The following is a 57,671-nucleotide window of genomic DNA, read 5'->3' on the forward strand; positions in this document are numbered from 1 at the left end:
GATGGAATTGTTAGAGTAGTAAGCGAGAAGTAACAATAGCCCCCCTTACAGGGGGCATTCTCAAAAGCCACCTTCTAAGAAGGTGGTCTTTTACTTTACTTCGCCAGCCCAAGCCGCGGAATTTCAATCGCAGGACAGCGGTCCATCACCACATTTAACCCCGCTTCACGCGCCATTACCGCCGCCTGTTCATTAATAACGCCAAGCTGCATCCATAGCGTTTTCGCCCCGATGGCGACAGCCTCTTGCGCCACGCCCCACGCCGCTTCGGAATTGCGGAACACATCGACCATATCGACCTTTTCAGGTACCTCCGCCAGGGTGGCATAGCCTTGTTGACCGAGCAGCGTTTTGCCCGCCACCTTGGGCGAAACCGGGATGACGTGATATCCCTGTTCCAGCAGATATCGCATGACCCGATAGCTCGGGCGGTCTGGCTTGTCGCTGGCGCCTACCAGCGCAATTGTCCGGGTGGTAGTCAGAATGCCGGCAATATCGTTCTCTTTCATCATAATCCTCCTGCGCTTTAGCCCTAGTGTAAGCTAATCCGGGTAAACCAGCCATCCAGCCTAACTCACAGATACGGCAAAATTTTTCTCCCCGACGCTTGCAGCATCAGTCACTTCCAGTAATCTGTCTGCAAGTTAATATAAGTGGAACCCCATTATGGAACTGACAACACGTACCTTACCCGCACGCAAACATATCGCGCTGGTAGCACACGATCACTGTAAAGATCTGCTGATGAAATGGGTCGAACGTCACCAGGCGCTACTGGCACAGCACCAGCTTTATGCTACCGGGACCACCGGCAATCTGGTTTCACGCGCCACCGGGCTGGAAGTAAAAGCAATGTTGAGCGGCCCGATGGGCGGCGACCAGCAGGTGGGCGCGCTGATTTCGGAAGGGAAAATTGATGTACTGATCTTCTTCTGGGATCCGCTGAATGCAGTGCCGCACGATCCTGACGTCAAAGCGCTCCTGCGTCTGGCGACGGTTTGGAATATTCCGGTAGCCACGAATGCCGCCACCGCTGACTTTATCATCCAGTCGCCGGACTTTAATCAACCGATTGAAATTCTTATCCCTGATTACCAGCGCTACCTTGCCGAGCGCCTGAAGTAATACCCGCGGCGGCCTCAAGGCCGCCGATGCTCAGGGCTTTCGCGCCACCGGCGCGCCCAGTTCCTGCAGCATCTCAACAAACGGCGATGGTCGTTCTTTATTGAACAGCAGCCAGACCCGCAGGCGGGCGCGGGTTATCGCCACATACAGTAGCCGACGCTCTTCAGCATCAGGGAAATCTTCCGGCTGTGGCAGCAATGCCTGTTCCATTACCGACTCTCTGGCCGGCGCCGGGAAGGCGTCATCACCCTCCTGCAAGCCCAACACAATAACAAAATCGGCCTGCTGGCCTTTGCTGGCATGAATTGTCATAAAATCTAGCTGCAGATGCGGCCAACGCGTTGCGGCCTTTTCCAGCGCGGCGGGTTTCAGATGGTGATAGCGCGCCAGCAACAAAATCCGCTGTTCGGGTTTAACGTAGCCGCTTAGCTTGTCGAGCAGATCGTCGAGTTTATCTTCGGGCAGCAGGGTCACCGCTTTCTTATCGCCAGCGGTCAGGCTATTCAGCGGCTTAGCCAACTGATGCGGGTTTTGCTGAATAAAACCGTTGGCGATCTCGCCGATACGACCGTTAAATCGATAGGTGGTATCCAGCGCGCAACAGTCCCCTTCGCCAAAGTAGTGGTTAAATGCCGTCGTTAAAGAAAGCTGCGCGCCGCTAAAGCGATAAATCGCCTGCCAGTCGTCACCGACGGCAAATAACGTCGTCTGCTTATTTTGCCGGCGCAGCGCCGCCAGCAGCTCAGCGCGCTGTGGAGAGATATCCTGAAATTCATCCACCAGAATATGTTTCCAGGGGCTCACAAAACGGCCTTTATCCAGTATGTTGACCGCCTGGTGTATAAGCCCTGAGAAATCAACGGCATTCTCCTCTTTTAACGCCGTTTTCCAGGCTTTCAGCAGCGGGGCCATCAGTTTCACACGCTTATTAAAGAGGTCGCGTACCTCTTCAGGCGCGCTGGCGATCATCTCCGCCTGCGAGCCGCCATGCATACGCATCAAACTAACCCAGCGGTCAAGACGACCGGCCAGACGACACAGCAGCGCGCGATCCTGCCAGAAATCGCCTTCGTCAATCTGCCACTCCATCTCATCCATCAACCACTGACGCCAGCCTTTAGCCTGCGCTTTTTTCTCCTGACACTGCTGCTGCCAGGCCTTCAACAAAAGCTTTTGCCGGGCGGCGGTATCGTTTTCCAGCTTACTGATCGCCGGCACCTTCTTGCTGCCCTGCTGAATAATATGTAACGCCAGTGAATGGAAAGTCCGCGCAGCAATCTCGTCGGTTCCCAATCGCTCCTGAATACGTTCATCCATTTCCTGAGCAGCCTGACGGCCAAAGGCCAGTAGGAGGATCTGATCGGCTGCCGCCTCGCCGCGATTTAACAGCCACCCTGCACGAGCAACCAGTACCGAGGTTTTGCCGCTTCCGGCGCCGGCAAGTACCAGCAACGAACGCTCGCCGTTAACCACCGCCCGCGCCTGCGCCGGGTTAAGTGGCGAAGACTCAATCTTATCGAAGAAACCGCGATACTGTTCCAGCATGGCTTCGGTATAGGCTTGATTATGCGCCAGGCGAGCCTCGTCGATATCGCTAAGCCAGCATTGACACTGGCGCCACAGTTCGCGGCAGTTATCGAATTCATCCAGACGGCTCTCAGGAAAAGGCAGTCCGGTTAAGGCTCGGCGTATCTTCGCCTGAACATCGGCGACCTGCTGGCGGGTCAGCCACTTACCTTCGGCGCTGGCGCGTTCAATTTCACTTAACTGTTGGCGCAGTAATTGCGCGGCAATTTCGCTCATCTCCGCGCTCCACTGCTGCCAAAGATTATTGAGATGATGATAGAAATGCTGCGTCTCAGCCCATTCGGTACCATGCAAACGCACAACTTTGCTTTCAGGCAGCGCGAACTCCAGCTCGCCCCACACCAGACCGCGCTTACATTGAACTGACAATAACTGATTGAAAGGTATAAGATACTCATGACGATCGCCGGAGACTTTAACCCCGGCATTCAGCAACTGCACCCTATCATAAGGATGCTGCGCCATGCGTTTGCCCAATGTTGTCGCTTTAAGTTCCATATATCGCCAAATTTCAATCAGTTTGAATGTTTTTAAGTTTAACCGCCCGCGAGCAGGTGCTCCAGCGCAAAAAAACGTTACAATTGTCGGGTCTTATTATCCATAGGGTTAAACAGAGGGTTTATGCGTACCATTCTGAATATTTTGAACTTTGTTCTTGGCGGTTTCGCCACCACGCTCGGTTGGCTACTGGCGACGCTGGTCAGTATTATTTTGATCTTCACGTTACCGCTGACGCGTTCATGTTGGGAAATCACCAGGCTATCGCTTTTCCCCTACGGTAATGAAGCCATTCATGTTGATGAACTGGAACCTGAAGCAAAAAACAGCTTACTGAACGCGGGCGGCACTATTTTGAACATTTTGTGGTTCATGTTCTTTGGCTGGTGGCTATGCCTGATGCATATCTTCAGCGGTATCGCCCAGTGCCTGACCATCATTGGTATCCCTGTCGGGATCGCCAACTTTAAAATTGCCGCCATTGCGCTTTGGCCAGTAGGACGCCGCGTGGTCTCCGTTGAAACGGCGCGCGCCGCGCGCGAAGCCAACGCCCGCCGTCGCTTTCAGTAATTGTACGGAACACTGTTATGTTAAGCCCCCTGCTCCGCCGTTATACATGGAATAGCGCCTGGTTATATAACGCCAGGATATTTATTGCGCTTTGTGGCACCACGATTGCGCCGTGGTGGATTGGCGAAGTCAAACTCACCATCCCGTTAACGCTTGGCGTGGTTGCCGCGGCGTTGACCGACCTTGACGATCGCCTTACCGGGCGGCTACGTAATCTCGCCATTACGCTGGTCTGTTTCTTTATTGCTTCAGCGTCGGTGGAATTATTGTTTCCATGGCCGTGGCTGTTTGCAATTGGCTTAACTCTGTCTACAACTGGGTTCATCCTGCTCGGCGGGCTGGGTCAACGCTATGCCACCATTGCTTTCGGCGCCTTACTGATCGCTATCTACACCATGTTAGGGGTCACTCTGTATAATAGCTGGTACCTGCAGCCGCTCTTTTTGCTGGCTGGGGCCATCTGGTACAACGTATTAACGCTCGCCGGGCATCTTATTTTTCCCATCCGCCCGCTGCAGGATAACCTTGCGCGCAGCTATGAACAGCTGGCGCAGTATCTCGAACTTAAATCCCGACTGTTCGATCCGGATATCGAAGATGAAAGTCAGGCGCCGTTGTACGATCTGGCGCTTGCTAACGGCAAGCTGGTCGCGATGCTTAACCAGACGAAAGCGTCTTTACTGACGCGCCTGCGCGGTGACCGCGGGCAACGTGGTACTCGTCGCACCCTGCAGTACTATTTCGTCGCCCAGGACATTCATGAACGTGCCAGCTCATCGCATATTCAGTATCAGACGCTTCGCGACCATTTCCGCTACAGCGATGTGATGTTCCGCTTCCAGCGGATGCTGTCGATGCAGGCACAGGCGTGTCAGAAACTCTCCCGCGCCATCCTCTTACGCATTCCGTATCAGCACGATGCGCACTTCGAACGCGCCTTTATGCATCTCGACGCGGCGCTGGATCGCGTCCGCGCCAGCGGCGCGCCGCAAGATCAGGTCAAAGCGCTGGGTTTTCTGCTCAATAACCTGCGCGCCATTGATGCGCAATTGGCAACCATCGAATCGGTGCAAACCAGCGTGCTGGCCAGCAACCACCCCGAAAACCTGCTTGCAGACGATCGCCCCAGCGGGTTTAGCGACATTTGGTTACGGCTGCGCAGTAATATGACCCCGGAATCGGCGCTTTTCCGCCACGCGGTGCGGATGTCGCTGGTGCTGTGCGCGGGCTATGCCTTTATTCAGTTTACCGGCCTCAACCACGGTTACTGGATTTTGCTCACCAGCCTGTTTGTTTGTCAGCCTAACTATAACGCTACCCGGCATCGCCTGGCGTTAAGGATCATCGGTACATTGATTGGCGTCGCGATCGGCCTACCGGTGCTGCTGCTGGTTCCTTCGGTCGAAGGCCAACTGCTGCTCATAGTACTAACCGGTGTGCTGTTTTTCGCTTTTCGCAACGTCCAGTATGCGCATGCCACTATGTTTATCACGCTGCTGGTACTGCTGTGCTTTAACCTGTTGGGCGAGGGATTCGAAGTCGCTTTACCGCGTATCCTCGATACATTAATCGGCTGCGCTATCGCCTGGGCGGCAGTGACCTTTATCTGGCCAGACTGGAACTTCCGTAATTTACCTCGCGTACTGGATCAGGCTATCAACGCTAACTGCCGTTATCTGGACGCTATTCTTGAGCAGTATCATCAGGGGCGCGACAACCGTCTTGAGTATCGCGTCGCCAGGCGTAATGCACATAACCGGGATAGCGAGCTGGCATCAGTGGTATCCAATTTATCCACAGAGCCCAAAGCCGATAACACAATGCGTGAAACGGCATTCCGCCTGCTGTGCCTGAACCATACTTTTACCAGCTATATTTCCGCATTGGGGGCGCACAGGGAAAAGCTGACGACTCCGGAAATACTGGCGTTACTCGATGATGCCGTCTGCTACGTTGATGATGCGCTGCATCATTCTCCCGCGGACGAACAGCGCGTTCAGCTGGCGCTCAGCAATCTGCAATCGCGAATTCAGCATCTGGAACCGCGAGCCGACAGTAAGGAACCATTGGTCCTGCAGCAGATTGGGCTACTGCTCGCACTGCTGCCCGAAATATGTCGCCTGCAGCGCCGGATTGCCGGTCAACCGGAGTAATCCTCCACGCCGTATCCTTGCGTATTAGCCCACTCCCGTAGCTCCTGGCGCCGCTGCGCCGGGAGCGCGGCGGAATGGGTGCCGGCAATCGCGCCCGCCAGGGACTCGAGGACATTGATTGATATTCCTTTATTATGCTCCCTCAATTTTAACCAGCTTTTTTCCGCACCGATTGTACGCAGCATTTTCACATCGGTTATTCCAGCATGAATCAACATCAATTCCATGTGGAAGCTGATATTAGGCAAATCCTTTAGCCTGCCGGAATCACGCTGATGCTGCTTTTCGCTACGCGCCGTATGCAATGACAGTTTAGAGAGATGAAACAGCATTTTACTGTCCTGCCATAATGCTTCATCTATACGGTAATATTTTAGCGCCACCGGCCGACCATTTTTGCGCATGATTAGCATTGGGCTATGATGCTCGACCCGATATTCTGCGCTTTGCTCACACACTCTAAGATAGATTTCGCCCTCGGCCACCATGGCAAACACGGTATTCTCTATCGCCAGGCTGTATCCGCCAAATAAAGGCCGGCTACTGATTTTGCCTAAGGGGGAAAGGCACTCCTGAAACTGGAGGAACCGTAATTTTGAAATTTTCTTCATGATCATTCCTTTGGTAATCATGGACATAAAAGTAATTTTATTAACGGATCCGTTATTGAAGAAAATAAGTGAGTTCGTTTTGTGCAGCAAGATGAATTTTGGCTTCATTTCAACCAGCTCGCCGTTTTGCGAGGCGCTTTCAGGAAAAAGTTATTCTGCAAATCCTGTTGCAGAGACTCGCTGAATACTTAAGCAATGTTAATTGATGAACAGCATATCGGCCCCATTGACGACATGGTCGGCAGCCGTGAAGTAGAGATTAATGGAGGAGAATGTCTCCAGCGGGTTCAGCACAGAGACCGTGAATTCATATAAATAAGTCGCTGCGGCTCTGATTCATAGGCGAGGAGAGTGAATAAAATATATGCGAAAATGGGAAAATGAGGTTGACGTTAACCCCTGGCAGATATACTGTATATGCATACAGTAACTCACAGGCGGGATAGACTATGTTTACTTCAGCTCACGCAAATCGTTCACCACTGACTTCGGCTTCAGTACGTCGCCCTTCGCACAGCGTCGTCGAACATTCAGCCACTGGGCTGATTAGTGAAATCGTCTATCGCGAAGATCAACCCATGATGACGCAGCTTTTGTTGCTACCTTTATTACAACAGTTGGGCCAGCAGTCGCGCTGGCAACTGTGGCTCACGCCGCAGCAAAAGCTGAGTAAAGAATGGGTACAGTCGTCCGGCCTGCCGCTATCAAAAGTGATGCAAATTAACCAGATGTCGCCCTGCAACACTCTGGAATCGATGATTCGCGCTTTACGTACCGGGAATTATAGCGTGGTTATCGGCTGGCTGGCGGATGAACTCACTGAACAAGAGCATGAACGTCTGGCGCAGGCTGCAGAAGAAGGTCATGCGATGGGCTTTATCATGCGTCCGGTGAGAAATACAAGCCAGCCTGGGAGACAATTAAGTGGGCTAAAAATTCACTCAAATTTATATCATTGAGTGAAATTAGGATTAATCCTGGAATTTTTTTTGCCTCATCAAAAACCATTCTCACAAAGTGGTTAATTTCAGTGAGATCCCGGTGTGGTGCGGTTTTGCGACTTTTTACCGTGTTCACAAATTAACCATATTTGTTAAATATTGTGTATACAACCCTTTTTTTTCATATGCCTGACCGAGTTCACACTTGTAAGTTTCTAACTAAGTTGTAGACTTTACATCGCCAGGGGTGATCGGCTTACGCTGCATGTATCAGCATAGTTAACAACGAGTCACGCCCCCGGTGAAGGATTTAACCGTGAGGTCTTATGTACCTTCATGGCGAATTTTGGATGATAATGAGGCGCAAAAAATGAAAAAGACAGCTATCGCGATTGCAGTGGCACTGGCTGGCTTCGCTACCGTAGCGCAGGCCGCTCCGAAAGATAACACCTGGTATGCAGGTGGTAAACTGGGTTGGTCCCAGTTCCATGACACCGGCTGGTACAACAGCAACCTGAACAACAATGGCCCGACCCACGAAAGCCAGCTGGGCGCTGGTGCGTTCGGTGGTTATCAGGTTAACCCGTACCTCGGTTTCGAAATGGGTTACGACTGGCTGGGCCGTATGCCTTACAAAGGCGACAAAGTTAACGGCGCATTCAAAGCTCAGGGCGTTCAGCTGACCGCTAAACTGGGTTACCCGATCACTGACGATCTGGACATCTACACCCGTCTGGGCGGCATGGTATGGCGCGCTGACTCCAGCAACAGCATCGCTGGCGACAACCACGACACCGGCGTTTCCCCAGTATTCGCTGGCGGCGTTGAGTGGGCTATGACCCGTGACATCGCTACCCGTCTGGAATACCAGTGGGTTAACAACATCGGCGACGCAGGCACTGTAGGCGTTCGTCCGGACAACGGCATGCTGAGCGTTGGTGTTTCTTACCGTTTCGGTCAGGAAGACAATGCACCGGTTGTAGCTCCGGCTCCAGCTCCGGCTCCGGAAGTCACCACCAAGACCTTCACCCTGAAGTCTGACGTACTGTTCAACTTCAACAAAGCAACTCTGAAACCAGAAGGTCAGCAGGCTCTGGATCAGCTGTACACCCAGCTGAGCAACATGGATCCGAAAGACGGTTCTGCAGTTGTTCTGGGTTACACCGACCGCATCGGTTCCGAGCAGTACAACCAGAAACTGTCTGAGAAACGTGCTCAGTCCGTTGTTGACTACCTCGTAGCTAAAGGTATCCCTTCTAACAAGATCTCTGCTCGCGGTATGGGCAAATCTGATCCGGTTACCGGCAACACCTGTGACAACGTGAAAGCTCGCGCTGCACTGATCGACTGCCTGGCTCCGGATCGTCGCGTAGCGATCGAAGTTAAAGGTTACAAAGACGTAGTAACTCAGCCGCAGGCTTAAGTTTTCTACGATAAAAAACCCCGCTTATGCGGGGTTTTTTTTGGCCTGATTTTGAGTTCAAAGGAAAAATAAAGAGCGACATCGTAGCGGGACTTACTCTTTTCCTAAGAGCACCTGCAGATCGTGCTTCAGGCTCGACATCTTGCTGGCATATTTTTCTTTATGCTCGGCGTCTTCAATCAGCTGTACGATGGTTTCTGATAATGTCTTTCCTCGCCGTTGGGCAAGCCCGGCCAGGCGTTGCCATACAACGAACTCCAGATCGATGGACTTTTTCCGCGTATGCTGATGCTCGGCGTTAAAATGACGCTTGCGTCGTGCGCGAATAGTCTGCTTCATCCGGTTAACCAGCTCCGGATTCATATGCTGATCGATCCAGGTATTCACCAGAACAGGTTCATTTTCGAGCGTCAGCAAGACATCGACCGCGGCTTGCGCAGCGCTGGCTTCAATGTAGCGGGTAATCAGCTCACCTTCCCGGTGCTTCTTTACCAGATATTTCCATTTCCAGCCGCTTTCAAGGTTTTCCAGTTGTTGATATTTCATTGCGATCTCAATGTGACCGTGTAACTCATTTCAGGATATCAGTTTTTTCTGGATGTGCTGAGAATAAATCATCTTTCGTGATGTGGACGATTCCATTATCAGCGTGATAAACGCAATCCTCCGTGTGCTCAGACGCGGCTTCGGGTATAATCGCTCGTTTTACATCTGACTAAAAAACAGCGACTTTGACCATTACGAAACTTACCCGAAACGACCTCGCTCCTGATACGGAAAGTTATCAGGCGCTGTTTACCCAGGTCAATCTCGCCGAGACAGAGGCATCCCTCGCCGGCGATCTACAGCCCCGTTTATTTTATGCGCTGGAACAGCTTCTGATCACGCCAGCCATTTCATCTTTTATGCTGGTAAAGGCGCCGGAAGAACCGGAATATCTGCATTGGGTGGCCGAAGCCGCCCGCAGCCTGCAGCAATCCACAACAGCGCTCTTCGGTGTACGCTATCAGGTCAACGGCGGCAACGTAACCATGTCGCCGGCACAAAGCGCGGAAGACAATTTTGCCAGCAACGGTCCGGTTGAGTCGGCCGACTGGATTGAAGCGGAGCAGCTCTTTGGTTGCGTACGCCAGTTTAACGGCGAAATTTCGCTGCAGCCGGGTCTGGTGCACCGCGCGAACGGTGGCGTCCTGTTGCTCTCCCTGCGTGCGCTACTGGCCCAGCCGCTGCTATGGATGCGCCTGAAGAACATGGTGACCCGTCAGCGTTTTGATTGGTTGTCCATTGACGAATCCCGCCCTCTTCCCGTTAGCATTCCCTCCATGCCGCTGAACCTGAGGATCATTCTGATCGGCGAGCGCGATGCGCTGGCTGACTTTCAGGAGATGGAACCGGAACTCGCGTCGCAGGCCATTTACAGCGAGTATGAAGACAACCTGCAGATAGCCGATGCCGACACCCTGAAACTCTGGTGCCAGTGGGTCTGGCAGAATGCTCGTCAGCTTTCGCTGCCGGGGCCGGCGGCGGACGCATGGCCGCTGCTGATTGCAGAAGGCGCGCGAGACACCGGCGATCAGGAGACGCTTCCGCTTTCCCCTCTCTGGATTAGTCGCCAGCTGCGTGAAGCGGCAGCCTTCTGCGAAGGCGAATTGATTAGCGGCGCGGAAATGCAAACCATGCTTGAGCGCCGTGAATGGCGTGAAGGCTATCTTGCCGAGCGGATGCGCGATGAAATTCTTCTCGATCAGATAATGATTGATACCGAAGGCGAATGCATCGGTCAGATCAACGCCCTGTCGGTAATCGAGTTTCCAGGCCACCCGCGCGCCTTTGGCGAACCTTCGCGCATCAGCTGCGTAGTGCATATCGGCGATGGCGAATTTATTGATGTTGAACGCAAAGCTGAACTGGGCGGCAATATTCACGCCAAAGGCATGATGATCATGCAGGCCTTTATCATGTCCGAGCTTGAACTTGAACAGCAGCTGCCGTTTAGCGCATCACTGACCTTCGAGCAGTCCTACAGTGAAGTGGATGGCGATAGCGCCTCAATGGCTGAACTGTGCGCTCTCATCAGCGCGCTGGCCAATGTGCCAATCAACCAGAGTATTGCAATTACCGGTTCGGTCGATCAGTTCGGTCGCGTCCAGCCGGTCGGCGGACTAAACGAAAAGATTGAAGGTTTCTTCACCATCTGTCAGCAGCGCGGATTAACAGGCAAGCAAGGCGTCATTATCCCATCTGCCAACGTCCGCCATCTGAGCCTCGCCCAGGAACTTCGCCAGGCCGTGGCTGATGAGCAGTTCTTTATCTGGGCCATTGATGATGTTACCGAAGCCCTGCCGCTTCTCACCCAGCTGCAATGGGATGGTGAAGGACAAACGCTACGACAAACTATTCAGGAACGGATTGCGCAGGCGATGCAACAAGAGACTCGCCATCGTTTTCCATGGCCGCTACGCTGGTTAGGCGGATCAAATTCGAACTGATCGGACTTGTTCAGCTTACACGTGTTAGCTATCCTGCGTCCCGAACTCAAAATAAGGCTTACTGAAAACATGGTAGATAAACGCGAATCCTATACAAAAGAAGATCTTCTTGCCTCTGGTCGTGGTGAACTGTTTGGCGCGAAAGGCCCGCAACTGCCGGCGCCGAGCATGCTGATGATGGACCGCGTCGTCAAGATGACCGAAACCGGCGGCAACTACGACAAGGGTTACGTTGAAGCTGAGCTCGACATCAACCCGGACCTGTGGTTCTTCGGTTGTCACTTCATCGGCGACCCGGTAATGCCTGGCTGTCTGGGTCTGGACGCAATGTGGCAACTGGTTGGCTTCTATCTGGGCTGGCTGGGCGGTGAAGGGAAAGGCCGTGCGCTGGGCGTAGGCGAAGTGAAATTTACCGGTCAGATTCTGCCGACGGCGAAAAAAGTCACCTATCGTATCCACTTCAAACGCATTGTAAACCGTCGCCTGATCATGGGCCTGGCGGATGGCGAAGTGCTGGTTGATGGTCGTCTGATCTACTCTGCAACTGACCTGAAAGTAGGTCTGTTCCAGGATACTTCCGCGTTCTGATTTACCTTCCGTACTTATTCTGAAGTACAAAAGGTCCTGAAGCACAAAAGGCGAAGCCTTCGCAGAGCGAAGGCTTCTTTTTTAAAGAGACAGTCAGGCAGTTTGCACCCTGTCCTCCATGGCTTCTCGCCAACCTCCTAGCCAATGGGACCTCTGATTAAGGGTCTGGTAGGGACACATTTCTTTCGATCTGCCGGTAATGCCGGCCTGATATCCACGCTGATGTGCCCGTTCCAGGCGATCTCGTTTTTGTCTCTTCATGCCTCGTTTCCCTCATTATTTGATCTGGTGGAAAAGAAAACAGTGGTCACTAAATATGCAACCACGTATAACCTTTACCGCGAAACGCAGGCAGCGTCAATGCGCAAAATTCACGCCAGTGTCATATTTGTGAGCTATATGAAAGTTCATTTGTACAAAAATCGTGAGCCAGCACAACTATCAATCTGAAGCGACAAATAAAAAAAGCCGCGGCGATTTTTCAGGTCGCGGCGGCTTTAATTTTATTAATTTTACTTATGGCAGGCGGTTCAGCTCGCTCGCAATCGCGGTGGCTTCCTGGCTCCAGGCCTGCGCCAGGGTCTTAACCATCGCGTCGTAGCCATCCTGCTGTTGCTTAAGTTCAATATTGAACGGACGCTTAATCAGCTGCCCCTGATGCTTAAGCAACCATTCACCGCTAACAATGACCCGGCCATCATACCGGCCGTGGAAGCCGCTAACGGAGACATTAAGCGTATCCTGCTCGCTGCCTAACGGCTGCGATGCCACCACCCAACCCGGCAGTTGGTTACTCAGATTCGCCACCAGCGTGGTACGTAACTGCTGATCCAGCGGGCTGGCCCACAGGTTGTTATTAGCAATCACATACTGCACATCGGTCGTCTGATAAACCACGCCATTCCCGGCCAGATAATCAGGGATACTGACCTGCTCAACCCACAGCAAATTCTTGCTCTGATGGGCGGCGCTTTGCGCGCCGCTCTTTGCTACCGGTAATTGATAGTAAGTTTTACTCTCACCACCGCTGCTGCAGGCCGTCAGTACGCATACCGCTGCCGCCACTAACCACTTTTTCATTGTTTCGCTCCCTTCGGCTGCGGATCTTTTTTATCCTTGGCCTCAAATACCAGCGCATTGCTCTTGTCGTTGAGGGTTTTCAGTACCGGCTGCAGTTCACGAAGTACCTGATCCAGTCGCTGCATATCCGCAACCATCTTATTGTAGGCCGCCGAGCCCGGCTGGAAGCCCTGCATACTGCGGTTCAACTCGCGCAACGTGCTCTGCATATCGGCAGGAAGCTGCTGCATCGACTGGCTTGAGGTGATCTTATTCAAGTTGTCGAGCGTAGTCTGGACACGCTGCATGGTTTTCTGGCTCTGCGCCAGGGTACTGGTCGCCTGCTCCAGCAGTGGGTTAATCGGCAGATTGTTGATCTTATCGAGCGCATCCATCAGACGCTGCTGGATTTGCGCCAGACCGCCGCTGACAGTTGGAATGATCGGATAGCCGCCGAACTCCTGAATCTTGCCGCGCGGAGGCGCTTTCGGATAGAAGTCGAGATCGATATACAGCGCGCCGGTGACCAGGTTGCCGGTTTTCAGCGAACCGCGCAGGCCGCGATTGATCAGATCGTCAATATGCGCGCGAATATTAGGGTCGCCGCCCAGCTGGTTGATTAGACGTTCCGGCTCAATACGCACTTCTACCGGGATACGATAATCATCGTTCAGGCTCTGTTTCAAACCAGGGATAAAGAACGGTACTTTGCCGACGGTGCCAAGGCGAATACCGCGGAATTCAACCGGCGCTCCCGGCTGGAGACCACGCACAGAATCTTTAAAGAACAGGACGTAATCAATATGCTGGGTGAACACCGAATCCTGGATACTCCTCTGATCGTCAAACAGGTGGTATTCCGTTTTATTCGCCACCGGCTCGCCGAGATCCAGTCCTTCCGGAATGTCAAAGCTTACACCGCCGCCAAACAGCGTCGACAGCGATCCCATCTCAACGCGCATCCCCGCGGACGTGAGGTCAACCGCGATACCGCTATCTTTCCAGAAGCGAACGTTAGTCGTCACCAGGCGGTCGTTCGGCGCGTTGATAAACAGCTGATAAGTGATGCGACGCTTCTGCGTATCAAAGGTGCTGGTTTCAACAGAACCGACGCGATAGCCGCGGAACAGCACCGGATCGCCAGGCGAGAGTTGCCCGGCTTTGCTACTTTCCAGCAGAACACGGATACCTTTGGCATCCGGTGAAGCCAGAGGCGGCGAGTCCAATAATGGATACTGCGGCGCCACAGAACCTGCTTTACCTGGCTGCAATTCGATATAGGCGCCGGAAAGCAAGGTGCCGAGGCCGCTGATCCCCTCGCGCCCCACCTGCGGTTTCACCACCCAGAACACCGAATCTTTATGCAGTAGCTTCTGCATCCCCGAGTTCAGACGCGCTTTAATTTCTACGTGTTTCAGGTCATCAGTCAGGATAGCGCTTTCCACTACCCCGACATCAACGCTGCGGCTCTTGATACGCGTTTTACCCCCTTCAATGCCTTCGGCGTTGGTGGTGATAAGCGTCACCTCCGGCCCCTGATGGCTATAGTGGTAAAACAGTATCCATGCGCCGATGAGCACAGTCACAATCGGAAAGATCCAGACCGGTGACCAGTTCTTCACCTTCTGCACTTTCGCTTCTCCGCTCTTATTTTCCATGCTGTTGCATTTCCTCATGGCTTGGATCTGGTTCACGGTCCCACAATAGACGTGGGTCAAACATCATGGCCGAGAACATGGTCATAACAACGACCAGCGCGAACATCACCGCGCCTATCGCCGGATAGATATTCATCAAGCCTCCCATGCGCACCAGCGCCGAGAGTACCGCGATGACAAAAACGTCGATCATTGACCAACGGCCAACAAATTCAACCACTTCATAGATTAGGTGCATACGCTCTGAATCACGCGCGCCGTTACCATTCGCGCTCCAGCACAGCCAACCGATAGCGATCATTTTTAACGTTGGCACCATGATACTGGCGATAAAGATAACCAGCGCAACCGGGTAAGAGCCCTCACTCCACAGCAGAACGACGCCCGCCATGATCGTCGACGGCATTTTATCGCCCAGCAGATCGGTAATCATAATCGGCAGAATATTGGCGGGTAGATAGAGCACAAACGATGTCATCAGCAGCGCCAGCGTCCACTGCAGGCTGTTTTTACGCCGCGGGGTACCTTTGGTGTGACAGCGCGGACACTCTTTCTCATCCGCTGGCAGCACCGCCGTACAGCACGAGCAGGAGCGTAACCCCTGTCGCAGCCCCGGCACGCCAGGGCGTAGCGGCTGCTTAATGACCGGCATTGGCGCAATGTCGTCCCATAACCAGCGGCGATCGACGCACTGAAACGCCCGCAACTGCAGCAGGCAGAACAGACACCAGGGAACAAAGCTCAGCCCTACGCCGATATCACCGTAGGCCATTAGCTTCACGAAGCTGACCAGCACCCCGGCGAGGAAAATCTCCGCCATCCCCCAGCTTTTGAGGTGAAACAAGATGCGCGCCAGAAACGCCTTCAAGCGTGAAGGCATATGAACGCGATTGACCAACAATAAGATGGTTACCAGACAAAACGCCGGGACCAGTTGGACAAACAGTAAAAAGAACGTACCGAGGCTGGCGTAATCCTCGGTGAACAGCACGTTTGGTATTTCCAGCAGCTCAATTTCGCTGCTGATCCCGCCGACTTTCATATAAACAAAAGGAAACAGGTTTGCCAGTAGCAGCATGAACAGCGCCACCAGCGCATAGGCCGTGGGACGCTGCCGGGGCGCGTCCCACGATGTGGTGAGCGTGGTGCCGCAGCGTGGGCATGCGGCTTTCTGGCGATGCTCCAGCGGCGGCAAAGCCACCAGCAGATCACATTGTGGGCACAATATGTGCCGCGCAGCATGATGATGATCGCACATGAACACTCCTCAGCTTAAGCGCCGTTTTTGAGTCCTTCGAGATATTCCCAGCGTTCAAAGGCCGCTTCCAGGGCCTGTTCCGCTTCCGCTAACTGCGCCAGCACCTGCTGGGTCTGGTCATGCGGCTGGCCGAAGAACGAAGGATCGGCAACTTTTTCCTGCAGCGTCTGCAGTTGAGTTTCCAGATCTTCCAGCTTCTGCGGCAGCTGTTCCAGTTCGCGCTGCAGGTTATAGCTTAGTTTGCTGGCGGCGCGTTTGACACTTTCTGCTTTCGGTTGAGCGACTTCCGCCGTTTTTTTTACAATCGGCTGTTTATTCGCCAGCGACTGCGCTTGCTGTCCACGCGCGTCGTGATAACCACCGATATATTGGCCGATACGCCCGCCGCCCTCGAAGATCCAGCACTCGGTCACGGTGTTATCGACAAATTGACGATCGTGGCTCACCAGCATCACGGTGCCCTGGTAGCCATCGATCAGCTCTTCCAGCAGTTCCAGCGTTTCGACATCAAGGTCGTTAGTCGGTTCATCGAGAATCAATAAGTTACTGGGTTTCAGGAACAAGCGCGCGAGCAGCAGACGATTACGCTCCCCGCCGGACAACGCGCGTACCGGGGTCATCGCCCGTTTTGGATGGAACAGGAAGTCCTGCAGATAGCCCAGCACGTGACGCGGCTTACCGTTTACCATCACCTCTTGTTTACCTTCCGCAAGGTTATCCATCACCGTGCGGTCCGGATCCAACTCCGCGCGGTGCTGGTCGAAGTAGGCGACTTCCAGCTTGGTACCGACGTGGATACGCCCGCTATCGGCCTGTAGCTGGCCGAGCATCAGCTTCAGCAGCGTGGTTTTACCGCAACCGTTCGGGCCAATCAGCGCAATCTTGTCGCCACGCTGGATTTGCGCGGAGAAATCTTTGACCAGCACTTTGCCGTCAACCTGATAGTTGACGTTTTCCATCTCAAAGACGATTTTGCCGGAGCGAGAAGCCTCCTCGACCTGCATCTTCGCGCTGCCCATAACTTCACGGCGCTCGCCGCGTTCGCGACGCATGGCTTTCAGCGCGCGGACGCGTCCTTCGTTGCGGGTACGACGCGCTTTAATCCCCTGGCGGATCCACACCTCTTCCTGCGCCAGCTTGCGGTCGAATTCAGCATTCTGCAGCTCTTCAACCCGCAGCGCTTCTTCTTTATCCAGCAGATATTGATCGTAATTGCCCGGATAGGTCACCAGCTTGCCGCGGTCGAGATCGACGATGCGCGTTGCCATATTGCGGATAAAAGAACGGTCGTGCGAAATGAAGATGATGGTGCCTTTGAAAGATTTGAGGAACCCTTCCAGCCAGTCGATAGTTTCGATATCGAGGTGGTTAGTCGGTTCATCCAGCAGCAGTACGCGAGGCCCGCTAACCAGCGCGCGGCCCAGCGCCGCTTTACGCAGCCAGCCGCCGGACAGCGACGCAAGCTGCGCGTCGGCGTTAAGGCCAAGCTGCTCGATCACTTCGTTGATACGGCTATCTAACTGCCACAGCCCCAGGTTATCCAGCTGTTCCTGCAGGCGGGCCAGTTCATTTAAATTTTTGTCGCTCGGATCGGTCATCACCTGATGCGAAACGTCATGATAGGCCTTCAGGTACGCCGCCTGTTCGGCGATCCCTTCCGCGACAAAATCGTACACCGTACCGGCGACGTTACGCGGAGGATCCTGCTGCAGACGCGCGACGATTAGATCCTGTTCATAAATAATACGCCCATCGTCCAGACCCTGCTCGCGGTTGAGGATTTTCATCAGGGTCGATTTACCCGCGCCGTTACGCCCAACCAGACAAACGCGTTCGTTATCTTCGATATGCAGTTCAGCATTATCCAGCAGCGGCGCATCGCTGAACGAAAGCCAAGCGCCGTGCATACTAATCAGTGACATTCTTTATTCCTTTCAGGCCGCGGTAATCAGCCAGCAGTTGTGGATCTGACGGTTGCGGGCAAAATCCTGCGACAGCGTTTTTTGCGAAATTTCTTGCGCCTTCAGGCCAAGCGCCGCCAGCCCGTCATGATCCATACGGAAACCGCGTTTGTTATTCGAGAACATAATCGTGCCGCCTTTACGCAGCAGACGTTTTAGATCGGTCATCAGACGGATATGATCGCGCTGCACGTCAAAGGCGTCTTCCATTCGTTTGGAGTTGGAGAAGGTCGGCGGATCGATAAAGATCAGATCGAACTGCTCGGTACTTTCCCGCAGCCAACCCAGCACGTCCGCCTGCATCAGGCGATGCGCGCGGCCGGTTAAGCCATTGAGACGCAGGTTGCGTTCCGCCCACTCCAGATAGGTACGCGACATATCGACGGTGGTGGTTGAACGCGCGCCGCCGAGACCGGCGTGGACGCTGGCGCTGCCGGTATAGGAGAACAGGTTGAGGAAATCCTTACCCTTGCTCATCTGGCCCAGCATACGACGGGCGATACGGTGGTCGAGGAACAGACCGGTGTCGAGATAGTCGGTAAGGTTAACCCACAAACGCGCGTTATACTCCTGTACCTCGATAAAGTCGCCCTTCTCCGCCATCTTCTGGTACTGATTTTTACCCTTCTGCCGTTCACGGGTCTTCAGCACCAGTTTATTCGGCGCAATCCCCAATACCGCGATAGTCGCGGCGATAATATCGAACAGACGCTGGCGCGCTTTGTGCGCATCGACGGTTTTCGGCGGCGCATACTCCTGCACCACCACCCACTCGCCGTAGCGGTCAATAGCCACGTTGTATTCCGGCAAATCGGCATCGTACAGGCGATAGCATTCAATGCCTTCCTGACGCGCCCACTTTTCAAACTTCTTCAGGTTTTTACGTAAGCGGTTGGCGAAATCTTCCGCCAGCATCGCCGGCTTGCCGCCTTCGCTTTCCGCCAGATGATAGTTCTTCTGTACGCAGTCCAGCGGGCCGTTTTTGGCTTTAAACTGTTTATCGGCGCGCAACTGCAGGCAGCTCAGCAATTCCGGCGAGGCGCTGAAGACCGACAGGTTCCAGCCGCCAAACTGGTTTTTCATAATCCGTCCCAGCAGGCTGTGCAGGGCAATCAGCGCCGGTTCGCTTTCCAGACGCTCGCCGTACGGCGGGTTGCTGATAACGGTGCCGTACGGGCCTTTCGGCAGCGGATTATTGAGCTGCGCGACGTCTTTCACTTCGAAATTGATGAGCTCGCCAATACCGGCGCGGCGGGCATTGCGGCGCGCGCGTTCAATTACGCGCTCGTCGACATCAGAGCCGTAGAAGCGTGATTCATAAGCCGCCAGCCCCTGGCGAGCGCGCGTTTGCGCCTCAGCTTTTACCTCTTTCCAGATAGCGTCATCGTGCTGCGCCCAGCCGCCGAATCCCCAATGGCCGCGGTGTAAGCCCGGCGCGCGATCGGTCGCCAGCATCGCCGCTTCAATCAGCAATGTGCCGGAGCCGCACATCGGATCGAGCAGCGGCGTTCCCGCCACCCAGCCGGAGCGCATGACGATTGCCGCCGCGAGGTTTTCTTTGATAGGCGCCATGCCGGTACCATCACGGTATCCGCGCAGATGCAGACCTTCGCCGCTCAGATCCAGCGAGATATGCGCCGTCTCTTTGTTCAGCCAGACGTTGATACGCAGATCGGGATTTTCACGATCGACATTCGGACGCGGCAGGTTTTTACGCGTGAAGCTATCGACGATAGCGTCTTTGACTTTTAATGCGCCATACTGACTATTGCGGATCTCATCATTGAGGCCGCTAAAATGCACCGCGAAGGTGGCGTCAGTGGTAAAGATCTCCGTCCACGGAATCGATTGAACCCCCAGGTAGAGATCCAGATCGCTATACACGCTGCATTCACCCAGCGGCAGCATGATGCGCGAGGCCAGCCGGCTCCACATCAGGCTTTGATACAGCAGGCGCGTATCTCCCTGAAAATGAACCCCGCCCTGGACGACCTGGCACTCCGTGGCGCCAAGTCCTTCCAGTTCAGTTTTTAACAGCTCTTCGAGACCACGAGCCGTGCTGGCAAACAGAGATTTCATATCGTCACTTTTACTTAAAGAAAATTGGTGCGCATTATAGCCAATATGTGCCCTATGTCATAAAGTTAAAGGCTTATTTTTGAACCCAGGGGCAGCGTATGGTAACGCTATCGAAACTTTTTATTCATCCCGTCAAATCCATGCGCGGAATTGGCGTCACCCATGCCTTTGCCGATATTAGCGGCATGGCCTTCGACCGCATCTTTATGCTGACTGAAACCGACGGTACGTTTATTACCGCGCGCCAGTTTCCGCAGATGGTGAAATTCCTGCCTTCGCCGCTTCATGACGGCCTGCACTTGACCGCGCCAGATGGCAGCAGCGCGCTGGTGCGCTTTGATGATTTCGCTCCCCAGGGCGAGCCGACGGAGGTGTGGGGCAACCATTTCACCGCCTTAATCGCGCCAGCCGCCATCAACCAGTGGCTCAGCGGCTTCTTCAACCGCGACGTCCAACTGCGCTGGCTCGGGCCGCAGCTAACCCGGCGAGTAAAACGCCACGACGCGGTACCGCTCTCCTTCGCCGATGGTTACCCCTACCTGCTCGCCAATGAAGCCTCGCTTCGCGACCTGCAGCAACGGTGCCCTGCCAGCGTAAGCATAGAACAGTTTCGCCCTAATCTGGTGGTCACCGGCGCGGCGGCGTGGGATGAAGATAGCTGGAAAGTCATACGTATCGGCGAGGTGGTATTTGATGTTGCCAAACCCTGCAGCCGCTGCATTTTCACCACCGTCAGCCCGGAGCGTGGGCAAAAGCATCCGTCCGGCGAGCCGCTGGAAACGTTAAAGCGTTTTCGTACCGCGCAGGATAACGGCGATGTCGATTTTGGCCAGAACCTGATCGCCCGCAACAGCGGCGTAATCCGCGTGGGTGATGAGGTGGAAGTGCTGACGCGCGGCCCGGCTAAAGCCTATGGCGCCGGCGATAGCGACGATACGCTGGCGGCCGATGCGCAGCCAAAAGCGACGGTTGAGATTGAGTGGCAAGGGCAACAGTTTACCGGCAACAACCAGCAGGTGCTGCTGGAGCAGCTGGAACAACAGGGCATTCGTATCCCTTATTCCTGCCGCGCCGGGATCTGCGGCAGTTGTCGGATCCGCCTGGAAGAGGGTGAAGTGAGTCCGTTAAAGAAAAATGCGGTCGCCGCGGATGGCACCATTTTATGCTGCAGCTGCGTACCGAAAACCGCGCTGCGCCTGGCGCCTTAAACCGCCTGCCCCAGGCTGTAGCTGGCCGTGTTCTGCGCCGGCTGCAGTCTGTCATTCATAATTTTAATCACATCGCCCAACTGCATTACCCGGCCAGCCAGAGTTAGTCCCGGCTGCGCCAGCAGGCAAAGCGTGGCGTTTTCACCCGGTTCAACCACCAGCAAATTGACCTGCTCGCCGGTATCGCTGATCCACACGCTGGCGGCGTCGCCGCTGGCGGGTTGCCAGTTCTGCTGATGCGTGGTGAAATGCCAGCTCTTCGGCATCTGTGGTTTCAGAAAACGGATCGCGGTTAAGGCATTTAATACTAATTCGGCACGCTGCTCTTTGTTTAATTCAATTTCGCGGCATTTTTCTTCAAAAGAAAAATAGAGCGCCGCGTCATCGACGCAAAATCCCGATGGCGCGAAAGCATCAGGCGTTAACATGCGCCGGGCAAAACGTGAGCGAAATAACATACCATTGGCCAAGTCGAGCATCATGCGGTCATGCTCTTCGTCATAATACCAACGCCAGTTATCGTCAGGTTTAATCCGCATTTCTACCCCCGTCCTCTTCCACTTCCTTCTGCAAAGCAATGGCATCCTGCTACAGAATAATTTCTAAAATTAAGAAAAGACTAAAATGTCTAAATAAGCAACAATGAAGGAATATAAAACAACCAGGGCTGGAAATAAAGCCCTGGGGAAGATTCAGAGGCGGAAAAGATTAGATGTGTGTAACAATTTCTTTAATCAGCGGCGGGCCTTTAAAAATAAACCCGGAATAAATCTGTACCAGCGTGGCGCCAGCAGCCAGCTTTTCACGAGCGGCGATCACCGAGTCAATACCGCCAACTCCGATAATTGGCAAACGACCATTTAATTCCGTGGCCAGCATACGAATAATTTCGGTGCTTTTTAATTGTAATGGACGACCACTCAACCCACCGGTTTCATCACAATGCTTCATCCCCTGGACCAATGAACGATCGAGGGTGGTATTGGTAGCAATGACGCCATCAATATTATGGCGGACTAAGCTGTCGGCTACCTGGATCAATTCTTCGACAGAAAGATCCGGGGCGATCTTCACCGCCACAGGAACATATTTTTGATGTTTCTGTTGAAGTTCGAGCTGCTTATTTTTAATACCGCTGAGTAAATCATCCAGCGCTTCGCCATATTGCAGAGTACGTAACCCTGGGGTATTCGGCGAGGAGATATTAATGGCGATATATCCAGCGTATGGATAGACTTTTTCCATACAAATCAGATAATCATCTTTACCCTGCTCTACCGGAGTATCTTTATTTTTACCGATATTAATCCCCAGCACGCCGTCAAAATGCGCTTTTTTCACATTCTCGACCAGGTTATCAACGCCGTGGTTATTAAAGCCCATGCGGTTGATCAGACCTTCGGCATCGACGAGACGGAAGATCCTCGGCTTGTCATTGCCCGGCTGCGGACGCGGAGTCACGGTACCAATTTCGATTGAGCCGAAGCCCATCGCACCGAGCGCATCAATACACTCGCCGTTTTTATCAAGCCCAGCCGCCAGCCCCAGCGGATTCTTGAAAGTGAGCCCCATGCAGGTAACGGGTTTCGACGGTACTTTTTGTCGAACCAGCATTTCCAGCGGCGTGCCGGTGACGCGGCGTAATTGTTGGAAGGTTACTTCATGAGCGCGCTCAGGATCGAGCTGAAAAAGAGCTTTACGAACGAAGGGATAGTACATGAACTCTCCTGGATTCCCGGTGTGCAAACCGGGGGCGTATTATGTTCGATCCGCGCCCGAAAGGGAATTGACCTGCGACAAAAAATCACGCGACCAACGCAAACGTTTACCTCTCAGCCGCCTGTTATGCGCATTTTGGCAATTTAACGCCGGAAAAATCATTTAGGGAAATAAACGCCCTCTGTCACACTGCCATAAAATGTTATCAATTATATATAAATGCAAACATTTGGTTATAAGGAGAGTGTATGCGCGTTATTACAATCGCGGGCAGCCCCCGCTACCCTTCTCGCTCAAGCGCATTGCTGGAGTACACCAGAGAGAAACTTACCGCGGCCGACATCGAAGTCTATCACTGGCATTTACAGAATTTTGATCCCGAAGATCTGCTTTACGCCCGCTTCGATAACCCCGCTCTGCATACCTTAAATGAACAACTGGCCGGCGCTGATGGCCTGATTATCGCCACTCCCGTCTATAAAGCCTCTTTTTCCGGCGCGCTGAAGACGCTACTGGATTTGCTCCCCGAACGCGCTCTGGAAGGCAAAATTGTCCTGCCGCTGGCGACAGGCGGCACCATCGCCCATATGCTGGCGGTCGATTACGCGCTTAAACCAGTGCTTAATGCTCTCAAAGCGCAGGAGATCCTCCACGGCGTATTCGCCGATGACAGCCAGGTCACCGATTATCAACACAAGCCGCAGTTCACACCGAATCTGCAAAACCGTCTCGACCAGGCGCTGGAGACCTTCTGGCAGGCGCTGAATCGCCGCAACAGCCGCATCCCCGGACTAAAGACGTTACAGGGGGTTGAGCATGCTTAATCCTCTGCGTGCCCTAACCCTCGGCGGGCTATTCATGCTTTCCTTTATTACGCATGCGGCCCCGCAGGCGCCGGAAGCGTTACGCATCGGCTACCAGAAAGGCAGCGTCAGTATGGTGCTGGCGAAGAGCCATCAACTGCTGGAGCAACGCTATCCGCAAACTAAGATTTCGTGGGTCGAGTTTCCCGCCGGGCCGCAAATGCTGGAAGCGCTGAACGTCGGCAGTATTGATATCGGCAGCACCGGCGATATCCCACCGATTTTCGCTCAGGCTGCTGGCGCCGATCTGGTCTATATCGGCGCTGAACCAGCGAAACCGAAAGCGGAAGTGATTCTGGTTGCCGATAACAGCCCAATCAAAAGCGTGGCTGAACTGAAAGGCCGTAAGGTGGCGTTCCAGAAGGGCTCAAGCTCGCACAATCTGCTGCTGCGCGCTCTACAGCAGGCAGGTCTGAAATTCAGCGATATCCAGCCGGTGTATCTCGCCCCCGCCGATGCTCGCGCCGCCTTCCAGCAGGGCAATGTCGACGCCTGGGCCATCTGGGATCCCTATTACTCTGCGGCGCTGCTGCAAGGCGAGGTACGGGTACTGAAAGATGGTAGCGACCTGAAGCAGACCGGTTCGTTCTATCTTGCCGCTCGTCCTTATGCCGAAAAGAACGGCGCCTTTATCGAAGGCGTGCTGGAGACCTTTAGCCAGGCGGATGCCCTGACCATTAGCCATCGCCAGCAAAGTATTGCCCTGCTGGCCAAAACGATGGGTCTACCCGAAGCGGTGATTGCCAGCTATCTCGACCATCGTCCGCCCACTGCGATATCACCGGTAAGCGCTGAAACGGCCGCTCGCCAACAGCAAACCGCCGATCTCTTCTATGAAAACAAGCTGGTACCGAAAAAAATCACTATTCAAAACCGTATCTGGCAGCCTGCCCCCGCACAAGGAGCGAAATCATGAGTCTGAATATGTTCTGGTTCTTACCCACCCACGGTGACGGCCGCTATCTGGGCACCGATGAAGGCGCGCGCCCGGTAGATTACAGTTATCTGCAGCAAATCGCCCAGGCCGCCGACCGGCTCGGCTTCACCGGCGTACTCATTCCTACCGGACGCTCGTGCGAAGATGCCTGGCTGGTTGCCGCTTCAATGATCCCCGTCACCCAACGGCTGAAGTTTCTTGTCGCGCTGCGCCCAAGCGTGGTATCCCCCACCGTCGCCGCGCGCCAGGCTGCCACGCTTGACCGGCTCTCTAATGGCCGGGCCTTGTTCAATCTGGTCACCGGCAGCGATCCAAATGAATTAGCCGGCGATGGCGTATTCCTCGACCACACCGAACGCTACGAAGCCTCCGCCGAGTTCACCCATATCTGGCGCAAACTGATGGAAGGTGAAACCGTGACTTTCCACGGCAAGCACCAGCACGTGCGCGGGGCGAAACTGCTCTTCCCGCCGCAGCAACAGCCGCGACCGCCGCTCTACTTTGGCGGCTCCTCGGACGTTGCACAGGATCTGGCCGCCGAACAGGTCGACCTCTACCTGACCTGGGGCGAACCGCCAGCGCAGGTGGCGGAAAAAATCGCCCAGGTGCGTGAGAAAGCCGCGCGCCTCGGCCGCAGCGTCCGCTTTGGTATTCGTTTGCACGTCATCGTTCGCGAAACCAATGAAGAGGCATGGCAAGCGGCGGAAAGCTTAATCTCCCATCTGGATGACGAAACCATCGCCCGCGCGCAGGCAGCCTTCGCGCAAACCGATTCTGTTGGCCAGCATCGCATGGCGGCGCTGCACAACGGCCGTCGCGACAAGCTGGAAATCAGCCCGAATCTGTGGGCGGGCGTCGGTCTGGCGCGCGGTGGCGCGGGCACCGCGCTGGTGGGCGATGCGGCTACCGTCGCCGAACGTATTAATGAATACGCCGAACTAGGCATCGACAGTTTTATCTTCTCCGGCTACCCGCACCTTGAGGAAGCCTGGCGAGTCGGCGAACTGCTGTTCCCGCTGCTCGATGTCAACGTCCCGACGATTCCTCAGCCGCAAAACTTGCGCCTGCAGGGCGAAGCGGTGGCGAACGAATTTATCCCGCGTAAAGCGGCGCAAAGTTAGGGAGCGAACTATGGCAGCCTCTTCGCAAAAACTTCTATTACGCCTCACTCCCTGGTTTTTACCGGTGGGCACCGTGCTTATCTGGCAATTGGCGTCATCGGTAGGCTGGCTCTCAACCCGTATTCTCCCCTCTCCGGAGGGGGTACTGAAAGCCTTCTGGACGCTCTCCGCCAGCGGCGAGCTGTGGCAACACCTGGCGATCAGTTCCTGGCGCGCCTTACTCGGCTTCGCCATTGGCGGCTCCATCGGCCTGACGCTCGGACTCATCAGCGGCCTCTCGCGCTGGGGCGAACGCCTGCTGGATACCTCCATCCAGATGCTGCGCAATGTGCCGCATCTGGCGCTAATTCCATTGGTGATTTTGTGGTTTGGTATTGACGAAAGCGCCAAAATATTTCTTGTCGCGCTGGGGACGATGTTTCCGATTTATATCAATACCTGGCACGGTATCCGCAATATCGATCGCGGTCTGGTGGAAATGGCGCGTAGCTATGGCTTATCCGGGTTCGCCCTCTTCCGCCACGTAATCCTCCCCGGCGCCCTGCCCTCGATTATGGTCGGCATTCGCTTCGCTCTCGGATTAATGTGGCTGACGCTTATCGTTGCTGAGACCATCTCGGCTAATGCCGGGATTGGTTATCTGGCGATGAACGCCCGCGAATTTCTGCAAACCGATGTGGTGGTGGTCGCCATTATTCTTTACGCCATTCTCGGCAAGCTCGCCGATTTTAGCGCGCAACTGCTGGAACGCGTCTGGCTGCGCTGGAACCCGGCGTACCGTCTTCAGGAGGCTAACGCATGAATACTGCTCGTCTTAATCCCGGGATCCCGCTGTTACTCAATGGGGTCAGCAAACGCTACGGCGACAATGTCATTCTCAATGAGCTGGATTTACATATTCCTACCGGGCAATTTGTCGCAGTGGTCGGCCGCAGCGGCGGCGGTAAAAGCACCCTGTTGCGCCTGCTGGCCGGGCTGGAAAAACCCAATGGCGGCGAACTGCTGGCTGGCGCGACGCCGCTTGCGCAGATCCAGGAGGATACGCGCATGATGTTCCAGGACGCGCGGTTGCTACCGTGGAAAACGGTTATCGACAACGTTGGACTTGGGCTGAAGGGCCAGTGGCGCGATGCCGCCCGCCAGGCGCTGGCCAGCGTCGGGCTGGAAGAGAGAGCCGATGAGTGGCCGGCGGCCCTCTCCGGCGGGCAAAAACAGCGCGTTGCGCTGGCCCGCGCGCTGATCCATCGCCCGCGTCTGCTGCTGCTGGATGAACCGCTGGGAGCGCTTGACGCCCTCACCCGTCTGGAAATGCAGGAATTGATTGTTTCGCTCTGGCAAGAACACGGCTTTACCGTGTTGCTGGTAACTCATGATGTGAGTGAAGCGGTGGCGATGGCCGACCGGGTGCTGTTAATAGAAGAAAAGAAAATTGGCCTCGATTTGAGCGTGGATATTCCGCGTCCGCGGCGGTTCGGCTCGGCGAAGCTGGCGGAACTGGAAGCACAGGTGCTCGATCGGGTGATGAAGCGCGGCGACAGCGAGCGTGCGCCCCGTTTGTTTAGTCATGGCTAACTAATGTCCCCGGCCCGCGCTTCGCTCGGCCGGGCTACCAAATCGCACAGCGCTGTAGCCCCGGTAAGCGAGAGCGCTACCGGGGATTTTGCGGCCGTTACGCCAGCGCTTTGGTAATCTTCTCGAACAGATCGCCGGAGAGATTCTCCAGCCCTTTCAGCTGTTCCAGCGCCGCACGCATCTTGGCCTGACGTTTCTCATCGTAGCGTTTCAGACGAATCAGCGGCTCAATTAGACGCGACGCCACCTGCGGGTTGCGACTATTGAGCTCGGTCAGCATTTCCACCAGGAACTGGTAACCGCTGCCGTCTTCGGCATGGAACGCCGCCGGGTTGCTACTCGCGAAGGCGCCGATCAGCGAACGTACCCGGTTTGGGTTGCTCATCGTGAATGAACGGTGCTTGAGCAAGCCGCGTACCGTCTCAACCACATTGGCCGCCGGGCTGGTGGACTGCAGAATAAACCACTTGTCCATCACCAGGCCGTCCTGGTGCCACTTATCGTCATACTCCTGCATCAAAGCATCACGGCACGGCAACTCAGCCGCCACCGCCGACGACAGCGCAGCCAACGCGTCGGTCATGTTGTCAGCATGATGATACTGGGCTTGCACCAGCTTATCTGCCAATTCAACATCGCCAAAAGCCAGATAGCGCAGGCAGGTATTGCGCAGGGAACGTTTACCGATATCGGCATGGTCTACGCGATAGCTGTCGAGCTTGTTGGCGTTGTAAACCACCAGCAGCTCATCGGCCAGTTCTTTCGCCAGCGTACGGGTCAGCGCTTCGCGCACCGCCGCGATGGCAATCGGATCGATGATGGCGAACAGTTCTGCGATTTCGTTGGCCGACGGCAGCGTTAAAATTTCCGCCGCCAGCGCCGGATCGATTTTCTCATCGAGCAGGATCGCGCGGAAGGCGTCAGCGACGTGGATCGGCAGCGACAGCGGCTGCCCCTGCTGATGACGGTTAACGTTGAGCTTGATGTAGGTCGCCAGCAGACTCTGCGCGGCATCCCAACGCGAGAAGTCGTTACGCGCGTGGCGCATCAGGAACGTCAGCTGCTGGTCGCTCCACTTATATTCAAGCTTGACCGGCGCGGAGAATTCACACAGCAGCGCCGGTACCGGCTGGAAGTAAACGTTATCAAAGACGAATGTCTGTTCCGCCTGGGTGACATTCAATACGTGATGTACCGGATGACCGCCCTTCTGCAGCGGGATCGCTTTGCCTTCGTTATCGTACAGCTCGATACTGAACGGGATGTGCAGCGGCTGCTTGTCGGCCTGTTCCGCGGTCGGCGGCGTACGCTGGCTGATAGTCAGGGTGTACTGCTCGGTTTCCGGGTTATAGTCGTCATGCACGGTAACGACCGGCGTGCCGGACTGGCTGTACCAGCGACGGAAATGCGACAGATCCACGTTCGAAGCATCTTCCATCGCCTGCACGAAATCATCGCAGGTGGCGGCGCTGCCGTCGTGGCGTTCAAAGTACAACTGCATCCCTTTCTGGAAATTGGCTTCGCCCAACAGGGTGTGCAGCATACGGATCACTTCGGCGCCCTTTTCATAGACCGTCAGGGTGTAGAAGTTGTTCATTTCGATAACCATATCCGGACGGATCGGGTGCGCCATCGGGCTGGCGTCTTCGGCAAACTGCAGCCCACGCATGGTACGCACGTTGTTGATGCGGTTCACCGCGCGCGAGCCGAGGTCGGAACTGAACTCCTGATCGCGGAATACGGTCAGCCCTTCTTTCAGGCTGAGCTGGAACCAGTCGCGACAGGTCACACGGTTGCCGGTCCAGTTATGGAAATATTCGTGACCTATGACGCGCTCGATATCGAGGTAGTCTTTATCGGTCGCGGTATCGGTACGGGCCAGCACGTATTTAGAGTTAAAGACGTTGAGGCCTTTGTTCTCCATCGCGCCCATGTTGAAGAAGTCGACGGCGACGATCATATAGATGTCGAGGTCATATTCGAGACCGAAACGAGTTTCGTCCCACTTCATCGAATTCTTCAGCGAAGTCATCGCCCACGGCGCGCGGTCGAGGTTGCCGCGGTCAACGTACAGTTCAAGGGCGACTTCACGCCCGGAACGGGTGGTGAAGGTGTCACGCAGCACATCGAAATCGCCGGCTACCAGCGCGAACAGGTAACAGGGTTTCGGGAACGGATCCTGCCATTGGATCCAGTGACGGCCATTGTCCAGCTCACCCTGGGCTACGCGGTTACCGTTAGAAAGCAGGTAGGGGTATTTCGCCTTATCGGCGATGATTTTGGTGGTGAAGCGCGCCAGCACATCCGGACGGTCGAGGTACCAGGTAATATGGCGGAAGCCCTCTGCTTCGCACTGGGTACATAGCGCTTCGCCTGACTGATACAGGCCTTCCAGCGCGGTGTTCGCCGCCGGGCTAATTTCATTGACGATAGTCAGGGTGAAATTGTCCGGCAAACCGCCAATCACCAGCTGATTATTTTCTTCTTTATAGTCGTTCCACGGCTGGCCGTTCACCTGTAGTGAAATCAGAGTCAGGTCTTCGCCATCCAGACGCAATGGCACATCAGACGCAGCCGCGTGACGGGAAACCTTACTCTCGGCCGTGACAACGGTTTTCGCGGCATCCAGGTCAAAGGTCAAATCAATATCGCTAATCAGATAATCCGGCGCACGGTAGTCGTGGCGGTATTTGGCTTGGGGCTGTTGTGTCATAAAAAACCTTTAGCGTGTCTGTAAAGTATCGGCTCCAGTCTATTCCTGTTGCGCAGATCGCGCTATGCAGAATCTTCATCTTTTCAACGTTCAACACGAAAATCGCTACATTTTGATAACACATGAGGCACGAAATGCGCTCGACCCGACGCAAAGCTTGTGGTGTGATCCGTGTTCAATATATTAAACTAGGCCTCGCAAATGACCGTCAGCGTTACCGTCGAGCCATCGCAGCAGGACAGCACCGGGTATTAAAGGTATACTCCGCCTCCTTTTTTCTGCTTTGGTTTGAATGGAACGCCCCAGTGAGAGGATGCTACTGCGCACCATGACACAATTCACTTCTCCTGTACTGCACTCGCTGCTTGATACGGATGCCTATAAGCTGCATATGCAGCAGGCCGTCTTCCACCGCTACTACGATGTGGAGGTAGCGGCAGAGTTCCGCTGCCGCGGAGACGATCTGCTCGGCATCTATGCCGAAGCGATTCGCGAGCAGGTCGAAACCATGCGCGACCTGAAGCTGCAGGACGATGAGTATCGCTGGCTGTCCACCCTGCCGTTCTTCTCGCAGGACTATCTCGACTGGCTACGCGACTTCCGTTACGACCCAAGCCAGGTCACCGTTATCAACGATCATGGCAAGCTGAATATTCGCCTCGCCGGGCCGTGGCGCGAAGTGATCATGTGGGAAGTGCCGCTGCTGGCGGTCATCAGCGAACTGGTGCACCACTACCGTTCGCCGGAAATCGGCGTCGATCTGGCGCTGGAGACGCTCGAACATAAGCTTGCCGACTTCGCCGACATGACCGCCGACATCGATATGTCGGCATTCCGCCTGATGGATTTCGGCACCCGCCGCCGCTTCTCCCGTGAAGTACAGCAGGCTATCGTGCAGCGCTTGCAGCAGGAGCCGTGGTTTGTCGGCACCAGCAATTACGATCTGGCCCGCCGACTCAATTTAACCCCGATGGGCACCCAGGCGCACGAATGGTTCCAGGCCCACCAGCAGATCAGTCCAAACCTGGCCAGCAGCCAGCGCGCGGCGCTCGCCGCCTGGCTGGCGGAATATCCGGATCGGCTGGGTATTGCTCTGACCGACTGCATCACCATGGACGCTTTCCTGCGTGATTTCGGTCCTGAATTCGCCACCCGCTATCAGGGACTGCGCCATGATTCCGGGGATCCGCTGGAGTGGGGCGAGAAAGCAATCGCCCATTATCAGAAATTGGGTATCAACCCGATGAGTAAAGTGCTGGTGTTCTCCGATAACCTCGACCTCGGCAAAGCGGTCGATCTGTATCGCCACTTCTCCTCGCGGGTGAAGCTCAGCTTCGGTATCGGCACCCGGTTAACCTGCGACATCCCACAGGTGAAACCGCTAAATATCGTGATAAAACTAGTAGAATGTAACGGCAAGCCGGTGGCGAAACTCTCCGACAGCCCGGGTAAAACTATCTGCCACGATAAGGCGTTCGTCCGCGCCCTGCGCGAGGCGTTTGACCTGCCGCCGATTAAAAAGGCGAGTTAATTTCAACAAGGAGCCTGGCAGGCTCCTTTTTCTTTATTAATTATTATCAAATTATCCCTTTATGATGCGAATTCTGCTTGTCTGATGGAAGATGACAGGTAACATAGATATCCCCCCGTTGAAGGGGAAGAGACTTTTTTATTGGACTATATAGAGAGAATATTATGAGCGTTGTGCCTGTAGCCGACGTACTCCAGGGCCGCGTTGCCGTTGACAGCGAAGTCACCGTGCGCGGATGGGTGCGTACCCGCCGAGATTCTAAAGCTGGCTTTTCTTTCCTCGCCGTCTATGACGGTTCCTGCTTTGATCCTGTACAGGCCGTTATTAATAATTCTCTGCCCAATTACAATCAGGAAGTATTACGCCTGACCACCGGCTGCTCGGTTATCGTCACCGGCAAAGTCGTGGCCTCCCAGGGTCAGGGCCAGAGCTTTGAAATCCAGGCCTCCAGCGTGGAAGTCACCGGCTGGGTTGAAGATCCGGACACTTACCCGATGGCGGCGAAACGCCACAGCATCGAGTATCTGCGTGAAGTGGCGCACCTGCGTCCGCGCACCAACCTGATTGGCGCGGTAGCGCGCGTACGTCACACCCTGGCGCAGGCGCTGCACCGTTTCTTCGACGAACAGGGTTTCTTCTGGGTATCCACCCCGCTTATCACCGCTTCCGATACCGAAGGCGCCGGTGAAATGTTCCGCGTATCAACGCTGGATCTGGAAAACCTGCCGCGTAACGACCAGGGTAAAGTCGATTTCGATAAAGACTTCTTCGGTAAAGAGTCGTTCCTGACCGTTTCCGGTCAGTTGAACGGTGAGACCTATGCCTGCGCACTGTCCAAAATCTATACTTTCGGCCCAACCTTCCGCGCCGAAAACTCCAACACCAGCCGCCACCTGGCGGAGTTCTGGATGCTGGAGCCAGAAGTTGCCTTCGCGAGCCTCAACGATGTTGCCGGTCTGGCGGAAGCCATGCTGAAGTACGTCTTCAAGGCGGTACTGGAAGAGCGTGCGGATGACATGAAGTTCTTTGCCGAGCGCGTAGATAAGGACGCCATCGACCGTCTGCAGCGTTTTGTCTCTGCTGATTTCGCCCAGGTTGATTACACCGACGCCGTCACTATCCTGGAAAACTGCGGCAAGCAGTTTGAAAACCCGGTGTACTGGGGCGTGGATCTCTCCTCCGAGCATGAGCGTTATCTGGCCGAAGAGCACTTCAAAGCGCCGGTGGTCGTGAAAAACTATCCGAAAGACATTAAGGCGTTCTACATGCGCCTTAACGAAGACGGTAAAACCGTCGCCGCAATGGACGTTCTGGCGCCGGGCATCGGCGAAATCATCGGCGGCTCCCAGCGTGAAGAGCGTCTCGACGTGCTGGACGCGCGTATGGCCGAAATGGGTCTGAATAAAGAAGACTACTGGTGGTATCGTGATCTGCGCCGTTACGGCACCGTACCGCATTCCGGCTTCGGTCTGGGCTTCGAGCGTCTTATCGCCTACGTAACCGGCGTACAGAACGTTCGCGACGTGATTCCTTTCCCACGTACGCCACGTAACGCCACATTCTAATCGCGTTTCGTAAAAACACTGACAAGGTCGGCGCAAGCCGACCTTTTTTTATGTCAATTTTCGTGAACGAATTTCAACAAACTTAAACATCAACCTTCACATTTCGTAATTATGTTACTCACTATTTCCTTACCCTTAGTACGTAGATTTCGCACCTTATGTTAAGACACAAGTGAATACGCTGATTGAATTGGCTATTTTTTAATCATTCTGCGCACGTTATGCAAAAATAGCGCCTGAGCGAAAATGGGACGTAATTGAGTCAAAAAATAATCAAATCTGGCTTTAGCGAAAATATTCATAACTAATTCATATAGATATATATGAGAAGGTGACAATCTTCGCAAAGTGGAACGGAATTTTGATTGAGTTCACAAAGTTCCTAAAAATACATATTTAGTTACATGTTTTTTCTTTTTGTAACCAATTTACGATATTGGTAGCATTTTCCGGCTAGCGAAACGGCACCACCGATGGAAAGATGCCTTCAGACACCAAACTATCTTCAATAGTTCTGTAAATTTTCATTGACGGAATTTATTGCTGGCGGTGGCAAGTGTCATATAAAAAATATTAATGAGGGTAATAAATAATGATGAAGCGCAATATTCTGGCAGTGGTGATCCCTGCCCTGCTGGTAGCCGGTGCGGCCAACGCTGCGGAAATCTATAACAAAAATGGTAACAAACTGGATTTCTACGGAAAAATGGTTGGCGAACATGTCTGGACCACCAATGGTGACACCAGCAGCGACGACACCACCTATGCCCGTATCGGCCTGAAAGGCGAAACCCAGATCAACGACCAGTTGATCGGTTACGGCCAGTGGGAATACAACATGGATGCGTCCAACGTTGAAGGTTCCCAGACCACCAAAACCCGTCTGGCCTTCGCCGGTCTGAAAGCGGGCGAATATGGTTCATTCGATTACGGCCGTAACTACGGCGCCATCTACGACGTCGAATCCGCAACCGATATGCTGGTTGAGTGGGGCGGCGACGGCTGGAACTACACTGATAACTACATGACCGGCCGTACCAACGGCGTGGCCACCTACCGTAACTCAGACTTCTTCGGTCTGGTGGACGGCCTGAGCTTCGCGCTTCAGTATCAGGGCAAAAACGATCACGACCGCGTTATTCGTAAACAGAATGGCGACGGTTTCAGCACCGCGGCAACCTACGCGTTTGATAACGGTATCGCGCTGTCCGCAGGTTATGCTAACTCCAACCGCAGCGCCGACCAGAAGCGTGACGGTAACGGTAACAAAGCTGAAGCATGGGCAACCTCTGCTAAGTACGATGCTAACAACATCTACGCCGCTGTCATGTACTCCCAGACTTACAACATGACGCCGGAAGAAGATAACTACTTCGCGGGCAAAACTCAGAACTTCGAAGCCGTGGTTCAGTATCAGTTCGATTTCGGTCTGCGTCCGTCCCTCGGCTACGTGCAGACAAAAGGTAAAAACCTGCAGGCTCGCGGCGGCTTCGGCGGCGGCGATGCTGACCTGGTTAAATACATTGAACTGGGTACCTGGTACTACTTCAACAAAAACATGAACGTGTACGCGGCGTACAAGTTCAACCAGCTGGACGACAATTCCTATACTCGTGAAGCTGGCGTCGCCACCGACGACCAGGCTGCGGTTGGTATCGTTTACCAGTTCTAATCTGTAGTACACCCCTTCGTGATATGCCTAAAAAGCAGGACTTCGGTCCTGCTTTTCTGCGTTACTAAGACGAAGATCGTAACTTGCAAAAACCTTCTCGCTTTTTGTCGCAAACGGTTGGCAATTTGTAAATCTACCGTTACCCTGATAGCGGATTTCCCTCAGTAATCACAATGGAACCTCGTCATGTTTGAGAACATTACAGCCGCCCCTGCCGACCCTATTCTGGGCCTGGCCGATCTGTTTCGTGCCGATGACCGCCCAGGCAAAATTAACCTCGGAATTGGTGTTTACAAAGATGAGACAGGTAAAACACCTGTTCTGACCAGCGTAAAAAAAGCCGAGCAATATCTGCTGGAAAATGAAACCACCAAAAACTACCTCGGTATTGATGGTATTCCGGAGTTTGGTCGCTGCACTCAGGAGCTGCTGTTCGGTAAAGGAAGCGCAATTATCAGCGATAAGCGCGCCCGTACCGCCCAAACCCCAGGCGGCACCGGCGGCCTGCGCGTAGCGGCTGATTTCCTTGCCAAAAACACCGACGTTAAACGGGTATGGGTAAGCAACCCAAGCTGGCCGAACCATAAAAGCGTTTTCGGCGCAGCCGGGCTGGAAGTGCGTGAATACGCTTACTACGATGCCGCTAACCACCAGCTTGATTTCGACGGTCTGCTGGCCAGCCTGAACGAAGCGCAGGCGGGCGACGTTGTGCTGTTCCACGGCTGCTGCCACAACCCAACCGGTATCGATCCGACGCTGGAGCAGTGGCAGCAGCTGGCGCAAATGTCCGCCGAAAAAGGCTGGCTGCCGCTGTTTGACTTCGCCTACCAGGGCTTCGCCCGCGGTCTGGAAGAAGACGCTGAAGGCCTGCGTGCGTTTGCCGCGCTGCATAAAGAGCTACTGGTCGCCAGCTCTTACTCGAAAAACTTCGGCCTGTATAACGAGCGCGTTGGCGCCTGTACGCTGGTTGCCGCCGATCAGGACACCGTCGATCGCGCGTTCAGCCAGATGAAAGCGGTTATCCGCGCCAACTACTCAAACCCGCCGGCGCACGGCGCCTCGGTGGTGGCGACGATTCTCAGCAACGACGCGCTGCGCGCCATCTGGGAACAAGAACTCACCGATATGCGCCAGCGTATTCAGCGCATGCGCTTACTGTTTGTGAATACTCTGCAGGAAAAAGGCGCCAGCCGCGACTTTACCTTCATCACCAAACAGAATGGGATGTTCTCGTTTAGCGGCCTGACCAAAGAGCAGGTACTGCGTCTGCGTGAAGAGTTCGCTATTTATGCGGTCGCGTCCGGGCGTATCAACGTTGCCGGCATGACGCCTGATAATATGGCGCCGCTGTGCGAAGCCATCGTCGCGGTGCTGTAATTCTCAGCCCTGACGCATAAGAAAAAGGCCGCAAACGCGGCCTTTTTTACTTCCTTGAGGTCAGGCATTACCAGACCGGCATTTCATCCTGCAGGAACGGATTATGCAGGCGCTCATATCCCAGCGTCGATAACGGGCCATGACCGGGGATAAACGTCACGTCGTCGCCCAACGGCAGCAGTTTACGTTTAATCGCATCAATCAGTTGTCCATGGTCGCCGCGCGGGAAGTCGCTGCGCCCTACTCCGCCTTTGAAAATCACATCGCCGGAAATCAGCAGACGAGAGGCATCGTCAAAGAAAACCACGTGCCCCGGCGTATGGCCAGGACAGTGCAATACCTGCAAAGCGATATTGCCGACGGTCACCACATCGCCTTCATTCAGCCAGCGGTCCGGTTGCAACGGCTGACACTCATCCAGCCCGAACATGCGGCTTTGCGCCGGCAATCCTTCCAGCCAGAACTCATCTTCTTTTTCCGGTCCAATAATTGGCACACCGTAATGTTGCGCCAGCTCGGCTGCCGCGCCGACGTGATCCAGGTGACCATGCGTCAACAGGATCTGCATCAGGCTGACGCCTGCCGCCGCCACTTCTTCCTTGATGCGCTCGGCATCGCCGCCAGGATCGACCAGAGCGGCAAGCCGGGTTTGTTCACACCAAATTAAAGAACAGTTTTGGGCGAACGCCGTGACCGGAATAATACGATAGTTCATGATGCTCCTTTCGTTACCAGTGCCGTACCGGACCGGTATCAATATGCACAAAGTTGCTACGTGGGTAGTATCCTACACCACCTGAGCGCATAGATAACGCCGCTTTGCGAATATTGCTTAAGGCAACGCCTTCAATGTGGAAATCCATCGCCTGGCCTTTGGTGTGATAGCTGTGTTTCGCTACACCACGGCTTCGTGCGCGAAGTTCATCGTTGGTATCGACGGAGCGATAACCGGAGATGAGCTGGACAGGCTTATTGGTGCCGAGTAGTCCCTGCAGGCGGTAAAGCTGATCGAACAATCCTGGGTCAATAGACTTAATTTTGTTCGCGCGGAAATCACGGAAAAAGTGGTTAAGTCTTGCTAATTCATCCTGAATATAGCCTCTACCATCGAAAAACTCCGCCTTGAGTGATTCACCGGTGTGCAGGTTATTCAGCGTCAAAATACGCGGTCGGGGGGTCGAGAGGGTGGCAAATGCCGGCGCAGGGAGAATGGCGGCAGCACCGAGGGCAGCGCCACCCAACGCCAGCAATCTGCGGCGATTAGCGTCAAATTTGTCCATGATAATCAGGTCTACAGGTAAATGAATCGTAATATACTTTTCCGCTAAAACATTTTTGGCTGGGTCGTATTGACCGCCGCAATACATTTTTGCGGATTATATGTATATGCACTTCTGGCGCACGAAAGGCACCTTACCGGGCATTATTGCCAACGTCAAGGCAGCCTCACCCCAGGAAATACGGGCCTTGTAGACGACCATGGCCCGATTTCGTTCAGTGCTAGGACAACATTTTTCGCAGAACTACTTCATTTACCTGATTAATTGTTCCGCTTTTGGCAGAATTTGTGCGCTGGATCGCGCGGTGAGATCGTAATTGTAAATATCTGTTCGATATTGTGTACGTCCATCAGCGCCAACAAAGGCGGTCAAATAATATAAATTAACCGGAATATTTTGCCGAATATTGACGTAGCGCGTATCCCCCTGCTTCAGCGCGTCGGAAATGCGTGAATCATTCCAGCCCGCATCCTGCAAAAGCATATTCGCCAGTTCAGAGGCTTTATTGACGCGAACGCAGCCCGAGCTCAACGCGCGAACATCTTTCTGGAACAGATTGTGGTTCGGCGTATCGTGGAGATAAATAGCATCCGAGCTTGGCATATTGAACTTATAACGTCCCAGCGAGTTGCGCGCGCCCGGCGCCTGCTGGAAACGGAACGGTAGATTCTTCTCGGTGATGGTAGACCAATCGACGCCATACGGATCGATAGCTTCTTTGCTGTTCCAGCCGCGCATCAACGTATAACCATGCTGTTCCAGATAGCCTGGATTGTTGCGTACCTTCGGCAGAATATCTTTGCGCGCCAGCGTCGGCGGCACGTTCCACGGCGGGTTGACTACCACGTTGTTCAACGCGCTGCTCATCATCGGCGTTTTACGATCCGGACGACCGACAATGACTCTCGATGCCAGCACCTGACTGCCGTCCTGGTAATAGACCAGCGAGAACGCCGGAATATTGACCATGATGCCGGTGGACAATTTACTCGGTAACAAACGCAGACGCTGGATATTCAGCGCCAGTACGCCGGCACGCTGCGCCGAAGAGACGTTCAGCCAGTCGCGGGTGGACTGGCCGATGACGCCATCAGCGCCCAGCCCTTGCCAGGCCTGAAAGCGCTTCACGCCTTCTACCAGTTGGCGATCGTAAACGCCGCGCGCGGCAGGTTTTGCTTTCGATTTCGGTTTCGCCGATGGGCTTACCACATCGCCCGGTAGGGCGATTTTCGCCGAATCATCCAGCATGCCGGTACGCTGCAGAATTTCACGCAGGGCGCCAATATCGTTGCTCCACTCGCCCGGACGCAGCGAGGCATTACTGGTCAGCTGCGGCCACGGACGGTTATCCGCCACCAGCGTCAGCAGCGCCTGATGCATTGCTTCATATTGTGAATGTTGTGGCGCCAGTCCGGCAATAAACTGCGGTAGCGAACCGTTATCCAGCGCCAGCTGCCACTGGTTAATCACCGACAGCGGCGGCGTCGCCATTTTGTACGGCGTTGAGCCATACAGCCAACGGTTCCCCTGCATCGGAATACCGCTAATAAAATGCAGATATCCCATCATGGCGTCGGAGAGTACGACATCGCGAGCCATGCCGCTGATGGACGGGTCCGTGAGTAAGCTTACCCATGTGGTGAACTGCGGCTGGAAGCCGGCGATAGCGACCTCTGCCAGCTGCTGCTGGAAGGCCTGTACCGCATCGCGGTTCTCCCACATGGGTTTCATGTCGCGGGCGGCGTACAGCGCCACCAGCGGGTTGATATAAACCGGGTGATAACCCGACGGCAGCATGGCCTCGATTTCAGCGCGGCTTTTCGCCACCGCATCCGCCGCCAGCGGCTGCTCGCCGGCCATTTGCGCGACCGCAGCGGACTGACCATCGTTTTGTACCAATGCCGACGAAAGATCGCCCACCGTCGCGGAGCTGTCGGTGGGTATAATTTCAGGCTCTGCGGCCTGAACATTAAACAGCGGAGCAAATGCAAAAGCCAGGCTCAAGCTGAGCACCGACAATTGTCGACCATACCGTTTCTTTAGCAACATCCCTTGCCCCCTGTTAACACATTGCTGCCCGCCTAATGGGGCTTATTCTCAGTATATAAAGGCGAAAACGCTTTTGCCTTACCAAATGTAAAGAAGTTTAAAGGCTATACCCTGTTAGCGTACTGTACAGAAAAACAAAAAGGGCGACAAATTGTCACCCTTTTTCCTATTAATCGACGCCCTTTCAGGAGGCGTCAGCGGTTCCAGGCAGCGCTTCCGGCACCGGCGCGGCAAAACCGCGCAGACCGACAACGTGTACGTGTTCGTGATTATTGAACACTTTACGCACCAGTTTATAGGTGGTGCCTTTTTCCGGACTGATATTTTCCGGGGCCGCGATAATCAGCTGCATCTCCAGACGTTCACACAGTTCGAACAGCGTAGCGATAGAGCGGGCATCAAGACGCGCTGCTTCATCGAGGAACAGCAGACGGCAAGGCGAGATATCCTTCCCGCGCAGACGACGGGATTCATCTTCCCAGCTCTGCACCACCATCACCAGAATCGACATCCCGGTACCGATCGCTTCACCGGTCGACAGCGCGCCGGACTCCGCACGCAGCCAGCCGTCTGAACCACGGTTAACTTCCACTTCCATTTCCAGATAGTTGCGGTAGTCGAGCAGTTCCTCGCCGATGGTTTGCGGCGTACGTTGCCCCATATCAATCTGCGGGTTCAGGCGTTGATACAGTTTGGCCAGCGCTTCCGAGAAGGTCAGGCGATTGCTGTTAAACAGATCCTGATGCTGCTCATGCTGTTCAGACAGTACATCAAGCAGCGTCGAGTGGGTCTCGCGCACGTTGACGTTCAGACGCACGCTGTTGACCTGACCGAACGATACGCTCTGCAGCCCCTGGTTGAGCATGCGAATACGGTTCTGTTCACGCTGGATGGTCTTGCGAATGATATTCGCCACGCTGCGGGAGCTGATCGCCAGCTTCTGTTCACGGTTGGTCAGCTCTTCGGTCAGACGGCTGAGTTCGATTTCCATCTGCTCGATCGCTTCTACCGGATCATCGGTGCGAATAATATCCTGGCGGATTCGCTCGCGCAGATGCTGATAAACGGCAACGAAGAACTGAATTTTGCGCTCCGGACGTTTCGGATCTTCCGAAATACGCAGGACGTCGCGCAGGTGTTCGTTATCGGCGACCGCCAGACGCAGCGCGCCCAGCGCCTTATCCGACATCGAACGCAGTTCGTCGGCGGAGAGATAGGCCAGCTCGCGGCGGTGAAGACGACGTTCCACGCCGTTGTCTTTCACCAGACGCATCACCGCGCACCATCCCGCTTTAGCGCTCACTACCTGCTCGCGCATTTCGCAGTAATCGCGCTCCAGCTTGCGCAGTTTGCGGGTCAGATTGTCCATCTCCGCTTCGCAGAAGGTCAACGCTTTCTCCAGCTGATTACGGCGGGAGCGGTTGTTGCTCAGCTGCATATGCAGTTCATCACGACGCGCACGCGCACGCTCTTCCGCGCCGGCATCGGCGCGCACGCCGATATCCTGCAGCTCTTTATACAGATCGTTGAGCAGCTCTTTCTTGGTGTCATACGAGCTTTTCAGCGACGCCAGCACCTGGTTGTACTGGTTCAACTGCGCAACGTGGCTACGCATTGCTTCGCGAGCGCGGCTACGCTCGGATTCTGCTTGTTGCAGGCGCTGGCGCAGCTTCTCGTTGAGATCGCTATTGCCGCTGAGCATCTCCGCCGAGTCAGAATAGCTGAAGTGGGCGCGGCGCTGCACGACTTCCGCCAGCGCGAAAGCCTGCTGGCGCGCATCGCGCTGGATTTGCTGCGAATAGGCGTAATCTTCTTTCAGCTGCTCGAACTGCTCCGGGTCGCTCTGCAGTACCGAGACGATCGGTTCCAGTTTCGCCAGCTGATTGCCATACTGCTGGATAAAGCGCGCCGCTTCCTGCGCTTCGTCCAGACGCTCCTGGATTTCATCTACGCGATCGGCCAGCGTCTCATCGGCCAGCAGATTCAGGCGCGGCAGCAGGCGGTTAAGCGCCGACACGCCCTCTTTCGCCTGCTCGTACTGGACGCGGTTCTGTTGGTTATCGCTTTCATGCGCATTCAGCGCGCGCTCGAGTTCGCCGCGGCGGCTGTTGAGTTTGCGGATCTCTTCTTCCGGGTCGTCATCAAAGGCAACCGCCAGATGGCTACCGATGAAGCGGCTGAAGGCCTGATGCAGGCGCTGCGTTTTCTGCACGTCAAACGACAGCGTAGCAAAACGCTCGGAGAGGCTTTCGCGCTCTGCGTGCAGCGTTTCGATGCGGTTTTCACGCGCGGCGCGGCCAAACAGCGGCAGCGTCGGGAAGCGCGAATAGCGCCACTGGCGGTCGGCAATTTTCACTACCACCGCTTTTTCCAGCTCATCGACGCTGAAAACGCTGTCATCGAAGGACTGCGGATCGCCTTCGATCAGATACAGGTCTTCCGGGCAATCTTCCAGCCCTTCGAGCTGCTCCGCCACCTGTGACAGATCCGGAACCACGATCGCATGGCGCGATGGGCCATAAAGCGCGGAGAAGTACGGGGCATCTTCGAGGCTAACGTCGTCGTAGATTTCCGACAACAGCACGCCGCCAAAGCGCTCTGCCAGCGCGTTCAGACGAGGGTCTTCAGAACCGCCCGGCTGGCTGAGACGCTCGATTTCTTCGTCGATGGCGCGCTTGCGGGCGCCGACTTCATCACGCTCAACAATTGCTTCGCGCTCGCGCTCCAGCAGTTGCTGCAGGTACTCGGTGACATCCTGGCTTGATTCAAACTGCTCGCCGCTCTGCTCGCACAGCTGGTTGAGGCTGTTTTGCGCCGCCAGCCAAATCGGCGCCCGGCGCATCAGCGTCTGGGTACGCGACTGCAGCTGTTCCAGCTCCTGACGCAGAGCCATGCGCTGTTCCTGAGCGTTAGAAACGCTATCGGCTAACGAAGCGATGCGCGCTTCCAGCTCCTGATGCAGCGTTTCCAAATCGTCGATATCGTAGCGTTTGCCCTGGCGCTTACAGAACTCGGCCAGCTGGCGCTCGGCGTCCTGTTGTTCACGCAGACGCTGTTCCAGCTCGTTGAGACGGCTACGCAGCCCATGAGCCTGCTCCGCCAGGTGGCGCTGGTTGACGCCGTCGCGTAATAATTCACGCGCCACATCCCAGGCTTCATTACGCGCCAGCGGACCGTTGATCGCCGCAACCAGCTGATACGCTTGTTCAAACTGGCTGTGCGCGGTTTGCGCCACGCTCATTTTCTGTTCCAGCGACAGCATTTTTTCCGTCGCTTCCAGCTCTTTCGCCTGGAAAGTTTCCAGCCATTCGTCGGCGCTGTCGGCGGTTAAATCCGGCAGGTGACACAGCGCACGCGCGCGTTCCAGCGCCTGTAGCGCCTGATTGTACTGAATGGCGCGAGTCTGCTGCACGTCGAGCGCCTGCTGGTAATCGGCGAGCTGGCTTTTCAGCTCATCCACTTCCAGTTCGGCGGCCTCGGCGCGGGCTTCGTTTTCTTCCTGCTGGTCGGCGGCTTCCGCCACCACTTCATTTTGCTCCTCCAGACGAATCTGCAGTTCGTCGAGATCCGCCTCGTAGCGCTCGATTTTTTCTTGCTGACGCAGGGCGGTTTGTACCAGGTTCAGGTGATCGCTGGCGGCCTGATAATCAGCTTCCAGATCGCCTTCTGCGCCGTTGTGTTCCTGCAGCTCGCGCGCCATATCGACATGTTTGTACTGCTCTGCCGCCAGCTGCGAACGCGAGGTAAAGAGCTCGCGACGGTACTCCAGCGCTTTATCCAGATGGATTCGCCGCTCGTTGGCGTGGCGCATGTAGTCCGCCGCCACGTAGTTGGTGGCTTCGCTGATAAGGTGCTTAAACAGATCGCGATCGGACTGAGTAACGCGAATCGCTTCCAGGGTCATACGGTTTTCACGCAGCGCCGCTTCCATATCCTGGAACGCCTTACGCACGCCGCTGTTCTCCGGCAGCAGGTAATCGCGCAGGGAGCGGGTAATGGTGCTGGAGATCCCGCCGTACAGCGAGGCCTCAATCAGGCGGTAGTATTTGCTACGATCGGATGCTGAACGCAGACGACGCGCTACCACGCCCAAATCAAACATCAGCGAGTGATATTCGGTAATCGAGTTAAACTGTTTGAATTGCACCCCTTCCATGGCGTCGAGCTTGTCTTTCAGCTCGTTGAGGCTCACGACGCGCGCCTGGCGCTCGTTGAGCGTTTCGGTCAACAGTTGGGTCGGCTGGATCGAAGTTGGCAATCCCTGGATGGCAAATGGCTTAATATCGACTTTACGATCGCGCCCGGCAACCTGCTGCAGACGTACCCCGACGACCACGCGCTGGTGGCGTGAGTTGATCACATCGAGCACCGAGTAACAGACCCCAGCGCGCAGTTTACCGTGCAGGCCTTTATCGCGCGAACCGCTGGTGGCGCCCGCTTCGGTGGTGTTACGGAAGTGCAGCAGGGTTAAATCCGGGATCAGCGCCGTGACGAAAGCCGCCATGGTGGTGGATTTACCTGCGCCGTTGCCCCCGGAAAGGGTGGTTACCAGCTCATCAAGATCGAAGGTCCGGGCAAAAAAACCGTTCCAGTTAACCAGCGTCAGCGAGCGAAACTTACCGCGTTCAATCATTATTCTTCCTCCCCGCTATCCGGCTGATTCTCTTCATTCTCATCATTGAGCTGCAGGTGATTCTCCAGCGCCATCGCTTCACCGTCGCGGATCATGCGCAGCTGCGCTTCGCGCGGATCGTCGCCAACGCGCACGTCAGCGCCAAAGCGGAACACCGATTCGGTGATGCGGAATTTACTGCTGTCGTGGCCCATAAACCACACCATGCCGAGGCGGCGCAGGCGGTTGAGGGACGCGCGCATTTTTTCCTGCAGCTTCTGGCGGTCGAGGTCGGAACCGGTGGAACGGTTGTTCACCAGCTTCAGTAATTTACTTTCGTCCGCCAGCGTCAGCAGCTCATCGTAGAGCTCCTGCTGGGTGAAGATGCCTTCATTAGCCAGACGTTCGGGGCTGAGATAGAGGTAGCAAAGAATTTTGCCGACCATCATATCCAGCTCTGACAATACCGAGCGCGGGATCAAGGTCGTGGAGCGCGGGCGCAGGTAGAAGAACCCCTCCGGCGCGCGGATCAGCTCAACGTTGTAGCGAGCGTAAAACTCTTCCAGGTAATCCTGAAAATCCATCAAAAATGCGTGATTATCCAGCTCATCGAGGCCAATGTGACGGCCTGCGCGCAGGGCGCTATCCAGCGCCGGAAATAACGGATTGGCCAACGCCTGCGCCAGCTTAGCTGGCATCACTTGTTCAATATTTGTCAATGACATGCGCCTGTACCTTGGCTCCGTAATCATTAATCGGCTGCCATTTTGCCGGCAGTCCGGTGAAATCTGCCTGGGCGACGCCCAGCTGTACCGCCTGGTCAACGACGATTCGCGCGACGTCAAAGTGACGCGCGCGCGGATACTGCGCCAGGAACTCTCGCGCCACCAGGCCGAGATCCAGCGGCATACCCTTCTCTTTGTAAACCACCAGCTGCGCTTCAATCAGCGCGGCCAGCTGCTCGCGAATTTCGTTGAACTCTTCGAATTCGAGGTCTGCCGGCAGCTCGCCGGTGACTTCTTCATCGCGCAGCGCCATCTCTTCATCGCGCATATCCAGCAAACGGTCGGCGCTAGCGTAGGTCAGTGCCCACGGAGCATCGAAGTAGGTTTGCACCGACTGACGCAAACGCTGGGCGAAAACGCGGTTTTTATCCATATCGATGGCGGTACGGATAAATTTATGTACGTGACGATCGTAACCGATCCACAGGTCAATAGCCTGTTGGCCCCAGCTGACGATACGGTCGAGCTTGCTTTGCAGGTCGAACACCAGACGGTCGACAAAATGCAGATCGTCGCGCGCGAAGGTGGCGTCCTGGATACGCAGCAGGTTGGCCTGCAGCTTGTCGCCCGCCGCATCCAGGGTATCCTGCAATTCGCGCAGGGTGCCGGAGGTTTCGGACAGCAGCAGTTCACAGCTGGAAATCGCCGCGCGCCAGTCTTTGTTCAGCAACTGGGCGATATCATCTTTCACCTGCTGCTGCTGCTCATCCATGATGCGTTGAGTCAGATCGATACTATCGAAGATTTCCGCCACCGAATATTTCAGCGGCGCAAAAACGTTGCGATGCCAGTGGAATTCATCGCCGCCCTCATCCGCGGAATCTGCAGCCCGCTTCAGTTCGCCGGCCACAATCGACAGCTGCATCGACAAACGCAGGGTAGAAAATTCGCGCTGGCGAATGTAGTAGTCGGTAATGCCGATACCTAACGGCGTCAGGCGGTAGATCGCATTCCCTTCCGTTATTTCGCTGGTAAAGCGGTTCAGCAGACGCTGGCGCACCATATCGTTGATGGCGTTATTGGCGCGCTGGCTGATGGTTTCGCTGGTCTGCTCAAACGCATCACTAACGTGGCGGAACGCGTCCACCAGTTCTCCCTCGGTCATTTCCCCTTCCAGCCGCTCGCCGTTCAGCGTGGCGACAGCCAGCAGAAAAGAGAGTCTGTCGACCGGCAGCGAGATGGAAAAATCATTTTTCCTGGCCCAGGCAACCAGTTCGGGGACTGTCTGGGAAAATTCACTCATAGTTTATCCTTGCATCTGCGGCTGTGCGCCTGGATCTTTCTTAAGCGCGGTGACATGAATATAGCGGCCCAGGCTGATATACGGCTCCTGGCGACAGTAGCGCGTTTCCAGCTCCAGCAGCGCCGCAAAGCTGTCATGCTGTTTACGTTTCTCACGCAGATAATCATGAAACACCCGCACGCCGGTTTTACCGGTTATCTGCCAACCGAGATCTTCCAGCCAACCGTAAACCTGCTGCGGATCGCGCGGATAATCCGGCGATAGCGTGCGTTTTTTCTTTTTCGGCATGCCAATTTGCACGTAGTCGAAGTTTCCGGCGACCATATTGTGCATCAGCAGGCCGTTAGCATTGTAGAACATTAACGACAGCGCGCCGCCCGGACGCAATACCGACCACAGCGTGCGCAACATTTCCTGCGGTTCCGCGACCCACTCAAGCACCGCATGAAACAGTATCAGATCGACGGGGCTTTCCAAATGCTGAGCAATATCCTGCGCCGCGCATTGTACAAAATGCATGTTGTCGATCACACCTTTATCGCGGGCCGCCTGCTGAGCGCGAGCCACCATTTCGGCGGAAAGATCGCATAGCGTGACGTGGTGGCCTAATTCCGCGACGCGGATCGCCGTTTGCCCTTCGCCGCCGCCGGCATCCAGCACCCGCAACGGCCCAGGCCCCATCTGCGTTAGCAGCGGTTCCAGATCCTGCCAAAGGATCGCCTGGCGCAGTTGGCCCTTGGTGGTGCCATAAATATTGCGCGAAAACTTTTCAGCGATGTCATCAAAATTGCGATCCTGCACGGACGACTCCACAAGCCAACACAAAACCGCTATTTTGTCATACCCACGGCGATAATGAAGCGATCTGTTATAAGATCCACGCAGAACTTTGCTTATATGGTTAAAAAAGGAACCATTTGGGATGCTTTTCACACTGAAAAAGGTATTGGGCGGCATGATGCTGCCGCTTCCTCTGCTGTTATTGCTGATGGCGATCGGCATCATCCTGCTATGGCGCAGCCGTTTTCAGAAAACCGGCAAAGCGCTGGTTACTCTGAGCTGGCTGTTGCTGGCGCTATTAAGCCTGCAGCCGGTGGCTGACGGGTTGTTAAAACCGATCGAGAAAAGCTACCCGACCTGGCGCGGCGGCAAATCCGTTGAGTATATTGTGGTGCTGGGCGGCGGTTATACCTGGAATCCACAGTGGGCGCCAAGCTCGAACCTGATCAACAACAGTCTGCCGCGGCTGGCTGAGGGGATACGCCTGTGGCGGGAAAACCCAGGCGCGAAAATGATCTTTACCGGCGCGGCGGCTAAAACCAACCCGGTTAGTACCGCCGAGGCGGGGGCGCGCGTCGCCGAAAGCCTCGGCGTACCGCGTAGCGCGATTATCGTCCTTGACCGACCAAAAGATACCGAACAGGAAGCGGCTGAAGTCAAAAAAGCCATCGGCGCGGCGCCATTCCTGCTGGTGACGTCCGCCTCGCACCTGCCGCGAGCGATGATATTTTTCCGCCATGCCGGACTGAATCCGTTACCGGCGCCTGCCAACCAGCTGGCGGTGGAATCGGCGCTTAACCCCTGGGAGCGCGCCCTGCCGTCACCGTATTGGCTGATGCACAGCGAACGCGCGATTTACGAGACCCTGGGACGAAGCTGGCAGTGGCTGAAGGGAGCGTCAGGCGATCCAGGGCAGGATTGATTTCGCGGCAAGCGAGAAACGGGCGCGATCGAAGCGCCCGGTATTCACCAGACTTTCGACTTCATCCCATAGCTGATACAGCCAACGCCGCCAGACGAAAGACTCCGCGACCGGCGCCCGCTGCAGGTAGCGCCAGAGTAACTGCTCCCCTAACCCGCCGTCGGCGAGGCGGAACAGTTCGTACTCGCGCGGCGCCCACAGCATCATCCCCGGACCGACCATCGCCAGCAGCTGATCGCTGCGCGCGTCTTTGAGCATACTACGTAGCGTAAAGCAGCCATGAACCAGCACGCAGTTATCGCTAAAATCACTAAACAGCTGCGGCAGGCTCTCACGACTGCGGAATAAAATGCGCTTATCCTGCATCGTCAGCCCGGTGTCGTGATAGAGGTTGAGCGTGCTCCACAGCATTTCTACCCGCTGGCGATACCAGTGAGGCCAGAGGTTTTCCTGAGTGCTATCGACCATTCCCACACAGCCGCCGCTATCGTGGCGATGCCACGTCAGTAACCCTTCGACAATCTGATCCTGCAACTGCTCCCACCGCTCGGGCGTACGCGCCGGCGCTTCCACTGAAACGCCGCGTAACCGTTCAATCAGCAATACGTCAGGTCCAGGATGTTCTTCATGCGTCATGACGCCGTATACCACCGGCATACGAACGGTGCCGCTACGGGCAAGCAGCGAAATTTTCCACGCCAGCTGGCGCGCTACGCCGGGCGTAGTAAAGCTTTTCGCCAACAGCGGCATTGGGTTTCCCTGCGCATCATACAGCGACCATAGCGCTGACGAGGGTTTCTCGCTAACGCACTCCACGCGGCTTAGCTTCTCGCCAAGCAGGTGGCTCAGTTCGGCTCGCAACTGTTCCATCATAGATACCCTCATGAAAACTACTGTTTTCATAATGAGCGTATGGGGGCGACTTGTCAGCGGATAAGATCAAAAATGGGCTAATTAGCGGCAGAAATATGTCCCCTCCAGGCGAAGGGGACGGTAAGGATTAACGCAATTCGGCGCGGACGCGCTCCAGATCTTCCGGCGTATCAACGCCGGTGCCAGGAACCACTTCCGCCACCGCGACGTGGATTTTTTCGCCATACCACAGTACGCGCAGCTGTTCGAGCATCTCAATTTGCTCAAGCGGGCTTGGCGCCCAGCTAACGTAACGACGAATAAAACCAGCGCGATAACCGTAAATACCAATATGGCGCAGCAGGGAATCGCCAATTTCTTCGCGCGATTTTGCAAAACGATCGCGATCCCACGGAATAGTCGCGCGAGAAAAATAGAGCGCGTAGCCGTCGGCATCCATGACCACTTTGACCGCATTCGGGTTAAATGCTTCTTCGGCATCGTGGATAGGTACCGCCAACGTTGCCATCCCGCTGGTGCTGGCCGCGAGGTTTTCCGCCACCTGTCGCACGATCGCCGACGGGATCATCGGTTCATCACCCTGAATATTGACGATGATGGTGTCATCGCTGAAAGCGCATTTTTCAACGACTTCCGCCAGACGTTCGGTGCCGGATTGATGGTCCGCGCGGGTCATGCAAACCTCGCCGCCCGCGGCTTCAACCGCACGCGCGACATCTTCATGATCGGTGGCGACGATAATGCGATCCGCGCCAGATTCGCGGGCGCGCTCCAGCACGTGGACTATCATCGGTTTACCGTTGATATCCTGCAGAGGTTTTCCCGGCAGGCGCGTGGAGGCAAAACGCGCAGGAATAATGACGACGAAACTCATGGCTGGCTCTCTTCTACCGCGAGTGAGCGCGCTTCGTTTTCAAGTAGTACCGGGATGCCTTCGCGCAGCGGGAAGGCCAGGCTGTCGGCTTTGCAGATAAGCTCTTGCTTATCCTGGCTGTAGTACAGCTTACCGTTGCAAACCGGGCAGGCGATAATTTCAAGTAAACGGTGATCCATGATTCCTCCTGATGGACCGAATAGATTTGGCAGCAGCATATCACAGGATGGTCGCCCGCGTATCACGCGGCATCAACGCCCCAACCTTGCCGCTGGTTAGCAAATAGCGTCGCGGGTAACTGGCGCAGCACAACCTCTTCTGCACCTTGCCAGCGCGCAAAATCATTAATTGCCCGCTGGAGCCCGCTTTCCAGCCCGGCAGTCACTTTCACGCCCTCTTCCAGCCACAGCGAAAAGATCTCCAGCATGCCTCCCTTACGGTGCAACTTGCTGTCCATCCTGCCAACCAGTTTGCCCTGATGCAGCAACGGTAGCACAAAGTAGCCATATTGCCGTTTCGGCGCCGGGGTATAGCATTCCAGCCGATAGCTGAAGTTGAATAACTGCTCGGCGCGTTTACGGTCCCACACCACCGGGTCAAACGGCGAGAGCACGGCGCTGTGGCTGGCGGTTAACTTCCCGCCGGGTGCCGATTCCAGCACAGCGTGCAGATCGCGATGCAGCCACATTTCACCCAGTTCCTCAACTATGACCGGCGTCACCAGCCCCTCATCCTGCCAGCCCTTCAGCAGCGCCGGTAATGCAGGCTGGCGTAGGCGATAATAATCGGCCAGCCACTGTGGGCGAAAAATGCCGAGGCTGCGCGCGCTGTTGCGCAGCATAATGGACTCGGCCTCCAGGCGGGAGAGCGCGTCGCGCTCATCATCCCAGTGCGGCATTGCCCGATGTGTTAAATCATAGACGCGATGAAAGTTACGCCGCTCAACGACCATCAGTTTGCCGGCGGTGAACAACCCTTCAAGATGACGTTTATGCGGTTTCCATTCCCACCAGCCGCTGGCGCCTTTACGCGGATGGGAAAAATCCGCCGAGCGAACCGGGCCATTTTGCGCGATATGCGCCAGCAACTCTTCTATGCTGGCGGCATGTTCGTGCATCCACTCTTTATGGTATTTCCAGCCCATCTTGTCGGGATTCAACATCCGATGGCGTACGAGGGCGAAATCGCTGCGCGGCAAAAAACAGGCCTCATGAGCCCAGTATTCCATCAGTTCGCCGCTACGCAGAGAATCATCCAGCCAGTGCTGCGGATAGCTGCCAAGACGGCTAAACAGCACCAGATAAGGGCTACGGGCGACCACGTTGATCGTATCGATTTGCAGCAGCGACATCTGCTGGATGGTGGAAAGGATGTCAGTCTGGCGTGCGCGACGCCGGGGCTTTTTCAGTAACCCTTGCGCCGCGAGATGAAGATAGCGAGCTTCTTTTAGCGACAGTTGCAATACCGACATGCAGGTTCTCCGTAGGGGATTCAAGCACAGCGGCGAGCAAAACCAGTACGCAGGTTAACGTTGCGCCAGCGTCACTAAGTCCGCGAGCAACCGCTGTGCGCGATCATCGGTCATTATGGCGTCAACCGGCAGATACCACCAGTTAGCGGCGGCGAATTCACGACATTTCACCGCGTCTTTCTCGGTCATCAACAGCGTCTGTCCCGAGGTTGCCAGTGCGGCGACTGCGCTTTGACTCAGCGCCTGATGATCCGCCAGCGCTACGGTTTTCACCGGCCGTACGCCGCAGCTTTCAAGCGTCGCGAAAAAGCGCGGCGGATGGCCAATACCGGCCATCGCCACTACGTTGTCGAGGGTCGCAACATCGCGACGCTCGCCGGTAAGCAGGTTCACCGCCATGCCGGGACGCAACTGCATCGGGATTTCCCCCGGGCGCGAGACGCCGCCGTTGACGATAACGGCATCGACGCTTTTCAGGCGGGATGCGCGCTCGCGCATCGGCCCGGCCGGCAACCACCAACCGTTGCCAAAACGGCGTACACCGTCTATCACGACGATTTCTTTATCCCGCGCCAGCTTGTAGTGCTGTAGACCATCATCGGTGACGATAATTTGCAAATCGTGAGCGGCTAATAAGGCTTTTACCGCCTCGCTACGCAGTGGAGCAACCGCCACCGGCGCGCCGGTGCGTTGATGAATTAACACCGGCTCATCCCCCGCCTGCGCGGTGCTGGTTACATTATCCAGCAACAGCGGGTAGCGGTCGGCTTTGCCGCCATAGCCGCGAGACACCACGCCGACGCGAATGCCTCGCTGCTGCAGTTGCTCCACCAGCCATACCACCACCGGCGTTTTACCGTTGCCGCCGGCGGTCAGATTACCGACCACGACGACCGGCACCGGCGCGCGCCAGGCTTTTTTCCACCCTAGCCTATAGCTAAGACGAATGAAAGCGCTCACCAGGCCATACAGCCAGGAGAACGGCAGCAATAGCCGCCATAGCGGCGATTCGCCGGACCAGATGCGCGCTATCATTGACCGAATTGCATCTTGTGTAGCTGCGCGTAAACGCCTTTATGTTCCAGCAGATCAAGATGGCTGCCGCGTTCAACGATGCGACCATCTTCTACCACCACAATTTCGTCAGCCTGTTCGATAGTCGACAGACGGTGGGCGATAACCAGCGAGGTACGGTTTTTCTGCAGTTCATCCAGCGCCGCCTGAATCGCACGTTCCGACTCGGTATCCAGCGCCGAGGTGGCTTCATCGAGGATTAGGATAGGGCTGTTGCGCAGCAGCGCGCGCGCAATAGCGATACGCTGACGTTGACCGCCGGAGAGCATCACGCCATTCTCGCCGATAATCGTGTCCAGTCCATTATCCATCTTGTTGATAAAGTCCATCGCATAGGCCATACGCGCCGCTTCTTCAATTTGCTCGCGGGTGTACTCTTCGGTACGCGCATAGGCGATGTTATTGGCGACGGTGTCATTGAACAGGTGCACGTTCTGCGAAACCAGCGCCACCTGATCGCGCAGGGAGCTCAGTTTGTACTCGCGCAAATCGTGGCCATCCAGCAGAATCTGCCCCTCGTCGACGTCGTAGAACCGGGTAATCAGGCTGGCAATGGTGGATTTACCTGAGCCTGAACGCCCTACCAGCGCAACGGTTTTCCCTTCCGGGATGCTCAAATTAATGTTACGCAGCGCGGCAACTTCGCGACCAGGATAGCTAAAGGTGACGTTGTGGAACTCCAGGTTCCCTTTGGCGCGCTCAATCACGCGAGTGCCTTCGTCTTTCTCCTGTTCGGAATCCAGAATGGAGAAAAGCGTCTGACATGCGGCCATACCGCGCTGGAACTGCGCGTTGACGTTAGTCAGGGATTTCAGCGGACGCATCAGCGCGATCATCGACGAAAAGACCACGGTGATGGTACCGGCAGTCAGGGTTTCCATGACGCTTGGGAAACTTGCCGCGTAGAGCACAAAGGCCAGCGCCAGAGAGGCAATCAGCTGAATGACCGGGTCGGAAATGGAGGACGCGGAGACCATTTTCATCCCCTGCAGACGCATCTTATTACTGACCTTGTCAAAACGCTTGGTTTCAACGGCCTGGCCGCCGAACATCAGCACTTCTTTATGCCCTTTGAGCATCTGTTCCGCGCTGGTGGTCACCTGCCCCATGGTGTTCTGCATATTCTTACTGATATTACGAAAACGCTTCGAAACCACCCGAATCGCGACTGAAACGATAGGCGCCAGCACGATAAGAATGAGCGACAGTTGCCAGCTGTAATAGAACATCATGGCGAACAGGCCAATAATTGAGGCCCCTTCACGCACTACGGTTATCAACGCGCTGGAGGAAGATGAAGCAACCTGTTCGGAGTCGTAGGTGATACGCGACAGCAACGTCCCGGTGGACTGTTTGTCGAAGAAGGCGACGGGCATGCCCATCATATGACCGAACAGGCGGCGACGCATCGTCATTACCACTTTGCCGGAAACCCAGGAGATACAGTAGCTCGAGATATAGCTACTGATGCCGCGAAGCACCATCAAACCGATCACCACCAGCGGCATCCATAACAGCACTGAGCGATCCGTTTTACCAAAACCATCATCCAATAACGGTTTAAGAAGCGATAACATGAAGGTATCACTTGCCGCGTTAAGCACCAACGCCACGGCCGCTACGATTAGCCCGGCTTTAAACGGCGCTATCATCGGCCAAAGTCGGCGGAAGGTCTGCCACGTGGAGAGATCTTTATCGTTCTGCATTCAATAAACCAGCTTATGTTGAAATAGCCGCATATTCTACCCGTTCTGCGCGTCCCCGCCAAACCACTGATGATACCAACGAGGTAAAAGTTGATCTCGTAAGCTATGGATTTGCCAACCATCTGGAGAAAAAACAATCGTTATTTGCCCCGAGTGCGGTGTATCAAACCACTGATACCCTTGCTCACGATAACGCTGCTCGACTTTACTGGAAGGCATCTTCCATGCATTGTAACGCGCTGCCGAGGCGATAGCCGCCTCTCCTCCTACCCTCTGCAGCAACGTCAGACCAGATGAGGTATTGCTGCCGTGGTGCGGGACCTGAATAAGTGTAGACACAAGATGCTGCCAGTAATGGCTTATCATCCGCTGTTCGGCCGGGATTTCGATATCGCCGGTAAGTAAAACGCTACGCTTGCCGTCATCGACCCTAACTACACAGGAACCATTGTTCCCTTTATGTTCACCCGCAGGCAATGGCCAAAGTGCCTGAAATCGGAGCTCTCGCCAGCGCCAGGTTTCCCCTCTGCGACAGGGTAGATGCCCGCGCGCTTTAAGCGGACTACGAATCACGAGATTTGGCCACGCCTGAATAATCGCATTCAGGCCACCGCGATGATCAAGATGCTCGTGGCTCAATATTACGCCTTCCGGGCGGAGGCCGCGCCAGCGTAACCAGGGTACGATAAGCCGCTGGCCGCTATCTCCTCCCGGCCAGGCAGGACCGGTATCGTAGAGCATTGCCGCCCCCTGACGCTCGATGACCACCGCCAGCCCTTGGCCGACATCCAACATCGTCACCCGCCACTCGTCCGGTGAAGCGGCGCGCCAGAAGGGCCAACTAAGGAGCGCCACGCCGCTAATACAGAGTAACGGCATCTGACGCCAGGCCTGAAAACGCCATACCAGGAGCGCCAGCCACGGCAGTAAACTGACCGCCAACCAGCGTTCGTCGAGCGATACCCATCCCGCAGGCAAATGGCGTAAGAACCAGAATAATATTGCCAGCAACCGATCGGCGAGTTGCCATAACGCCATTTCAAGCAACGCCGGACCGCTAAGATGCAGTAGCATGGCCGCTAAAATCAGCGGGACTATTAGAAATGTCACCAGCGGAACGGCAACCAGGTTAGCTATCAATGAAGTCAGGCTAATACCATGAAAAAAAGCTATCTGCAGCGGCGCAAGCAGTAACATCAGGCCGCATTGCAGGTGGCTTAGCGCCAGCAGCTGCCGCCACGGTGAATGACAGCGGTGCCGGCGAAGCGGCGCGAGCTGATACCAGAAAATCAACGCAGCAACCGCAAAGACCGATAACCACAGGCTTTCTGAAATCATCGCCAGTGGATCGGCCAGCAGTATTGCCGCAATACAACAGCAAAATATTTGCCAGGGCGACCAGCGCCTGGCCTGTAGCCGCAACAGACATCCTGCGGTTAAGGCCGCACAGGTACGAAGCGCCGGGGGTTGCATGCCGGTAAGCCAGGCGTAAAACAGCGCGCAACTTAACCCGACAAGCAGCGGTATCCGCCAACCTATCCAGCGGCACGGAAGAAAGAACTGTATTCCGCGAACCAGCAACCAACCAAGTGACGCCCCCAGCGCAATATGCAGGCCGGAGATAGCCATTAAATGGGACGTTCCCGTCTCCTGCATTAACTTTTTTATCTCATCCGCCACCGCGAGGCGCTCCCCCATTCCCAGCCCGAGAATCACCGTTCTCCATGGATACTCAGCGAGTGCGCGGTTCAACGAGGCCAGATAGCGGGCCCGGGAGCTACAACGTGAATCAAGCGATGAGGCATTTAGAAAACGTCCGCTAAGCGGACGATGCTGCGCAAGGGCGTAACGCTGGCTATCAAAGCCGCCCTCATTTAGCTGCCCATGTACCGGACGGGCGCGGATGGTCATCAGCCAGCGCTGCCCAACGCAGCCTGCTTCAGGCAGTTCGCCGCCGTAGAGGGTAATCCCAACCGCGGGATATAAACGCCGCCCCTCAAGACGGATTATCTTACCTTGCCAGCTCGTCAGGCCATCACCGCCTACCAGCTCAATAACGGCCTGCCGGCTGCGACCGGGAATATGCTCAGTGGGCCACAGCGCTTGCCGGGCATGTAATATTCCCCACGCGAACAACAGCAACGTCAATGCGGCATACGTTGTGTAAGGTTTGCGCAGCGTGGCAATAATTAGCGCAGCGCCAATAAGACACCAAACGCTTAACATATTCGGTAGGGCCGGTAGCCAAAGCAGCGGCGAGATTCCGATTATGGCGCAGCCTGCCAGATGTGGTAATCGCATAACTCCTCCCTGTTATCGGGGAGTGTCAGACAATTCGCCGCCGTGGTCATATTGAAAAGAATGGCGTTGCGTCGCGCTGTCCGGGAAATATTGTCTCTTGCTTTCAGATGACAAAAGTTTTGCGAGCGGACACGGAAAACGGGCATAAAAAAAGCACCCTCAGGTGCTTTTTTATTAAGTAAGTCTTTGCCTGATGCGGTAAAACTTACTCTTCATAAATATTGGCGCGGTCGCGTAGTTCTTTCCCAGGCTTAAAGTGCGGAACGTACTTACCTTCCAGTTCCACTTTATCGCCAGTCTTCGGGTTACGCCCGGTGCGAGGTGCTCGATAGTGCAGAGAGAAGCTGCCGAAACCGCGGATTTCAATGCGCTCACCTTGAGCAAGCGTTGAGGCCATATGTTCCAGCATTTCTTTAACAGCATCTTCCACCGCTTTCGCCGGGATATGAGATTGCTGGCTGGCAAGTCTTTCTATCAATTCTGACTTGGTCATTTTTCCTCCGGTTTCCTTCAAGGCAAAGTTAGCTTACAGCTTAAACAAGGGCGGCCGTAGCCGCCCTTTGTGCTTGATTACAGGACGAATCCTGCAATCTGTCAAGTAAACTCGTCATTATTCAGACCGTTGTGGCCTGAATAACTAAGATTACTCGCCTTTAGCTGCTTTGAAAGCTTCAGCCATTGCGTTGTTAGAGAAGTTTGCATCTTCCTGTTTGTTAACAGTTGCGATTGCATCTTTCTCGTCAGCTTCGTCTTTCGCACGAACAGACAGGCTGATTGCGCGGTTTTTACGATCAACGCCGGTGAATTTGGCTTCAACTTCGTCGCCAACGCTCAGAACCAGAGTTGCATCTTCAACGCGGTCACGGGATGCTTCAGAAGCACGCAGGTAACCTTCAACGCCGTCAGCCAGTTCTACGGTTGCGCCTTTAGCGTCAACTGCAGTTACTTTACCGGTTACGATAGCGCCTTTCTTGTTCAGAGCAACGTAGTTGTTGAACGGATCTTCCGCCAGCTGTTTAACGCCCAGGGAGATACGCTCACGTTCTGCGTCAACCTGCAGTACAACTGCAGCGATTTCGTCGCCTTTTTTGTATTCACGAACTGCTTCTTCGCCTGCAACGTTCCAGGAGATGTCAGACAGGTGAACCAGGCCGTCGATGCCGCCGTCCAGGCCGATGAAGATACCGAAGTCAGTGATAGACTTGATTTTACCTTCAACACGGTCGCCCTTGTTGTGGGTTTCCGCGAACTGCTGCCATGGGTTAGATTTGCACTGCTTCAGACCCAGGGAGATACGACGACGTTCTTCGTCGATATCCAGAACCATAACTTCCACTACATCGCCAACGTTAACAACTTTGGACGGGTGGATGTTTTTGTTGGTCCAATCCATTTCGGAAACGTGAACCAGGCCTTCAACGCC

At 55.2% G+C, this 57,671-nt stretch carries 46 protein-coding genes and 1 pseudogene (1 of these 47 running past the window's edge); 18 read left to right on the forward strand and 29 right to left on the reverse strand.

Going from position 1 to position 57,671, the window contains the following annotated elements; all coding sequences use genetic code 11:
- Nucleotides 1-95 precede the first annotated feature (95 nt).
- Complete coding sequence (locus PGQ95_RS22805; protein WP_087858124.1) at nt 96-509, reverse strand: CoA-binding protein; 414 nt, start codon at nt 507-509, stop codon at nt 96-98.
- A 157-nt stretch (nt 510-666) separates the two neighbouring features.
- On the opposite strand from PGQ95_RS22805, the gene mgsA reads away from it, so the two are divergent.
- Nucleotides 667-1,125 (forward strand): methylglyoxal synthase, encoded by a 459-nt coding sequence (gene mgsA / locus PGQ95_RS22810; RefSeq protein WP_015367424.1) that lies wholly within the window; start codon nt 667-669, stop codon nt 1,123-1,125.
- A 30-nt stretch (nt 1,126-1,155) separates the two neighbouring features.
- On the opposite strand, the gene helD is transcribed toward mgsA, so the two are convergent.
- Nucleotides 1,156-3,210, reverse strand: coding sequence for a DNA helicase IV (gene helD, locus PGQ95_RS22815; protein WP_430919427.1), 2,055 nt, complete (start codon nt 3,208-3,210; stop codon nt 1,156-1,158).
- Nucleotides 3,211-3,333: 123 nt separating this feature from the next.
- Between helD and PGQ95_RS22820 the strand changes: the two genes are divergently transcribed.
- Nucleotides 3,334-3,780, forward strand: coding sequence for a YccF domain-containing protein (locus tag PGQ95_RS22820; protein WP_020079238.1), 447 nt, complete (start codon nt 3,334-3,336; stop codon nt 3,778-3,780).
- 17 nt (nt 3,781-3,797) lie between these two features.
- Nucleotides 3,798-5,933 carry a YccS family putative transporter gene (yccS, locus tag PGQ95_RS22825; protein WP_087858126.1) on the forward strand — a complete coding sequence of 712 codons (2,136 nt, stop codon included), beginning with the start codon at nt 3,798-3,800 and terminating at the stop codon, nt 5,931-5,933.
- Here yccS and PGQ95_RS22830 read toward each other — a convergent pair.
- A complete protein-coding gene (locus PGQ95_RS22830) occupies nt 5,921-6,544 on the reverse strand; it encodes a TfoX/Sxy family DNA transformation protein (protein ID WP_183269027.1) in 624 nt (207 codons plus the stop codon). The two genes, yccS and PGQ95_RS22830, sit on opposite strands and share 13 nt — an antisense overlap.
- A 449-nt stretch (nt 6,545-6,993) precedes the next feature.
- Between PGQ95_RS22830 and sulA the strand changes: the two genes are divergently transcribed.
- Complete coding sequence (gene sulA / locus PGQ95_RS22835) at nt 6,994-7,503, forward strand: SOS-induced cell division inhibitor SulA (RefSeq protein ID WP_087858128.1); 510 nt, start codon at nt 6,994-6,996, stop codon at nt 7,501-7,503.
- 352 nt (nt 7,504-7,855) lie between these two features.
- A complete protein-coding gene (gene ompA / locus PGQ95_RS22840; protein WP_087858164.1) occupies nt 7,856-8,908 on the forward strand; it encodes a porin OmpA in 1,053 nt (350 codons plus the stop codon).
- Nucleotides 8,909-9,001: 93 nt separating this feature from the next.
- On the opposite strand, the gene matP is transcribed toward ompA, so the two are convergent.
- Complete coding sequence (gene matP, locus PGQ95_RS22845) at nt 9,002-9,454, reverse strand: macrodomain Ter protein MatP (protein WP_087858129.1); 453 nt, start codon at nt 9,452-9,454, stop codon at nt 9,002-9,004.
- A gap of 185 nt (nt 9,455-9,639) precedes the next feature.
- On the opposite strand from matP, the gene PGQ95_RS22850 reads away from it, so the two are divergent.
- Nucleotides 9,640-11,397, forward strand: coding sequence for an AAA family ATPase (locus PGQ95_RS22850; protein ID WP_087858130.1), 1,758 nt, complete (start codon nt 9,640-9,642; stop codon nt 11,395-11,397).
- 69 nt (nt 11,398-11,466) lie between these two features.
- A complete protein-coding gene (gene fabA / locus PGQ95_RS22855) occupies nt 11,467-11,985 on the forward strand; it encodes a bifunctional 3-hydroxydecanoyl-ACP dehydratase/trans-2-decenoyl-ACP isomerase (RefSeq protein WP_015704907.1) in 519 nt (172 codons plus the stop codon).
- 93 nt (nt 11,986-12,078) lie between these two features.
- Here fabA and rmf read toward each other — a convergent pair whose 3' ends face one another.
- From rmf to rlmKL, 6 genes are all read right to left on the reverse strand, one after another.
- Nucleotides 12,079-12,246: a ribosome modulation factor gene (gene rmf, locus PGQ95_RS22860; RefSeq protein WP_015704906.1), complete on the reverse strand. Its 168-nt coding sequence runs from the start codon at nt 12,244-12,246 to the stop codon at nt 12,079-12,081.
- Between the two features lie 255 nt (nt 12,247-12,501).
- Nucleotides 12,502-13,065 carry a membrane integrity-associated transporter subunit PqiC gene (gene pqiC / locus PGQ95_RS22865; RefSeq protein ID WP_049051536.1) on the reverse strand — a complete coding sequence of 188 codons (564 nt, stop codon included), beginning with the start codon at nt 13,063-13,065 and terminating at the stop codon, nt 12,502-12,504.
- Nucleotides 13,062-14,702, reverse strand: a complete 1,641-nt coding sequence (pqiB, locus tag PGQ95_RS22870; RefSeq protein ID WP_113374276.1) for an intermembrane transport protein PqiB — start codon at nt 14,700-14,702, stop codon at nt 13,062-13,064. The genes pqiC and pqiB overlap by 4 nt, the downstream gene beginning before the upstream one ends.
- Complete coding sequence (pqiA, locus tag PGQ95_RS22875) at nt 14,692-15,960, reverse strand: membrane integrity-associated transporter subunit PqiA (protein WP_032711301.1); 1,269 nt, start codon at nt 15,958-15,960, stop codon at nt 14,692-14,694. The genes pqiB and pqiA overlap by 11 nt, the downstream gene beginning before the upstream one ends.
- Nucleotides 15,961-15,974: 14 nt before the next feature.
- Complete coding sequence (locus PGQ95_RS22880) at nt 15,975-17,882, reverse strand: ABC transporter ATP-binding protein (protein ID WP_020079244.1); 1,908 nt, start codon at nt 17,880-17,882, stop codon at nt 15,975-15,977.
- 12 nt (nt 17,883-17,894) lie between these two features.
- The gene (gene rlmKL, locus PGQ95_RS22885; RefSeq protein WP_047056208.1) at nt 17,895-20,000 is read right to left on the reverse strand and encodes a bifunctional 23S rRNA (guanine(2069)-N(7))-methyltransferase RlmK/23S rRNA (guanine(2445)-N(2))-methyltransferase RlmL; all 2,106 of its coding nucleotides are present in this window, start codon (nt 19,998-20,000) and stop codon (nt 17,895-17,897) included.
- A gap of 98 nt (nt 20,001-20,098) precedes the next feature.
- On the opposite strand from rlmKL, the gene PGQ95_RS22890 reads away from it, so the two are divergent.
- Nucleotides 20,099-21,208: a YcbX family protein gene (locus PGQ95_RS22890; RefSeq protein WP_113374277.1), complete on the forward strand. Its 1,110-nt coding sequence runs from the start codon at nt 20,099-20,101 to the stop codon at nt 21,206-21,208.
- Here PGQ95_RS22890 and zapC read toward each other — a convergent pair.
- Nucleotides 21,205-21,747, reverse strand: a complete 543-nt coding sequence (gene zapC / locus PGQ95_RS22895) for a cell division protein ZapC (RefSeq protein WP_087858134.1) — start codon at nt 21,745-21,747, stop codon at nt 21,205-21,207. The genes PGQ95_RS22890 and zapC overlap by 4 nt on opposite strands.
- Before the next feature lie 169 nt (nt 21,748-21,916).
- The gene (gene pyrD / locus PGQ95_RS22900) at nt 21,917-22,927 is read right to left on the reverse strand and encodes a quinone-dependent dihydroorotate dehydrogenase (RefSeq protein WP_042892893.1); all 1,011 of its coding nucleotides are present in this window, start codon (nt 22,925-22,927) and stop codon (nt 21,917-21,919) included.
- 248 nt (nt 22,928-23,175) lie between these two features.
- Here pyrD and ssuE point away from each other — a divergent pair, with 248 nt between their 5' ends.
- From ssuE to ssuB, 5 genes are read left to right on the forward strand one after another with little or no spacing between them, the layout of a single operon-like run.
- On the forward strand, nt 23,176-23,751 hold the full coding sequence (gene ssuE / locus PGQ95_RS22905; RefSeq protein ID WP_087858135.1) for an NADPH-dependent FMN reductase: 576 nt from the start codon (nt 23,176-23,178) through the stop codon (nt 23,749-23,751).
- Nucleotides 23,744-24,706: a sulfonate ABC transporter substrate-binding protein gene (locus tag PGQ95_RS22910; RefSeq protein ID WP_430919429.1), complete on the forward strand. Its 963-nt coding sequence runs from the start codon at nt 23,744-23,746 to the stop codon at nt 24,704-24,706. Before ssuE ends, PGQ95_RS22910 begins: the two co-directional genes overlap by 8 nt.
- Entirely contained in the window at nt 24,703-25,848 is a 1,146-nt protein-coding gene (ssuD, locus tag PGQ95_RS22915; RefSeq protein WP_015367446.1) for an FMNH2-dependent alkanesulfonate monooxygenase, read from the forward strand. Before PGQ95_RS22910 ends, ssuD begins: the two co-directional genes overlap by 4 nt.
- Before the next feature lie 10 nt (nt 25,849-25,858).
- Complete coding sequence (ssuC, locus tag PGQ95_RS22920) at nt 25,859-26,650, forward strand: aliphatic sulfonate ABC transporter permease SsuC (RefSeq protein ID WP_430919431.1); 792 nt, start codon at nt 25,859-25,861, stop codon at nt 26,648-26,650.
- Complete coding sequence (gene ssuB / locus PGQ95_RS22925; RefSeq protein WP_113374280.1) at nt 26,647-27,420, forward strand: aliphatic sulfonates ABC transporter ATP-binding protein; 774 nt, start codon at nt 26,647-26,649, stop codon at nt 27,418-27,420. Before ssuC ends, ssuB begins: the two co-directional genes overlap by 4 nt.
- 97 nt (nt 27,421-27,517) lie before the next feature.
- Here the strand turns inward: ssuB and pepN are convergent, their stop codons facing one another.
- Nucleotides 27,518-30,133 carry an aminopeptidase N gene (pepN, locus tag PGQ95_RS22930; RefSeq protein WP_308958473.1) on the reverse strand — a complete coding sequence of 872 codons (2,616 nt, stop codon included), beginning with the start codon at nt 30,131-30,133 and terminating at the stop codon, nt 27,518-27,520.
- Between the two features lie 328 nt (nt 30,134-30,461).
- Here pepN and pncB point away from each other — a divergent pair, with 328 nt between their 5' ends.
- The 4 genes from pncB (at nt 30,462) to PGQ95_RS22950 (ending at nt 36,278) form a co-directional block, all read left to right on the forward strand.
- Nucleotides 30,462-31,664, forward strand: a complete 1,203-nt coding sequence (gene pncB / locus PGQ95_RS22935; protein ID WP_430919434.1) for a nicotinate phosphoribosyltransferase — start codon at nt 30,462-30,464, stop codon at nt 31,662-31,664.
- 164 nt (nt 31,665-31,828) lie between these two features.
- Complete coding sequence (gene asnS / locus PGQ95_RS22940) at nt 31,829-33,229, forward strand: asparagine--tRNA ligase (protein WP_047045619.1); 1,401 nt, start codon at nt 31,829-31,831, stop codon at nt 33,227-33,229.
- A gap of 592 nt (nt 33,230-33,821) precedes the next feature.
- Entirely contained in the window at nt 33,822-34,901 is a 1,080-nt protein-coding gene (ompK35, locus tag PGQ95_RS22945; RefSeq protein WP_063447558.1) for a porin OmpK35, read from the forward strand.
- Between the two features lie 186 nt (nt 34,902-35,087).
- Nucleotides 35,088-36,278 (forward strand): amino acid aminotransferase, encoded by a 1,191-nt coding sequence (locus PGQ95_RS22950; protein ID WP_045395708.1) that lies wholly within the window; start codon nt 35,088-35,090, stop codon nt 36,276-36,278.
- A 67-nt stretch (nt 36,279-36,345) separates the two neighbouring features.
- On the opposite strand, the gene PGQ95_RS22955 is transcribed toward PGQ95_RS22950, so the two are convergent.
- The 7 genes and pseudogenes from PGQ95_RS22955 to cmoM form a co-directional block, all read right to left on the reverse strand.
- Nucleotides 36,346-36,993 (reverse strand): MBL fold metallo-hydrolase, encoded by a 648-nt coding sequence (locus PGQ95_RS22955; protein WP_015367455.1) that lies wholly within the window; start codon nt 36,991-36,993, stop codon nt 36,346-36,348.
- A gap of 13 nt (nt 36,994-37,006) precedes the next feature.
- On the reverse strand, nt 37,007-37,558 hold the full coding sequence (locus PGQ95_RS22960) for a YcbK family protein (RefSeq protein WP_015367456.1): 552 nt from the start codon (nt 37,556-37,558) through the stop codon (nt 37,007-37,009).
- A gap of 252 nt (nt 37,559-37,810) precedes the next feature.
- Nucleotides 37,811-39,607: a L,D-transpeptidase gene (gene ldtD / locus PGQ95_RS22965; protein WP_430919436.1), complete on the reverse strand. Its 1,797-nt coding sequence runs from the start codon at nt 39,605-39,607 to the stop codon at nt 37,811-37,813.
- A gap of 184 nt (nt 39,608-39,791) precedes the next feature.
- Nucleotides 39,792-44,240, reverse strand: a complete 4,449-nt coding sequence (mukB, locus tag PGQ95_RS22970; RefSeq protein ID WP_430919438.1) for a chromosome partition protein MukB — start codon at nt 44,238-44,240, stop codon at nt 39,792-39,794.
- Complete coding sequence (gene mukE / locus PGQ95_RS22975) at nt 44,240-44,944, reverse strand: chromosome partition protein MukE (protein WP_015367459.1); 705 nt, start codon at nt 44,942-44,944, stop codon at nt 44,240-44,242. The genes mukB and mukE overlap by 1 nt, the downstream gene beginning before the upstream one ends.
- Complete coding sequence (gene mukF, locus PGQ95_RS22980) at nt 44,925-46,247, reverse strand: chromosome partition protein MukF (RefSeq protein WP_430919440.1); 1,323 nt, start codon at nt 46,245-46,247, stop codon at nt 44,925-44,927. The genes mukE and mukF overlap by 20 nt, the downstream gene beginning before the upstream one ends.
- Nucleotides 46,244-47,048: pseudogene (cmoM, locus tag PGQ95_RS22985) on the reverse strand (tRNA uridine 5-oxyacetic acid(34) methyltransferase CmoM). The gene mukF and the pseudogene cmoM overlap by 4 nt, the downstream one beginning before the upstream one ends.
- A 121-nt stretch (nt 47,049-47,169) precedes the next feature.
- On the opposite strand from cmoM, the gene elyC reads away from it, so the two are divergent.
- Nucleotides 47,170-47,949 carry an envelope biogenesis factor ElyC gene (elyC, locus tag PGQ95_RS22990; protein ID WP_213317005.1) on the forward strand — a complete coding sequence of 260 codons (780 nt, stop codon included), beginning with the start codon at nt 47,170-47,172 and terminating at the stop codon, nt 47,947-47,949.
- Here elyC and PGQ95_RS22995 read toward each other — a convergent pair.
- The 9 genes from PGQ95_RS22995 to rpsA form a co-directional block, all read right to left on the reverse strand.
- Entirely contained in the window at nt 47,926-48,819 is an 894-nt protein-coding gene (locus PGQ95_RS22995) for a YcbJ family phosphotransferase (protein ID WP_316424641.1), read from the reverse strand. The two genes, elyC and PGQ95_RS22995, sit on opposite strands and share 24 nt — an antisense overlap.
- A 130-nt stretch (nt 48,820-48,949) precedes the next feature.
- On the reverse strand, nt 48,950-49,696 hold the full coding sequence (kdsB, locus tag PGQ95_RS23000) for a 3-deoxy-manno-octulosonate cytidylyltransferase (RefSeq protein ID WP_045375627.1): 747 nt from the start codon (nt 49,694-49,696) through the stop codon (nt 48,950-48,952).
- Nucleotides 49,693-49,875, reverse strand: coding sequence for a protein YcaR (ycaR, locus tag PGQ95_RS23005; RefSeq protein WP_042892909.1), 183 nt, complete (start codon nt 49,873-49,875; stop codon nt 49,693-49,695). The genes kdsB and ycaR overlap by 4 nt, the downstream gene beginning before the upstream one ends.
- A gap of 62 nt (nt 49,876-49,937) precedes the next feature.
- Nucleotides 49,938-51,167 carry a winged helix-turn-helix domain-containing protein gene (locus PGQ95_RS23010; protein ID WP_316424475.1) on the reverse strand — a complete coding sequence of 410 codons (1,230 nt, stop codon included), beginning with the start codon at nt 51,165-51,167 and terminating at the stop codon, nt 49,938-49,940.
- 54 nt (nt 51,168-51,221) lie between these two features.
- Nucleotides 51,222-52,202, reverse strand: coding sequence for a tetraacyldisaccharide 4'-kinase (gene lpxK, locus PGQ95_RS23015; RefSeq protein WP_430914975.1), 981 nt, complete (start codon nt 52,200-52,202; stop codon nt 51,222-51,224).
- A complete protein-coding gene (gene msbA, locus PGQ95_RS23020) occupies nt 52,199-53,947 on the reverse strand; it encodes a lipid A ABC transporter ATP-binding protein/permease MsbA (RefSeq protein ID WP_032707692.1) in 1,749 nt (582 codons plus the stop codon). Before msbA ends, lpxK begins: the two co-directional genes overlap by 4 nt.
- Before the next feature lie 36 nt (nt 53,948-53,983).
- A complete protein-coding gene (locus PGQ95_RS23025; RefSeq protein ID WP_430919443.1) occupies nt 53,984-56,248 on the reverse strand; it encodes a ComEC family protein in 2,265 nt (754 codons plus the stop codon).
- A gap of 205 nt (nt 56,249-56,453) precedes the next feature.
- Nucleotides 56,454-56,741: an integration host factor subunit beta gene (ihfB, locus tag PGQ95_RS23030; protein ID WP_004100704.1), complete on the reverse strand. Its 288-nt coding sequence runs from the start codon at nt 56,739-56,741 to the stop codon at nt 56,454-56,456.
- Nucleotides 56,742-56,891: 150 nt separating this feature from the next.
- Nucleotides 56,892-57,671 carry the end of a 30S ribosomal protein S1 gene (gene rpsA, locus PGQ95_RS23035; protein WP_015367470.1) on the reverse strand. 894 nt of this gene lie beyond the right edge of the window, so only the last 780 of its 1,674 coding nucleotides appear in the window; the start codon falls outside the window, past its right edge — the gene reads right to left on this strand; it ends in the stop codon at nt 56,892-56,894.

This window comes from Klebsiella sp. 141240, from assembly GCF_050600805.1.
In the GTDB taxonomy this organism is placed as follows: Bacteria; Pseudomonadota; Gammaproteobacteria; order Enterobacterales; family Enterobacteriaceae; genus Klebsiella; species Klebsiella aerogenes.

What these genes read in the sequence shown, in the direction of transcription:
- mukB (WP_430919438.1), bottom strand. Translation starts at nt 44,240, where the DNA reads ATGATTGAACGCGGTAAGTTTCGCTCGCTGACGCTGGTTAACTGGAAC.
- ssuE (WP_087858135.1), top strand. Translation starts at nt 23,176, where the DNA reads ATGCGCGTTATTACAATCGCGGGCAGCCCCCGCTACCCTTCTCGCTCA.
- PGQ95_RS22880 (WP_020079244.1), bottom strand. Translation starts at nt 17,882, where the DNA reads ATGTCACTGATTAGTATGCACGGCGCTTGGCTTTCGTTCAGCGATGCG.
- PGQ95_RS22910 (WP_430919429.1), top strand. Translation starts at nt 23,744, where the DNA reads ATGCTTAATCCTCTGCGTGCCCTAACCCTCGGCGGGCTATTCATGCTT.
- rmf (WP_015704906.1), bottom strand. Translation starts at nt 12,246, where the DNA reads ATGAAGAGACAAAAACGAGATCGCCTGGAACGGGCACATCAGCGTGGA.
- lpxK (WP_430914975.1), bottom strand. Translation starts at nt 52,202, where the DNA reads ATGATAGCGCGCATCTGGTCCGGCGAATCGCCGCTATGGCGGCTATTG.
- pqiC (WP_049051536.1), bottom strand. Translation starts at nt 13,065, where the DNA reads ATGAAAAAGTGGTTAGTGGCGGCAGCGGTATGCGTACTGACGGCCTGC.
- PGQ95_RS23025 (WP_430919443.1), bottom strand. Translation starts at nt 56,248, where the DNA reads ATGCGATTACCACATCTGGCAGGCTGCGCCATAATCGGAATCTCGCCG.
- PGQ95_RS22955 (WP_015367455.1), bottom strand. Translation starts at nt 36,993, where the DNA reads ATGAACTATCGTATTATTCCGGTCACGGCGTTCGCCCAAAACTGTTCT.
- PGQ95_RS22950 (WP_045395708.1), top strand. Translation starts at nt 35,088, where the DNA reads ATGTTTGAGAACATTACAGCCGCCCCTGCCGACCCTATTCTGGGCCTG.
- fabA (WP_015704907.1), top strand. Translation starts at nt 11,467, where the DNA reads ATGGTAGATAAACGCGAATCCTATACAAAAGAAGATCTTCTTGCCTCT.
- PGQ95_RS22830 (WP_183269027.1), bottom strand. Translation starts at nt 6,544, where the DNA reads ATGAAGAAAATTTCAAAATTACGGTTCCTCCAGTTTCAGGAGTGCCTT.
- ihfB (WP_004100704.1), bottom strand. Translation starts at nt 56,741, where the DNA reads ATGACCAAGTCAGAATTGATAGAAAGACTTGCCAGCCAGCAATCTCAT.
- PGQ95_RS22995 (WP_316424641.1), bottom strand. Translation starts at nt 48,819, where the DNA reads ATGGAACAGTTGCGAGCCGAACTGAGCCACCTGCTTGGCGAGAAGCTA.
- PGQ95_RS22805 (WP_087858124.1), bottom strand. Translation starts at nt 509, where the DNA reads ATGAAAGAGAACGATATTGCCGGCATTCTGACTACCACCCGGACAATT.
- ycaR (WP_042892909.1), bottom strand. Translation starts at nt 49,875, where the DNA reads ATGGATCACCGTTTACTTGAAATTATCGCCTGCCCGGTTTGCAACGGT.
- PGQ95_RS22960 (WP_015367456.1), bottom strand. Translation starts at nt 37,558, where the DNA reads ATGGACAAATTTGACGCTAATCGCCGCAGATTGCTGGCGTTGGGTGGC.
- matP (WP_087858129.1), bottom strand. Translation starts at nt 9,454, where the DNA reads ATGAAATATCAACAACTGGAAAACCTTGAAAGCGGCTGGAAATGGAAA.
- rlmKL (WP_047056208.1), bottom strand. Translation starts at nt 20,000, where the DNA reads ATGAAATCTCTGTTTGCCAGCACGGCTCGTGGTCTCGAAGAGCTGTTA.
- msbA (WP_032707692.1), bottom strand. Translation starts at nt 53,947, where the DNA reads ATGCAGAACGATAAAGATCTCTCCACGTGGCAGACCTTCCGCCGACTT.
- yccS (WP_087858126.1), top strand. Translation starts at nt 3,798, where the DNA reads ATGTTAAGCCCCCTGCTCCGCCGTTATACATGGAATAGCGCCTGGTTA.
- mgsA (WP_015367424.1), top strand. Translation starts at nt 667, where the DNA reads ATGGAACTGACAACACGTACCTTACCCGCACGCAAACATATCGCGCTG.
- pyrD (WP_042892893.1), bottom strand. Translation starts at nt 22,927, where the DNA reads ATGTACTATCCCTTCGTTCGTAAAGCTCTTTTTCAGCTCGATCCTGAG.
- ssuD (WP_015367446.1), top strand. Translation starts at nt 24,703, where the DNA reads ATGAGTCTGAATATGTTCTGGTTCTTACCCACCCACGGTGACGGCCGC.
- pqiA (WP_032711301.1), bottom strand. Translation starts at nt 15,960, where the DNA reads ATGTGCGATCATCATCATGCTGCGCGGCACATATTGTGCCCACAATGT.
- kdsB (WP_045375627.1), bottom strand. Translation starts at nt 49,696, where the DNA reads ATGAGTTTCGTCGTCATTATTCCTGCGCGTTTTGCCTCCACGCGCCTG.
- PGQ95_RS22890 (WP_113374277.1), top strand. Translation starts at nt 20,099, where the DNA reads ATGGTAACGCTATCGAAACTTTTTATTCATCCCGTCAAATCCATGCGC.
- PGQ95_RS23010 (WP_316424475.1), bottom strand. Translation starts at nt 51,167, where the DNA reads ATGTCGGTATTGCAACTGTCGCTAAAAGAAGCTCGCTATCTTCATCTC.
- mukE (WP_015367459.1), bottom strand. Translation starts at nt 44,944, where the DNA reads ATGTCATTGACAAATATTGAACAAGTGATGCCAGCTAAGCTGGCGCAG.
- pncB (WP_430919434.1), top strand. Translation starts at nt 30,462, where the DNA reads ATGACACAATTCACTTCTCCTGTACTGCACTCGCTGCTTGATACGGAT.
- ldtD (WP_430919436.1), bottom strand. Translation starts at nt 39,607, where the DNA reads ATGTTGCTAAAGAAACGGTATGGTCGACAATTGTCGGTGCTCAGCTTG.
- PGQ95_RS22820 (WP_020079238.1), top strand. Translation starts at nt 3,334, where the DNA reads ATGCGTACCATTCTGAATATTTTGAACTTTGTTCTTGGCGGTTTCGCC.
- asnS (WP_047045619.1), top strand. Translation starts at nt 31,829, where the DNA reads ATGAGCGTTGTGCCTGTAGCCGACGTACTCCAGGGCCGCGTTGCCGTT.
- ompK35 (WP_063447558.1), top strand. Translation starts at nt 33,822, where the DNA reads ATGATGAAGCGCAATATTCTGGCAGTGGTGATCCCTGCCCTGCTGGTA.
- pepN (WP_308958473.1), bottom strand. Translation starts at nt 30,133, where the DNA reads ATGACACAACAGCCCCAAGCCAAATACCGCCACGACTACCGTGCGCCG.
- helD (WP_430919427.1), bottom strand. Translation starts at nt 3,210, where the DNA reads ATGGAACTTAAAGCGACAACATTGGGCAAACGCATGGCGCAGCATCCT.
- ssuB (WP_113374280.1), top strand. Translation starts at nt 26,647, where the DNA reads ATGAATACTGCTCGTCTTAATCCCGGGATCCCGCTGTTACTCAATGGG.
- mukF (WP_430919440.1), bottom strand. Translation starts at nt 46,247, where the DNA reads ATGAGTGAATTTTCCCAGACAGTCCCCGAACTGGTTGCCTGGGCCAGG.
- elyC (WP_213317005.1), top strand. Translation starts at nt 47,170, where the DNA reads ATGCTTTTCACACTGAAAAAGGTATTGGGCGGCATGATGCTGCCGCTT.
- sulA (WP_087858128.1), top strand. Translation starts at nt 6,994, where the DNA reads ATGTTTACTTCAGCTCACGCAAATCGTTCACCACTGACTTCGGCTTCA.
- ssuC (WP_430919431.1), top strand. Translation starts at nt 25,859, where the DNA reads ATGGCAGCCTCTTCGCAAAAACTTCTATTACGCCTCACTCCCTGGTTT.
- zapC (WP_087858134.1), bottom strand. Translation starts at nt 21,747, where the DNA reads ATGCGGATTAAACCTGACGATAACTGGCGTTGGTATTATGACGAAGAG.
- pqiB (WP_113374276.1), bottom strand. Translation starts at nt 14,702, where the DNA reads ATGGAAAATAAGAGCGGAGAAGCGAAAGTGCAGAAGGTGAAGAACTGG.
- ompA (WP_087858164.1), top strand. Translation starts at nt 7,856, where the DNA reads ATGAAAAAGACAGCTATCGCGATTGCAGTGGCACTGGCTGGCTTCGCT.